Annotated in this window: 50 protein-coding genes and 2 tRNA genes (1 of these 52 only partly in view); 34 read left to right on the top strand and 18 right to left on the bottom strand. The window is 72.3% G+C overall.

What is annotated here, in order from left to right; genetic code table 11:
* Both serS and IFU19_RS00255 read left to right on the top strand, forming a co-directional pair.
* Positions 1–1,141, top strand: the 3' portion of a protein-coding gene (gene serS, locus IFU19_RS00260; protein ID WP_191915542.1) for a serine--tRNA ligase. 128 nt of this gene lie to the left of the window's left edge; only the last 1,141 of its 1,269 coding nucleotides appear in the window; the start codon falls outside the window, past its left edge; the stop codon is at positions 1,139–1,141.
* Complete coding sequence (locus tag IFU19_RS00255) at positions 1,138–2,037, top strand: HAD-IIB family hydrolase (RefSeq protein WP_191915543.1); 900 nt, start codon at positions 1,138–1,140, stop codon at positions 2,035–2,037. The genes serS and IFU19_RS00255 overlap by 4 nt, the downstream gene beginning before the upstream one ends.
* 59 nt (positions 2,038–2,096) lie before the next feature.
* Here the strand turns inward: IFU19_RS00255 and IFU19_RS00250 are convergent, their stop codons facing one another.
* Positions 2,097–3,347 carry a DUF2254 domain-containing protein gene (locus IFU19_RS00250; RefSeq protein ID WP_192012610.1) on the bottom strand — a complete coding sequence of 417 codons (1,251 nt, stop codon included), beginning with the start codon at positions 3,345–3,347 and terminating at the stop codon, positions 2,097–2,099.
* 101 nt (positions 3,348–3,448) lie between these two features.
* On the opposite strand from IFU19_RS00250, the gene IFU19_RS00245 reads away from it, so the two are divergent.
* From IFU19_RS00245 to IFU19_RS00220, 6 genes are all read left to right on the top strand, one after another.
* Positions 3,449–4,219 carry a hypothetical protein gene (locus tag IFU19_RS00245; RefSeq protein WP_192012609.1) on the top strand — a complete coding sequence of 257 codons (771 nt, stop codon included), beginning with the start codon at positions 3,449–3,451 and terminating at the stop codon, positions 4,217–4,219.
* 49 nt (positions 4,220–4,268) lie between these two features.
* Positions 4,269–4,356: transfer RNA gene (locus tag IFU19_RS00240), tRNA-Ser, on the top strand.
* Between the two features lie 773 nt (positions 4,357–5,129).
* A complete protein-coding gene (locus tag IFU19_RS00235) occupies positions 5,130–5,414 on the top strand; it encodes a type II toxin-antitoxin system Phd/YefM family antitoxin (RefSeq protein ID WP_082509747.1) in 285 nt (94 codons plus the stop codon).
* Positions 5,411–5,683 carry a type II toxin-antitoxin system RelE/ParE family toxin gene (locus IFU19_RS00230; RefSeq protein WP_192012608.1) on the top strand — a complete coding sequence of 91 codons (273 nt, stop codon included), beginning with the start codon at positions 5,411–5,413 and terminating at the stop codon, positions 5,681–5,683. The genes IFU19_RS00235 and IFU19_RS00230 overlap by 4 nt, the downstream gene beginning before the upstream one ends.
* Positions 5,684–5,809: 126 nt before the next feature.
* Entirely contained in the window at positions 5,810–7,075 is a 1,266-nt protein-coding gene (locus tag IFU19_RS00225) for an LCP family protein (RefSeq protein WP_055832953.1), read from the top strand.
* A gap of 95 nt (positions 7,076–7,170) precedes the next feature.
* Positions 7,171–7,259: transfer RNA gene (locus IFU19_RS00220), tRNA-Ser, on the top strand.
* Positions 7,260–7,321: 62 nt separating this feature from the next.
* Here IFU19_RS00220 and IFU19_RS00215 read toward each other — a convergent pair.
* Both IFU19_RS00215 and IFU19_RS00210 read right to left on the bottom strand, forming a co-directional pair.
* Entirely contained in the window at positions 7,322–8,050 is a 729-nt protein-coding gene (locus tag IFU19_RS00215; RefSeq protein WP_192012607.1) for an FAD-binding oxidoreductase, read from the bottom strand.
* Positions 8,047–8,637 (bottom strand): molybdopterin-dependent oxidoreductase, encoded by a 591-nt coding sequence (locus IFU19_RS00210; protein WP_192012606.1) that lies wholly within the window; start codon positions 8,635–8,637, stop codon positions 8,047–8,049. Before IFU19_RS00210 ends, IFU19_RS00215 begins: the two co-directional genes overlap by 4 nt.
* 240 nt (positions 8,638–8,877) lie before the next feature.
* Here IFU19_RS00210 and IFU19_RS00205 point away from each other — a divergent pair, with 240 nt between their 5' ends.
* Positions 8,878–9,774: a DUF808 domain-containing protein gene (locus IFU19_RS00205; RefSeq protein ID WP_192012605.1), complete on the top strand. Its 897-nt coding sequence runs from the start codon at positions 8,878–8,880 to the stop codon at positions 9,772–9,774.
* Positions 9,775–9,825: 51 nt separating this feature from the next.
* On the opposite strand, the gene IFU19_RS00200 is transcribed toward IFU19_RS00205, so the two are convergent.
* Positions 9,826–10,668 (bottom strand): alpha/beta fold hydrolase, encoded by an 843-nt coding sequence (locus tag IFU19_RS00200; protein ID WP_192012604.1) that lies wholly within the window; start codon positions 10,666–10,668, stop codon positions 9,826–9,828.
* A 40-nt stretch (positions 10,669–10,708) separates the two neighbouring features.
* A complete protein-coding gene (locus tag IFU19_RS00195; protein ID WP_192012603.1) occupies positions 10,709–12,154 on the bottom strand; it encodes an IclR family transcriptional regulator domain-containing protein in 1,446 nt (481 codons plus the stop codon).
* A 139-nt stretch (positions 12,155–12,293) separates the two neighbouring features.
* On the opposite strand from IFU19_RS00195, the gene solA reads away from it, so the two are divergent.
* Genes solA through IFU19_RS00170 form a run of 5 tightly spaced genes read left to right on the top strand, consistent with a single transcriptional unit; the run spans position 12,294 to position 17,011 of the window.
* The gene (gene solA / locus IFU19_RS00190) at positions 12,294–13,427 is read left to right on the top strand and encodes an N-methyl-L-tryptophan oxidase (protein ID WP_192012602.1); all 1,134 of its coding nucleotides are present in this window, start codon (positions 12,294–12,296) and stop codon (positions 13,425–13,427) included.
* Positions 13,428–13,435: 8 nt separating this feature from the next.
* Entirely contained in the window at positions 13,436–13,885 is a 450-nt protein-coding gene (locus IFU19_RS00185) for a cupin domain-containing protein (RefSeq protein WP_192012601.1), read from the top strand.
* Positions 13,882–14,526 (top strand): FMN-binding negative transcriptional regulator, encoded by a 645-nt coding sequence (locus IFU19_RS00180; RefSeq protein ID WP_192012600.1) that lies wholly within the window; start codon positions 13,882–13,884, stop codon positions 14,524–14,526. The genes IFU19_RS00185 and IFU19_RS00180 overlap by 4 nt, the downstream gene beginning before the upstream one ends.
* Positions 14,523–15,551 (top strand): ornithine cyclodeaminase, encoded by a 1,029-nt coding sequence (locus IFU19_RS00175; protein WP_192012599.1) that lies wholly within the window; start codon positions 14,523–14,525, stop codon positions 15,549–15,551. Before IFU19_RS00180 ends, IFU19_RS00175 begins: the two co-directional genes overlap by 4 nt.
* Positions 15,548–17,011 carry an amidohydrolase family protein gene (locus IFU19_RS00170; RefSeq protein ID WP_192012598.1) on the top strand — a complete coding sequence of 488 codons (1,464 nt, stop codon included), beginning with the start codon at positions 15,548–15,550 and terminating at the stop codon, positions 17,009–17,011. Before IFU19_RS00175 ends, IFU19_RS00170 begins: the two co-directional genes overlap by 4 nt.
* 141 nt (positions 17,012–17,152) lie before the next feature.
* Here the strand turns inward: IFU19_RS00170 and IFU19_RS00165 are convergent, their stop codons facing one another.
* The 3 genes from IFU19_RS00165 to IFU19_RS16945 form a co-directional block, all read right to left on the bottom strand.
* Entirely contained in the window at positions 17,153–18,079 is a 927-nt protein-coding gene (locus tag IFU19_RS00165; protein WP_192012597.1) for a PDR/VanB family oxidoreductase, read from the bottom strand.
* A gap of 22 nt (positions 18,080–18,101) precedes the next feature.
* Positions 18,102–18,728 (bottom strand): MSMEG_1061 family FMN-dependent PPOX-type flavoprotein, encoded by a 627-nt coding sequence (locus IFU19_RS00160; protein ID WP_156458899.1) that lies wholly within the window; start codon positions 18,726–18,728, stop codon positions 18,102–18,104.
* Between the two features lie 150 nt (positions 18,729–18,878).
* Complete coding sequence (locus IFU19_RS16945) at positions 18,879–20,363, bottom strand: helix-turn-helix domain-containing protein (RefSeq protein WP_192012596.1); 1,485 nt, start codon at positions 20,361–20,363, stop codon at positions 18,879–18,881.
* Between the two features lie 73 nt (positions 20,364–20,436).
* Here IFU19_RS16945 and IFU19_RS00150 point away from each other — a divergent pair, with 73 nt between their 5' ends.
* The 11 genes from IFU19_RS00150 to IFU19_RS00100 are packed head-to-tail and all read left to right on the top strand — an operon-like array spanning position 20,437 to position 34,529.
* Positions 20,437–21,549: a DUF917 domain-containing protein gene (locus IFU19_RS00150; RefSeq protein WP_055832995.1), complete on the top strand. Its 1,113-nt coding sequence runs from the start codon at positions 20,437–20,439 to the stop codon at positions 21,547–21,549.
* The gene (locus tag IFU19_RS00145; RefSeq protein ID WP_055832998.1) at positions 21,546–23,126 is read left to right on the top strand and encodes a hydantoinase/oxoprolinase family protein; all 1,581 of its coding nucleotides are present in this window, start codon (positions 21,546–21,548) and stop codon (positions 23,124–23,126) included. The genes IFU19_RS00150 and IFU19_RS00145 overlap by 4 nt, the downstream gene beginning before the upstream one ends.
* Positions 23,127–23,180: 54 nt before the next feature.
* Entirely contained in the window at positions 23,181–24,767 is a 1,587-nt protein-coding gene (locus tag IFU19_RS00140) for an ABC transporter substrate-binding protein (protein WP_192012595.1), read from the top strand.
* Between the two features lie 4 nt (positions 24,768–24,771).
* Positions 24,772–25,815 (top strand): ABC transporter permease, encoded by a 1,044-nt coding sequence (locus IFU19_RS00135; protein ID WP_082509749.1) that lies wholly within the window; start codon positions 24,772–24,774, stop codon positions 25,813–25,815.
* A gap of 3 nt (positions 25,816–25,818) precedes the next feature.
* Entirely contained in the window at positions 25,819–27,591 is a 1,773-nt protein-coding gene (locus IFU19_RS00130) for a dipeptide/oligopeptide/nickel ABC transporter permease/ATP-binding protein (protein WP_192012594.1), read from the top strand.
* The gene (locus tag IFU19_RS00125) at positions 27,588–28,358 is read left to right on the top strand and encodes an ABC transporter ATP-binding protein (RefSeq protein WP_070409235.1); all 771 of its coding nucleotides are present in this window, start codon (positions 27,588–27,590) and stop codon (positions 28,356–28,358) included. Before IFU19_RS00130 ends, IFU19_RS00125 begins: the two co-directional genes overlap by 4 nt.
* An 8-nt stretch (positions 28,359–28,366) precedes the next feature.
* Positions 28,367–30,130 carry a GAF domain-containing protein gene (locus tag IFU19_RS00120; protein WP_192012593.1) on the top strand — a complete coding sequence of 588 codons (1,764 nt, stop codon included), beginning with the start codon at positions 28,367–28,369 and terminating at the stop codon, positions 30,128–30,130.
* Positions 30,123–31,526 (top strand): hydroxymethylglutaryl-CoA reductase, degradative, encoded by a 1,404-nt coding sequence (locus IFU19_RS00115; protein ID WP_192012592.1) that lies wholly within the window; start codon positions 30,123–30,125, stop codon positions 31,524–31,526. Before IFU19_RS00120 ends, IFU19_RS00115 begins: the two co-directional genes overlap by 8 nt.
* Positions 31,523–32,500: a hydroxymethylglutaryl-CoA lyase gene (locus IFU19_RS00110; RefSeq protein WP_192012591.1), complete on the top strand. Its 978-nt coding sequence runs from the start codon at positions 31,523–31,525 to the stop codon at positions 32,498–32,500. Before IFU19_RS00115 ends, IFU19_RS00110 begins: the two co-directional genes overlap by 4 nt.
* Entirely contained in the window at positions 32,497–33,726 is a 1,230-nt protein-coding gene (locus tag IFU19_RS00105; protein WP_192012590.1) for a CaiB/BaiF CoA transferase family protein, read from the top strand. The genes IFU19_RS00110 and IFU19_RS00105 overlap by 4 nt, the downstream gene beginning before the upstream one ends.
* A complete protein-coding gene (locus IFU19_RS00100) occupies positions 33,723–34,529 on the top strand; it encodes a hypothetical protein (protein WP_192012589.1) in 807 nt (268 codons plus the stop codon). The genes IFU19_RS00105 and IFU19_RS00100 overlap by 4 nt, the downstream gene beginning before the upstream one ends.
* A 168-nt stretch (positions 34,530–34,697) precedes the next feature.
* Here the strand turns inward: IFU19_RS00100 and IFU19_RS00095 are convergent, their stop codons facing one another.
* Together IFU19_RS00095 and IFU19_RS00090 are read right to left on the bottom strand one after the other, a co-directional pair.
* Positions 34,698–35,261, bottom strand: coding sequence for a flavin reductase family protein (locus IFU19_RS00095; RefSeq protein ID WP_055833010.1), 564 nt, complete (start codon positions 35,259–35,261; stop codon positions 34,698–34,700).
* Between the two features lie 279 nt (positions 35,262–35,540).
* Positions 35,541–37,067 (bottom strand): CitMHS family transporter, encoded by a 1,527-nt coding sequence (locus IFU19_RS00090; RefSeq protein WP_055940633.1) that lies wholly within the window; start codon positions 37,065–37,067, stop codon positions 35,541–35,543.
* Positions 37,068–37,224: 157 nt separating this feature from the next.
* Here IFU19_RS00090 and IFU19_RS00085 point away from each other — a divergent pair, with 157 nt between their 5' ends.
* Both IFU19_RS00085 and IFU19_RS00080 read left to right on the top strand, forming a co-directional pair.
* Positions 37,225–38,838 (top strand): sensor histidine kinase, encoded by a 1,614-nt coding sequence (locus IFU19_RS00085; RefSeq protein ID WP_192012588.1) that lies wholly within the window; start codon positions 37,225–37,227, stop codon positions 38,836–38,838.
* Positions 38,835–39,485 carry a response regulator gene (locus IFU19_RS00080; protein WP_192012587.1) on the top strand — a complete coding sequence of 217 codons (651 nt, stop codon included), beginning with the start codon at positions 38,835–38,837 and terminating at the stop codon, positions 39,483–39,485. Before IFU19_RS00085 ends, IFU19_RS00080 begins: the two co-directional genes overlap by 4 nt.
* Positions 39,486–39,620: 135 nt before the next feature.
* Here the strand turns inward: IFU19_RS00080 and IFU19_RS00075 are convergent, their stop codons facing one another.
* The 4 genes from IFU19_RS00075 to IFU19_RS00060 form a co-directional block, all read right to left on the bottom strand.
* Positions 39,621–40,910: an alpha-amylase family glycosyl hydrolase gene (locus IFU19_RS00075; RefSeq protein ID WP_192012586.1), complete on the bottom strand. Its 1,290-nt coding sequence runs from the start codon at positions 40,908–40,910 to the stop codon at positions 39,621–39,623.
* 142 nt (positions 40,911–41,052) lie between these two features.
* A complete protein-coding gene (locus tag IFU19_RS00070) occupies positions 41,053–41,727 on the bottom strand; it encodes a response regulator (RefSeq protein WP_192012585.1) in 675 nt (224 codons plus the stop codon).
* Positions 41,724–42,908 (bottom strand): sensor histidine kinase, encoded by a 1,185-nt coding sequence (locus IFU19_RS00065; RefSeq protein ID WP_192012584.1) that lies wholly within the window; start codon positions 42,906–42,908, stop codon positions 41,724–41,726. Before IFU19_RS00065 ends, IFU19_RS00070 begins: the two co-directional genes overlap by 4 nt.
* A 55-nt stretch (positions 42,909–42,963) precedes the next feature.
* Positions 42,964–44,190 (bottom strand): ROK family protein, encoded by a 1,227-nt coding sequence (locus IFU19_RS00060; protein WP_192012583.1) that lies wholly within the window; start codon positions 44,188–44,190, stop codon positions 42,964–42,966.
* A gap of 176 nt (positions 44,191–44,366) precedes the next feature.
* Between IFU19_RS00060 and IFU19_RS00055 the strand changes: the two genes are divergently transcribed.
* The 4 genes from IFU19_RS00055 to IFU19_RS00040 are packed head-to-tail and all read left to right on the top strand — an operon-like array spanning position 44,367 to position 49,164.
* Complete coding sequence (locus tag IFU19_RS00055; RefSeq protein WP_199858541.1) at positions 44,367–45,617, top strand: ABC transporter substrate-binding protein; 1,251 nt, start codon at positions 44,367–44,369, stop codon at positions 45,615–45,617.
* Positions 45,614–46,528 carry a carbohydrate ABC transporter permease gene (locus IFU19_RS00050; RefSeq protein WP_055833037.1) on the top strand — a complete coding sequence of 305 codons (915 nt, stop codon included), beginning with the start codon at positions 45,614–45,616 and terminating at the stop codon, positions 46,526–46,528. The genes IFU19_RS00055 and IFU19_RS00050 overlap by 4 nt, the downstream gene beginning before the upstream one ends.
* On the top strand, positions 46,525–47,442 hold the full coding sequence (locus IFU19_RS00045) for an ABC transporter permease subunit (protein ID WP_192012582.1): 918 nt from the start codon (positions 46,525–46,527) through the stop codon (positions 47,440–47,442). The genes IFU19_RS00050 and IFU19_RS00045 overlap by 4 nt, the downstream gene beginning before the upstream one ends.
* Before the next feature lie 39 nt (positions 47,443–47,481).
* Complete coding sequence (locus IFU19_RS00040; RefSeq protein ID WP_192012581.1) at positions 47,482–49,164, top strand: alpha-amylase family glycosyl hydrolase; 1,683 nt, start codon at positions 47,482–47,484, stop codon at positions 49,162–49,164.
* A 185-nt stretch (positions 49,165–49,349) separates the two neighbouring features.
* Here IFU19_RS00040 and IFU19_RS00035 read toward each other — a convergent pair whose 3' ends face one another.
* From IFU19_RS00035 to IFU19_RS00020, 4 genes are read right to left on the bottom strand one after another with little or no spacing between them, the layout of a single operon-like run.
* Positions 49,350–50,162: a galactosyltransferase-related protein gene (locus IFU19_RS00035; protein WP_192012580.1), complete on the bottom strand. Its 813-nt coding sequence runs from the start codon at positions 50,160–50,162 to the stop codon at positions 49,350–49,352.
* Positions 50,159–51,163: a hypothetical protein gene (locus tag IFU19_RS00030; RefSeq protein WP_192012579.1), complete on the bottom strand. Its 1,005-nt coding sequence runs from the start codon at positions 51,161–51,163 to the stop codon at positions 50,159–50,161. The genes IFU19_RS00035 and IFU19_RS00030 overlap by 4 nt, the downstream gene beginning before the upstream one ends.
* A complete protein-coding gene (locus IFU19_RS00025) occupies positions 51,160–52,296 on the bottom strand; it encodes a glycosyltransferase (protein ID WP_192012578.1) in 1,137 nt (378 codons plus the stop codon). Before IFU19_RS00025 ends, IFU19_RS00030 begins: the two co-directional genes overlap by 4 nt.
* Entirely contained in the window at positions 52,293–53,441 is a 1,149-nt protein-coding gene (locus IFU19_RS00020; protein WP_192012577.1) for a glycosyltransferase, read from the bottom strand. The genes IFU19_RS00025 and IFU19_RS00020 overlap by 4 nt, the downstream gene beginning before the upstream one ends.
* Positions 53,442–53,498: 57 nt before the next feature.
* On the opposite strand from IFU19_RS00020, the gene IFU19_RS00015 reads away from it, so the two are divergent.
* Genes IFU19_RS00015 through IFU19_RS00005 form a run of 3 tightly spaced genes read left to right on the top strand, consistent with a single transcriptional unit; the run spans position 53,499 to position 56,763 of the window.
* Entirely contained in the window at positions 53,499–54,440 is a 942-nt protein-coding gene (locus tag IFU19_RS00015; RefSeq protein ID WP_249405295.1) for a WcbI family polysaccharide biosynthesis putative acetyltransferase, read from the top strand.
* Entirely contained in the window at positions 54,437–55,429 is a 993-nt protein-coding gene (locus IFU19_RS00010; protein WP_192012575.1) for a hypothetical protein, read from the top strand. The genes IFU19_RS00015 and IFU19_RS00010 overlap by 4 nt, the downstream gene beginning before the upstream one ends.
* A complete protein-coding gene (locus IFU19_RS00005; protein ID WP_342343354.1) occupies positions 55,423–56,763 on the top strand; it encodes a glycosyltransferase family 2 protein in 1,341 nt (446 codons plus the stop codon). Before IFU19_RS00010 ends, IFU19_RS00005 begins: the two co-directional genes overlap by 7 nt.
* Positions 56,764–56,934: the final 171 nt, after the last annotated feature.

Raw genomic sequence — 56,934 nt, 5'->3', positions numbered from 1 at the left:
CGCCTTCGAAGAACTGCGCGCCGCGCAGAACGCGCACGGCAAGCGCGTCGCGCAGGCGCCGAAAGACGAGAAGGCCGCCTTGGTGGCCGAGGCCAAGCAGCTCAGCGAGCAGGTCAAGGCGGCGCAGCACGCGGCGGGCGAGGCCGAGGCGGCGGCCGACGCGGCCCTCGCGCGCATCGAGAACATCGTGCTCGACGGGGTGCCCGCCGGCGGCGAAGAGAACTTCGTCACGCTGCGCACCCACGGCGAGATCCCCACGTACGACTTCGAACCGCTCGACCACCTCGCGCTCGGCGAGAAGCTCGGCGCGATCGACATGGAACGCGGCACCAAGGTGTCGGGCAGTCGCTTCTACTTCCTCACCGGCATCGGCGCGCGTCTCGAGCTGGCGCTCATGACCCTCGCCCTCGACCGGGCGCTGCAGGCGGGCTTCACCCCGATGATCCCGCCGACGCTCGTGCGCCCCGAGGTCATGCGCGGCACGGGGTTCCTGGGCCAGCACGCCGACGAGGTGTACCACCTGCCCAAGGAAGACCTGTACCTCGTCGGCACGAGCGAGGTCCCCCTCGCCGGGTACCACATGGACGAGATCCTCGACCTCGAGCGGGGCGCCAAGCGCTACGCGGGCTGGTCCACCTGCTACCGCAGCGAGGCGGGTTCGTACGGCAAGGACACCCGCGGCATCATCCGCGTGCACCAGTTCAACAAGCTCGAGATGTTCGTCTACACCGACCCCGCCGACTCCGAGGCCGAGCACGACCGCCTCGTCGCGATGCAAGAGGGCATGCTGCAGGACCTCGGCCTCTCGTACCGCGTCATCGACGTGGCCGCGGGAGACCTCGGCTCCAGCGCCGCGCGCAAGTTCGACATCGAGGCCTGGGTCCCCACGCAGGACTCCTACCGCGAGCTGACGAGCACGTCGAACTGCACCACGTACCAGGCCCGTCGTCTCGAGACCCGCTTCCGGCCCGAGGGCGGGGGCAAGACGCAGCCCGTGGCGACGTTGAACGGCACGCTCGCGACCACCCGCTGGATCGTCGCCCTTCTCGAGACTCACCAGCGGGCCGACGGATCGGTCACGGTCCCCGAGGTCCTGCGCCCGTACCTCGGCGGGCTCGAGGTCATGGAGCCGGTCGCGTGAGTCGCGAGGCCGCCCTGCCCGAGACCGGCGACGTCGAGATCGCCGCGCAGCACGAGGCGGTCGACGTCGTCGAGCGCATCGCCGACGACGCACCCGTCGGGCGCATGCTCATCGCCCTCGACATCGACGGCACCGTGCTGCTCGAAGACGACACCCTCAGCCCCGGCGTGGTCGAGGCCGTCGCCGGCGCGCACGCGGCGGGCCACGAGGTCATGCTCGCCACCGGGCGCAGCTGGGACAGCACCCACCCGATCATGGAGCGCCTCGGCATCCAGCCCGAGTACGCGGTGTGCTCGAACGGCGCCATCGTCATGCGACGCGTCGGCGACGGCAACGCCGCGGTGTACGAACGCGCGCACGTCGAGACGTTCGACCCGACCCAGGTGCTCACGCTCCTGGGCGAGCACCTCTCGGGCGCCCACTTCCTGGTCGAACTCCCCGACGGCTCGCGATTGTTCACCGACTACCTCGACGACTGGAACCTGCAGGGCGCCAACAAGGTGAGTTTCGCCGAGCTGTCGAACCAGCCCGTGTGCCGCGTCGTCGTCGTCGCCCCCGAGCAGACCGATCAGGATTTCCTCGAGCTCGTCGAGCGCATCGGCCTCACCCAGGTCTCGTACGCGATCGGCTGGACGGCGTGGCTCGACATCGCGCCCCAGGGCGTCGACAAGTCCACCGCCCTCGAGTTGGTGCGCGGGTGGCTCGACATCCCGGCCGCACGGGTCCTCGTCATGGGCGACGGACGCAACGACATCGAGATGATGCAGTGGGCCGTGCGCAACGGCGGCCGGGCGATCGCGATGCACCAGGGGCCGCCCGAGGTGCACGCCGCGGCCGGTGAGGTGGGCCTGTCGGTGAGCGAGGGCGGCGTCGCCGCGATCCTCCGCGCGCTCTAGATCCCGCCTCGGAGGTTCCCGAGCCCGTCGACGGGTCCGGTCGCTCCACGCCCCGGGGCTCAGCGCCCCCACGCCTCCCGCACGGCCGCGCGCAGCATCCGCGTGTCGGCCGGGTCGAGATCGCGCCGGCTGCGAGCGAACGCCGCGCGGGCGGCATCGCGGAACACTCCGGCGCGCGCGGGAGCGGATGCCGCGAGCGAGGCGAGGCATTTCTGCAGGCGCACCTGCACCTCGACGTCGGCCGCGCCGTCGCGCGCCAGCGGACGGAAGGCGTCGTCGACGAGATCGGTGAGCATCGGGGCGGGGACCCAGACCCGCTCGTACGCCACGTCGGCGTCGGGTTCGGTCGCGAGCGCTCGGGCGAACACCCGCTGCAGCGAGGCGACGACCTCGATCGCCGTGCCCGGGTCGTTCGTCGCAGTCGACAGCGCTCGGCTGCCGATCTCGGTCAGGGCGATCACGCCGAATCGGGGGTCCTGCTCGAACGTGCGGTGGTTCTCGATCCGGAACGCACGACGAAGGCCGGCGCGCACGGAATCGTCGACCGACCCTGTCACGGCCGCGAGCGGCACCCGGGCATCGGCGATGCGCCCGGGTGTCGCGCGCACGTGGATGTCGAGTCCGTGCCGGCGGGCGAGGCGGTCGAGCGCGGCGACGTCGACGTGCGTGACGTACCCGACCTTCTCGGCGTGGACGTCCACGGCATCCGGAGGCACGGCGACCGCCGGCCGCGCGCCGAGGGTGGGGGCCGCGGCGTGGAGCTCGAGCGAGGTGGTGGCGGCCCGTTCGACGCGGTCGATGACATCGGCCATGCGGCCGAAGGTCGACAGGTGCGAGATCCACCGCAGCAGGGTGAACACGACGATGCCGATGACGACGAGCGTGGCGACGAAGAGGATCGTGCGCCCCTGCGGCAGGTAGTACCCGGTCGACAGGGCGACGATGCCCACGAGCGAGAAGGTGAACGCCCCGATGAATGTCGAGACGGCGTTCTGCGACGTCGGATCGGCGATGAGCAGGGGCGTGGAGCGGGGCGTCGCCGTGGTCGTGGCCGACGAGAACGCGGTGACCATCGCCGTCACCGAGAAGGTGCTGACGGTCAGCATCGCCGTGGCGATGATCTGCAGCAGCGATCCGACCGAGTTCTGCGCGAGGTCGATGCCGAACTCGAAGGGCAGCAGCGGGCCGAGGACGTTCGCGGCGAGGGCGACGACGACGGCGGTCAGCGTGAAGATCGCCGCGCGCACCCAGACCTGCCGCCCGAGACGGAGGAAGAAGGATGCCAGGGACCCGCGGATCGTCATCGCCATGCGGTCGACGATATCCAGCGTTCGCCGCGGTCGGCGGGGGATGGACGCGGGCGGGCGCAACGCCGGTGCGGCGACGGCTCGCGCCGTCGATAATCGTCACCATGGCATCGCGCGCACGACGGAACCGCCCCCCGCGCGAGACTCCGGGTTCTTCGCGGGTGGACGTCAGCGTGGCGCTCCCCGTGGCGGTGATCGTGCTGGCGGGGCTCGTCGTGGCGGCGGTTCTGCTGCTGTTCTTCGACCCGAGCGCCAACGACGGTGCGGCGTCGATCATCGGCGCCGGTGGGGTGCCCCTCGCCGTGTCGGCGCTGACGATCCAGATGGTTTTCCCGGCCGTGCAGGCGAAGACCCGCCTTCGCCGGTCGTTCCTCTGGTGGCCACTGGGCGTGCTGCCCGTCGGCATTCTGGCGTTGTCGGTTCCCGGCATCCTGCGCGATCCTGAATACTTCGAGGGCGTGGTGGGTGGCCTCGGCGCCACCCTGTTCCTGGTGGTGATCGGGCTGCTGCTCGGCGCCGTCGCGTGGTTCTTCGTCGTGCTCCCTGTAGCGCTGCTCGTGACCGCCGTGGGGCGGGTCCTGCGAGGTGAACGGCCGGCTGCCGCGTGGTTCCTCGTGCCGCTCGGGGCGCTGGCGCTCGATGTCGCGGTACTGCTGAGCGCGACCGCCATCGACCCGGTCGGCGTGCGCGGGCGGGCCGGAGGAGTGCGCACGGTGCTCGCGATTCTCGGAGCGACCGACGGGGTGCGCGTGGAGTCGGAACCCGCCCTGTGGTCCGCGCGGGCGTTCTGGCTGGTCGCCCTCGGCTGCTTCGCGGGGGCCTGGTGGACAGCGCGACGGGCCGCGCGCACCACGGTCGCGCCCGACGCCGAGTGACGACCGGACGTACGCGCAGGTTCACACGCTCGATAGACTCGAACGACCGGGAGGGTTGTCCGAGCGGCCGATGGACCTGGTCTTGAAAACCAGTGGGCAGAGATGTCCCGTGGGTTCGAATCCCACACCCTCCGCCAGATGGTGCTTACTCGAACCCCGCCCGAACGAAAGTTTGGGCGGGGTTCTTTCGTCCCCGTGCTTCGTTCGCGGAAGTTGAGGAGAACGGCAGGTGAGTTCGCCGCCGCTAGAGAGGATTCCCCACGCGGGGACGGGCATGACTCGCTCGGGGGCGTGCTCGTGAACGGATTGACCTGAAACGGCGGGTCGCCCGCCCCTCCTCAGATGCTGACGAAACGGACGTCCGCTCGGTCAGCGGCCTGCCGTAACGATGAGCCGGCGATGCTCGTCCGAACCGCGGTGTCGTGCGCTGGCCACACCATCTCGATCGTCAGGTCACCGCTCAGAGCAGCTAGGTCGATGGGGAACCAGATGTCAAAGGATGCGGAGTGGACCGTGCCGTTGGTTCCTCCCCCACCCCCGCGCAGGTGGGCATACGTCCTCGTGCCCCGTTCGCCGGCAGAGTCCGAAGGAGTGACCCACACGTCCACCGCACCCTCTACCCGCCGATGTTCGGCGAAGGCGTAGACGGTGGTGACACCGTCCGGTACCCGTGCGGCGGTGCGCAGTGTTGCCGACAAGCCGAAGGCGGAGCAGGCGAACCCCGTCAGGGACGCAGTCGCGCCCTCGGCCTCCAGACGCAGCTCGGATGCCCCAGAGACGGCCGCGGGAACTTGGCCGAAGGGCGGATACTGCCGCCGAATCGGTCGCTCAGCTCTGTGCATGTTCTTAGTCGTAGCAGGCCTGGGTGAGGTCTCGCGGATCCGTCGTGTCGAACGCTACAATTCTGTACATGACCACCCTCTCTCTCGCCGACGCCCGGGCGAACCTCTCGAAGCTGGTCGAGTCGGCCGTCACGACGCACGAGCGCTTCGACGTCACCCGGAACGGTGACCGTGTCGCAGTGCTGCTCAGCGCTGATGACTACGACGCTCTCCTCGAGACGGTCGACATTCTCAGCCGCCCAGATGAGGTTGCGGCGGTGCGTGAGGGTCTGGCCGATCTTGCCTCCGGAGAGACGTCTTCTCTCGAAGACGTTCGGGCGGCGATGATCCGGCGCGGACGCCTGTCTTCGTGAACCCGGAGTACGACGTCGTCTTCACGCGGGCCGCCCGGCGCGCGCTCGAACGAGACCTTCCCGAGAAGGTCGCCGCTGCGGCATTCGAGTTCATCGCGGGCGCTTTGCGCGAGAATCCGCGGCGAGTGGGCAAGCCGCTGCGAGAGCCGCTCGCGCCGCTGTACTCCGCTCGCCGCGGCGAGTATCGAGTCCTCTACCGGATCGTCGACCAGAAGTTGGTGATCGAGATCGTGTCGATCGCGCACCGCCGTGACGCCTATCGCGGGTGATGTGCCTGGCGCCTCGCGACAGTCACGGCATTCTCAGCCGCGCGTCCCTAGTATTACTGCGACCTCCTGCCCTGCGGCGGAGTCGACGTGCTGCCGGGCCGGTGGCATCCGTTCGAGAGGACCCGAGTGAGCAAGACCACACCGCGCGGTCAGAAGACCATCGCGCGCCACGGCCGGCTGACGTCGCCGGGGCCGCTGGCGCAACTGTTCCGCGGCCTCGCCATCGTGCTCGCCGTGCTGCTGGTGTCGGGCGGTGCCGTTCTGGCCTACGCCGCGATCGACCTGACCCGCAGCTTCACCGCCGACGCGGTCGAGCTGAAGAACCAGCCGGCCGTCCCGCCGGACATCGGGGAGTTGAAGGGAGGGGTGAACATGCTGCTCATCGGCACCGATGAGTGCGAGCCCGAGTTCGCCCAGCTCTTCGGGGATCGGTGCACGGGCGACGACGCCGAGGGCAGCCTCAACGACGTCAACATGCTGGTGCACATCTCCGACGCCCCTCGTCGCGTGACCGTCATCTCGTTCCCGCGCGACCTGATGGTGCCGATCCCGGCGTGCACCGACAAAGACGGCTACGAGAACTCGGCCATGAGCAAGCAGCAGATCAACAGTGCGTTCTCGTACGGCGGGCTCTCGTGCGTCGTCGAGACGATCTCGCAGCTCAGCGGCCTCGAGATCCCGTTCGCCGCGAAGGTCAGCTTCGGCGGCGTCATCAACATCACCGACGCGATCGGCGGCGTCGACGTCTGCATCGCGAACGGCATCAAAGACCCCTACACCGGCATCGACTGGCCCGCCGGAACGCGCACGGTCGTCGGCCTCGACGCCCTGCAGTTCCTGCGCACCCGCCACGGTGTCGGAGACGGCGGCGACCTCGGGCGCATCTCGAACCAGCAGCAGTACATGTCGCGCCTCGCCAACAAGCTGAAGAGCCAGGAGGTGCTGTCGAACCCGGCGACGCTGTACAAGCTCGCCTCGACCGCGCTGCGCAACGTCGACCCGTCGACCTCGCTGACCAACCCCCTCACGCTGGTGCAGATCGCCTCGGCCGTGAAGGACGTGCCGTTCAACGAGATCGTCTTCGTGCAGTACCCCACCTACACCGACCCGTCCGACGCGAACCGCGTGGTCCCCGACCGCGAAGACGCCGACACGCTGTGGGCCGCGCTCGCGGCGAACCAGCCGCTGCAGCTCTCGGGCAACCTCAGCGACGGCGACGGCGTGGTGGTCGACGAGAACGGCGCCCCGGCTCCGACCGAGACCGCAGCCCCCGCGCCCACCGACGGAACCGAGCCGACCCCGGCGCCGACGTCGGAGGCGATCGTGCTGCCCTCGGGCATCGCCGGGCAGACCGCCGCGCAGGCCACCTGCTCGAACGGCAACGTGCGCTGACCCCCGCCGCCCGGCATCCGGATCGTGGTTCGGATGCCGGGCGGCGACCGGTTAGTATGGACCGGTGTGTTCGTGCCGCAAGGCGTCGATCACCTGGAGACGTCGCATAGTCAGGCCTAGTGCACCACCCTGCTAAGGTGGAGTCCCCGTAAGGGGACCGAGGGTTCAAATCCCTCCGTCTCCGCCGAAAAAGCCCCGGTCCGCCGGGGTTTTTCGCATTCCCGGCGTCGTCGTTGAGAGCGGCCGTCAGGCGCCCCCGAACCTCTCGGTGCGCACCGCCGCGGGAGCGTGACCGTCGTCGACGAGCCAGCCGGCGACGGCCTCGACGAACGGCGTGGGCCCGCAGACGTAGACCCGGGGCCGCTGGGCGGCGGGGAAGACGGCTCGTCGCAGCCCCTCGGCGGTGAGGCGTCCCGGCGGTGCCGAGACTCCCGGCGGGGCGGTGCGCGTGTAGACCAGGTCGAGGGGCAGACCGCGATCGGCGAGCGCCTCGAGCTCGGGGCGGAAGAACACGTCGCCCGGCGAACGCACCGAGTACAGCAGGCGCAGCGGGGTGGCTTCGCCGCTCCGCGCGTGCGCCGCGGCCATCGCGTACAGCGGCACCACCCCCGACCCGCCCGCGATCAGCTGCACGGGGGCCGGGTCGTCGGAGGGACGCCACACGAAGAAAGCCCCCAGCGGGCCGTGCAGCTCGATGCGGTCACCGACGCGCAGATCGTGCACGAGGAAGGGCGATACCTCGCCTTCGGGGGTCTCATCGACGGCGAGCGTCACGCGCGTCCCGTCTCCCGACGAGGCGAGCGAGTAGGAGCGCGACGCCTGGTAGCCGTCGGGTGCGGTGAGGCGCACATCGACGTGCGCCCCCGCGTCGTTGCCCGGCCACGTGGGCACCTCGAGTTCGAGGCGGCGGGCCGTGGTCGTCTCGGGTCGACTCTCGACGACGGTCGCGGCGTGCCAGGCGGGGCGGCGGGTCACTCGTACCGTTCCTCGCGCCAGGGATCGCCGTGCGGGTGGTAGCCGTTCTGCTCCCAGAAGCCCGGCGAGTCGCGGGGCATGGTGACCAGGCCCTGCACCCACTTCGCGCTCTTCCAGAAGTACAGGTGCGGCACGAGCAGCCGGGCGGGGCCGCCGTGCTCGGCGGTGAGGGGTGCGCCCTCGGCCTCGAACGCGATCCAGCTCTTTCCGCCGAGCAGATCGTCGAGCGCCACATTGGTGGTGTACCCGCCGAACGAGTGCACCATCGCGAAGCGGTGCGCGGTCTCGACCTCGGCGAAGACGCGGTCGAGCGAGACGCCCCGCCACGCCATGTCGAGCTTCGTCCAGTGCGTGACGCAGTGGATGTCGACGGTGACGTCTTCGACCCCGAGGGCTTCGAGATCGGCCCGGGTCCAGCGGTGCACGTCGTTCTCGGTGCCGATCACGAACTCCCACGCGTCGTCGGCGACGGTCGGCGTGGGCCCGGCCGAGAGCACGGGCCAGTCGGCCACGAGCGTCTGCCCCGGGGGCAGTCGAGGATCGCGCTCGCGGCGCCGGCCCGAGAAACCGCGGGTGATGAACGACATGGGACCCCCTGCTCGACGCGTCTGCCCACCCTAGCCAGGGCCGCCCGCGGCCGACAGGGTCGCGATGCCGGGTGTCGCGGCAGGTCGTGCCCGGGGCGAAGCCGTGCGCACGGCCGGTCTCGACGCGCGGCCGCGGACGCTCGCGAACCGGGCACAGGGCGGGGGACCGTCTCGCGCCCGCTAATCTCGGGGCTGTGGGCCGTTCGCGCCCGCACCCTCGTACCCCCGGGAGAAACGCACATGTCGGTCGGTCTGCTCGCCGTCGTCGATGACATCCTCAGCGCCGCCATGCGCGCCAGCGCGAAGACCGCGGGAGTCGTCATCGACGACGCCGCCGTCACGCCGCAGTACGTGCAGGGGCTCACCCCCGCGCGCGAACTGCCCGTGGTGTGGAAGATCGCGCTCGGCAGCATCATCAACAAGTACGTGATCATCATTCCGATCGCGCTGCTGCTCACCGCGTTCGCGCCGTGGGTGCTTCCCTACCTGCTCATCATCGGTGGCGGGTTCCTGTGCTTCGAGGGCGCTGAGAAGGTGCTCGAGTGGTTCGGCGTGCATCACGGCGCGCACGACGACGACGGTCCCCGCGACGAGAAGAAGCTCGTGCTGGGTGCGGTGCGCACCGACCTCATCCTCAGCACCGAGATCATGCTGATCGCGCTGTCGAGCCTCGACCCCGGCTTCGGCATCTGGATGACGCTGGGCGCCCTGCTCGTGATCGGCCTGGCCATGACGGTGGTCGTCTACGGTGCGGTCGCGCTGCTGGTGAAGATCGACGACATCGGCCTGCGGTTGATGAAGAGCGCCTCGCGCGGGGTGCGTCGCTTCGGCGTGCGAATCGTGGCATCCATGCCCGCGGTGTTCCGCGTGATCAGCGTCATCGGCACGGTCGCGATGCTGTGGGTCGGTGGGCACCTGGTGCTGCAGAACCTCTTCGAGACGCTGTGGGCCGGACCGTACGAGGTCGTGCACCTCGTGACCCACGCGATCGAGGCCGCCGGCCCCGTGATCGTCTGGATCGTCGAGACCGCGATGTCGGCGGTGTTCGGCCTGATCCTGGGGCTCATCATCGTCGGCATCATGACCGGGGTCACGCGCCTGGTGAAGCGCGACGCCCCCGCCGACGCCGCCCACTGACCCGCCCCGGCGGTCGCACGGTTCGACGCGCGCGTGCCGCGGCAGCGACGGCTACGCGCAGGACTCGCCGGCGGTGACGGCGCGGACGATCCCGCCGACCAGCTCGGGCCAGAGCTCGGGGGCGATGAAGTGCCCCATGCCGGGGTGCACCTGCAGCTCGGCGCCGCGAAGCGCCGCGGCCATGTCGACCGCCGCATTCCAGTGCAGCACGTCGTCGTCGCGGCCGTGGAAGACCAGGGCGGGGACGTCGAGGGCGCGCAGGGCCTCGAGCCGTTCGGGCGCGCGCAGCAACGCCGACCACTGCCGCGAGAAGCCCTCGGGGAAGTACCCGCGGTCGAACGCCTCGCCCGCCGCCCACGCGTTCCATTCGACGTCGAGCGGGTAGCGCTGGCCCGCGGTCGCGGAGGCGAAGGCAGCGGCCCCGGCGGTGATCTCGCCGCGCGAGTACCGCAGCGGAGCCCGCATGAGCTCGGGCCTCTCGTCGTGGAGCACGTAGCGGGTGTCGCGCCCCGGGATGGTCGACAGCAGACCCAGGCTCCGGACCCTCTCGGGATGCCGGATCGCGGCCATCTGCGCCATCATCCCGCCCATCGAGTGCCCGACGAGGTGCGCCGCGTCGAGGCCGAGATCGTCGAGCACGCGCACGACGTCGTCGCCCATCTCTTCGAGGCCGTACCCGCCGTCGATGTCGTCGGGTCCACCGAAACGGGCCGAGAGCCCCACGTCGCGGTTGTCCATGCGCACGACGTGCAGACCCCGCTCGACCAGTCGGGCGACCAGGTCGACGTGCCAGGCGATGAGCTGCGCGCCGCCGCCGGCGATCAACACCACCGTCGGGTCGTCGGCGTCACCGGCGGTGTCGTAGAAGATCGCGGGGTCGGGGGTGAACGGCATCCGGGGTCCTTCGTTCGGGGTGCGAGCGACGATAGCCGCGTCAGCGACGCGGCGGTATGGGTGCAACGCCCATCGGGGCGAGGGCGGGAATGGATGCCGAGCCCGGGGCGTGCAGGTCGGCGGAGAGCTCCGCGGCGAGGGCGCGGGCCGCGGCCTCGAGGCCGGCGAGGCGCGGTTTGACGTTCTCGGTCGCGCCGACGATGCAGGCGGCGGCGGCGACCTGGCCCGCGGCGTCGCGCACGGGGGCGGAGATCGAGGTGATGCCGAACTCGTCGATGGACTCCATGGTCAGCACGCCGTCGGCGCGCACGCGCTCGACGCGACCGGTGAACTGGGCGTACTCGGCGGCCCCGTGCCGGCGGGGGAAGAGCGCGCCCAGCTGATCGAGGGTGAAGTCCATCGCGAGGGTGGGTCCTCCGTCGGAGCCGACGAGCGGATGCGGGCGGCCCAGCCAGGGCGCCATGATCAGGCCCTCGGCGAGGGGTTCGATGTGCTCGACCAGGGTGAAGCTGCGCATGCCCTTGAGCGCGGTGACGAAGACGCAGGCCTCGGCGCGGGCCGCGGTCGCGGCGGCGCGGGCGGGACCGGTGCGCGCGAGGAGGGGCTCGGTCGCCGCGCGATGCCAGGCGTGCAGGGCGAGGTCGAGGTGCAGTCGGTCGGACTCGGCGTCGTGCGCGACCGTTCCCGCGCGGACGAGGGCGTCGACCACTCGACGCGCGCGATCGGGGCGGAGTCGCGCGGCGGACGCGATGCCCCCCACCGAGTCGGGGCCGTCGGCCAGGTGTTCGAGCACGCGCGTCGCCGCCTCGAGGGCGCGGGCCGGCTCGACGGCGGCGGCGTCCCCGCGGCCGGGCCCGACCCGCGCCCCGGCCAGGGCCTGCTCGAACGCGCGCCGCGCATCGGCGAGGACGCGACGCACGCGGGGGCGCGCGCGGGCGGCGCGATAGACCGGGAGGCTCACCGCGAGGGCGGCCACCGTGCGCCCGTCGGGTGCCGTGAGCCGGACGGCGATCTCGACCGCTCGGCCGAGCTGCGACTCGACGAGGCCGTCGCCGCCGCGCGCGGCCCGGACGACGGCGCGACGCTCGTCGGTGACGAGTTCGCCGAGGGTCACGGGCACGTGCAGGGTCCACCCCGAACCGACGGTCGCGAGCACGCGCGCCCCGCCCGTCTCGGGGGCGGCGAGGGCGACCGTCTCGGTGGTCTCCTGCGCGATGCGGTGCAGCTCGAACCGCACGACCGGGGCGAGCGCCGCGGACGCCCGACCCGACAGGGCGAGGGCGCGGGATCCGACGCGATAGCTGCCGTAGTCGTCGGCCCGGGCGAGCAGGCCGATGTCGGCGAGCTCGGCGCACAGCCTCGACACGGTGCTGAGGCTCGCCCGTGCGCCGCGGGCGATCGACGACAGCGGAAGCGGCCGGGTGGGGTCGGGGCGTGCTGCGACCGCACGCAGGGCGGCGATCGCGTGCTCGATCCTCGCGCTCATGGCATCCCTCCCGCCGCGATCGCAATCTCGACCGTGACGTTTTGCATCTCACGGTGACCGTAACAGCCCCGCCGCGCGGGGGTTCGAATAATGGCTGACATTCGCCGGGCACCCGACCGGCCCCTCGAAAGGACCCGCCATGGAGCAGTTCGACGTCGCCGTCGTCGGTCTCGGAGCCCTCGGCAGCGCCGCCGCGTACCACCTGGCCGGCCGGGGCGCGCGCACGGTCGCCTTCGAGCAGTTCGAGCTCGGGCACGTGCGCGGCGCCTCGCACGACACCTCGCGCATCGTGCGCACCTCGTACGGCTCGGCCGCGTACGTGCGCTTCGCGCAGGCGGCGTACCGCGAGTGGGCGGCGCTCGAGGCGGCCACGGGGGAGCGACTGCTGAGCATCACCGGCGGCGTCGTGTTCATCCCCGACGGCGGCCCGTACGACGCCACCGACTTCGCGCGGAGCCTGACCGACAACGACGTACCGTTCGACCTGCTCGGCCCCGACGAGGTGCACGAGCGGTGGCCGCAGTTCTCGGTGCCCGCCGGCGTCACCACCGTCTACACGCCCGACTCGGGGATCGTCCACGCCGCCCGCACGGTCACGACGCTGCAGATGCACGCCCGGGTGCGGGGCGCCGACCTGCGCGACCGCACGCGGGTCGACCGCCTCATCCCCGACGGCGACGGCGTGATCGTCTCGACCTCGTCCGGCGAGGTGCGCGCTCGCCGCGTCGTCGTGGCCGCCGACGCGTGGACGAACACGCTGCTCGAGCCGCTCGGCATCCGGATTCCGCTCGAGGTCATGCAGGAGCAGGTGAGCTACTTCGCCCCGTCCGAGCCCGAGGCGTTCGAGCGCGACAGGTTCCCCGTCTGGATCTGGGAGGACGAGCAGTGCTTCTACGGTTTCCCGACCTACGGCGAGCCCACCATCAAGGCGGCGCGCGACGTCTCGGAGGTGCACATGTCACCGGCGGAGCGCACGTTCGTCCCGTCGGAGGAGCGCACGGCCGAGCTGGCGGCGTTCCTCTCGGCGACGATCCCCGCGAGCGGCCCGGTGCTGCGCACCGTCACCTGCCAGTACGCGCTGACCCCCGACCGCCGCTTCGTCATCGGCCCCCTCGTCGAGCAGCCCGACATCATCGTGGCGCTGGGCGCCGGCCACGCGTTCAAGTTCACCCCGGCGATCGGTCTGGCGCTGGCCGAGCTCGCGATGGGCGGCGACACCACCGACGACCTGTCGGCGTTCGCGGTCGACGCGACCGTCGCCCCGGCGATGTGAGGACCCCCGTGCAGATTCAGCGCCGCGGAGACGGCCACCACGATTGGACCCTCTACGAGGGGGAGGGGCGCGTGGGCATCGAGTGGTACTTCCCGGATGCCACGGCCCTCGGCGCCCAGGTGATGCTCTACCACCTGGCCCCCGGCGCCTCGGAGGGCGAGCACCGCCACCTCACCGGCGCCGCCGACAGCTGCTCGGCCGACAGCAGCGACGAGATGTACGTCGTCACCGCGGGCGAGATCGTCTTCACCGCCGACGGGGTCGACCGGGTGCTCAGGGCGGGAGACGGCGCGTACGCCCCGGCGGGCATGGTGCACGGCGTGCGCAATGCCTCGGACGCCCCGGCCGAGCTCGTGCTGATCTTCGGCCCGCCGACGACCGCCCGGTCGACGACCGCGCCGACCGCCGCCCCGCCGACCGCCGCCCCGCCGATCGCCGCCCCGGAGGAGACGCCGTGAGACACGCCCCCGACTACGCCCTGACCGACCTCGACGCGGTGCGCGAGATGGTGCGCGAGAACCCCTGGGCCACGCTGGTGAGTCATGTGCCCGGGCGGGGGCTCGTGGCATCCCACTATCCGGTGCTCGTCGACGACGCGGGCGACGGGTTCTCGATCGTGAGCCACGTGGGGCGCCCCGACGAGGCGCTGCACGAGCTCGGCGCGCACGAGGTGATGGTGGTGGTGTCGGGGCCGAGCGGCTACGTCTCGCCCGGCTGGTACGACGTGTCGCCGGCCGTGCCGACGTGGAACTTCGTCGTGGCGCACCTGTACGGCACGCCCGAGCTGCTGAGCGACGATGAGAACCTCGCGGTGCTCGACCGGCTCGTCACGCACTTCGAGGCACCGTTGCCGAACCCCTTCCTGATGCACCGGAGCCTCGAGAACACCGCGTACGCCGAGCGGATCGTGCACGGGACGGTCGGGTTCCGCCTGCCCGTCGCACGGTTCGAGGCGAAGCAGAAGCTCAGCCAGGACAAGCCCGCCGCGGTCGTCGACCGCATCGTCGCGGCGCTGCGCGCTCCCGGCCCCTATGAGAACCCGGCCCTGGCCGGTCGGATGGATGCCATCCGCCAACGAGAGGAACGAGAAGAACGATGACCGGATTCGTAGGCGTGGATGCCATGGTGCGCTGGGTCGCGACGAACGGAGCCGAGCGGCTCATGACCGACATGGTCGCGTACCTCGAGGCCGACTACCGTCGCTGGTCGTCGTTCGACAAGGTCGAGCGCATGGCCAGCCACACCCCGTTCGGGGTGATCGAGCTCATGCCCATCAGCGATCCCGACACGTACGCCTTCAAGTACGTGAACGGGCACCCCTTCAACCCCGGCCGCGGGTACCAGACCGTCACCGCGTTCGGCGTGCTCGCCGACGTGCACAACGGCTATCCGGTGTTCCTGTCGGAGATGACGCTGCTCACGGCGTTGCGCACCGCCGCGACCTCGGCCATGGTGGCGCGCCGACTGGCCCGCCCCGACGCGCGCACGATGGCGATGATCGGCGCGGGGAGTCAGGCGGAGTTCCAGGCCCTCGCGTTCCGCGGTGTGCTGGGCGTGGATCGTCTGCGCGTGTTCGACGTCGATCCCGCGGCCACCGCCAAGCTCGTGCGCAACCTCACCCCGCTCGGCTTCGACATCGAGGTGTGCGACTCGGCGGCCGAGGCCGCGCGCGGCGCCGACATCGTCACGACCTGCACCGCCGACAAGGCGGCGGCGACGGTGCTCAGCGATGCCGACGTGACAGCGGGAATGCACATCAACGCCATCGGCGGCGACTGCCCCGGTAAGACCGAGCTCGACCCCGCGATCCTGTCGCGCGGGCCGGTGTTCGTGGAGTACGCCCCGCAGACCCGGATCGAGGGCGAGATCCAGCGGGTCGCCGCCGACTTCCCGGTGACGGAGTTCTGGGAGGTGTTGACCGACCGCGCTCCGGGGCGCACCTCCGACGACCAGGTGACCGTCTTCGACTCGGTCGGCTTCGCGATCGAGGACTTCTCGGCGCTGCGGTTCCTGCGCGACAGCGTCGCGGGCACCGAACTGGCGCTCGAGATCGACCTCGTGGCCGCCCCCGACGACCCGAAGGATCTCTTCGGCCTCGTCGGCGCCCCGGTGCCCGCTCTGTGAGCGCGCTCACCCTGCGCTCGGGCCGGCCGTACGGCGGCGAGCCCGTCGACGTCGTCGTGCGCGACGGCCTCATCGCCTCGATCGTCCCGGCCGGTTCCGCTCCGGCCGAGGGCGAGGTCGTCGAGCTCGACGGCCGCGCGATCGGTCCCGGCCTCTGGGACGCCCACGTGCACTTCTCGCAGTGGGTCATCTCGAGCCGCCGCGTCGACGTCGCCGGCACGCACAGCCCCGATGAGGTCGTGGATGCCGTGCGTCGGGCGCTCGTCGCCGGGGCGCCGCGCACCGACGGGGTGCTCGTCGGCTACGGCTACCGCGACGGGTTGTGGACCACTCCGACCACACTCCGACTCCTCGACGACGCGTTCCCCGACGTTCCGGTGGTGCTCGTCAGCGGCGACCTGCACGCCGGGTGGATGAACTCCCGCGGGGCCGAACGCCTCGGCCTCCGCCCCGACGCCAGCGGCGTCGTCGCCGAGTTCGAGTGGATCGCCGCCCTGCAGCGGTTCCAGCAGGCGGCATCCATTCCGGTCGAGGCATATGGCGAGGTCGCCGAGGCCGCGGCTCGGCGCGGTGTGGTCGGCATCGTCGACTACGAGAACGTCCCGAACTTCCTCGAGTGGCCCGAGCGGGTCGCCGCGGGTGTGCGTGCGCTGCGGGTCGACGCCTCGGTGTGGCCCGACCGGCTCGAGGAGGCCATCGACGAGGGCCTGCAGACGGGCGACCCGCTCGACGCCGACGGACTCGTCACCATGGGCCGGCTGAAGGTCGTCGTCGACGGCTCGCTCAACACGCGCACGGCGTGGTGCTGGGACCCGTACCCCGGTGCCGACCCCCTGCACGCCCACGCGTGCGGCGTGCAGAGCGTCTCGGTCGACGAGCTGCACCGACTGCTCCGACGCGCCCAGCAGGGCGGCATCCTTCCCGCCGTGCACGCCATCGGCGACCGCGCGAACGCCGAGGTGATCGGTGTGTTCGAGACCCTCGGCATGCCCGGCATCATCGAGCACGCGCAACTCGTCAGTGACGGCGATTTCGCCCGGTTCCGCCGGGCGGGCCTCATCGCCAGCGTGCAGCCCGAGCACGCGATGGACGACCGCGACATCGCCGACCTGCACTGGTCGGGACGCACCGACCGGGCCTTCGCGTTCGGCTCTCTGCATCGGTCGGGCGCGGCCCTGCGCCTCGGCTCCGACGCCCCCGTCGCCCCGCTCGACCCGTGGCACGCGATCGCGTCGGCGACCTCGCGCAGCCGCGGTGACCGCGAGGCCTGGCATCCGGAACAACGCCTTCCGCTCGACGTCGCGCTGGCGGCGAGCAGCCGCAGCACCCTCGCCGTCGGGCAGCCGGCCGACCTCGTGGTGCTCGAACGCGACCCCTTCGCGTGCGACCGCGACGACCTGCGCGAGATGACCGTGGCGGCGACCCTGCTCGGCGGGCGGTTCACGCACCGGGCGGTGTGACCGGGCTCGTCGGGGGCGGCGGGCCGCCCCCGCCAGGCCAGCCGTCGCGCGGGGCCGTCGCGTGCGGACGCTCGACGATCCGGCGGGTGCGCGAGCGCGATCCCCGCGCCCGGTCGACGCGTTCCCGTCCGCGCGGAGCGTTCAGGCGTTCAGGACGAGCGTCTCTCCCGCACGAGCGCGCGAGACGCAGGGGTAGATGATGCGGGAGTCGTCGTCGACCGTCAGCGAATCGCGGTGGTCCACCGCCCCATCCAGCACGGGCACGGCGCACGAGCCGCAGACCCCGCGCAGGCAGGAGCCGTTCATCGGCACCCCGGCGCCCTGGAGCGACTCGAGCAGCGACCGGGTCGCGGGCACCTCGACGGTCACACCGGACCGGGCGGCGGTGGCGGTGAAGGCCTCGTTCGGCCCGAACTCCCGCTTCCGGGGCTCGAAACGCTCGAGATGGATGCCGGACCCCTCGGGCAGCATCGGGGTCAGCGCCCAGAGCGCGTCGACGAACGACGCCGGCCCGCACGCGTAGACGTCGGTGCCGGGGGCGATCCCGCCGACGACCGCGTCGAGGTCGAGACGCCCCTGCTCGCGGCTGACGTGGACGGTGGCGCGATCACCGAGGGCGGCGATCTCGTCGGCGAAGGCGACGCCGTCGCGCTCCCGGGCGACGACGATCATCCTCCAGTCGGCGTCGACGGCGGCGAGGTGACGGGCCATCGACAGGATCGGCGTGACCCCGATCCCCGCGGCCAGCAGCAGGTACGCGGGGGCCTCGCCGAGCTCGAACAGATTGCGGGGCGGGCGGACCCAGACGGTGCTGCCCTCGCGCAGGAACGCGTGGATGTAGTGCGAGCCGCCGCGCGACAGTTCCTCGCGGCGCACGGCGATGCGGTACGACGCGGTGTCGGCGGGGTCGCCGCACAGCGAGTACTGCCGCTCGTGGCGTGTGATCAGCTGCAGGTCGATATGGGCGCCGGGGTTCCAGGCGGGGAGGGGGGATCCATCGACGTTCTGCAGGCGGATGCTCACGATGTCGGGCGTCTGGCGGATGATCTCGCGGACCACCAGGGGCATCAGTCCCTCGCGGCTGCGCACCTCAGTACAGCGCCCGGTAGGCGCCGGACATGGCCTCGTCGATGACGTCGCCGACCGCGGCATCCCATCCCGACGTGCTCGCCCAGATCTGGCCCGAGGTCGGCACCTGCGTGGCCAGGTCCTGCATGTCGGCGTCCCAGATCCCGCCGCGCAGCAGAGCGCGCCCGCAGTGAAGGTACACCTGCTCGATGCGCAGCACGATCGCGAGGTCGGGCACGGTGTGGTCCTGCTCGAGGGAGCGCAGCAGGGTGGGGTCGTCGGTGACGAACGCGGTGCCGTTGATGCGCAGCGTCTCGCTCATTCCCGGCACGAAGCACAGCAGGGCGGCGTGGCCGTTGTCGACGATGTTGCGCATCGAGTCGGCGATCTTGTTGCCGAGGCGGTCGGGAAGCACGACGGTGCGGTCGTCGATCGCCCGCACGAAACCGGGGTAGTCGCCGCGCGGCGAGCAGTCGCACGTTCCGTCGCGATCGGCGGTGGCGAGGGTGGCGAACGGCGAGTGGGCCAGGAAGCGCAGGCAGTTCTCATCGAGGTGGTCGGTGATCTTCTGCAGCGAGGGACCCTCCGGCTCGCCCAGCGTGCCGCGGATGTCCTCGAGCCCGAGCGCGCGGAAATCGGTGGAGAGCATGTCATCGACGCTACCCCGGGGTCCCTCGAACCTCATCGTCGCTCGGGCACAGGATCACCGGGTCGAAGTGTGCCGTCGGCACAGCGAGCGCCGCAGTGACCGAGGGCCACCGCCCCACGCCGGCGCCGCGATCAGGCCCCGGCGCCCTCCTCAGCGCCCCGAGCCGAGCAGGCGCACGCGGCAGGCCAGCTCGACCGCGAAGCGGGTGTCGGGGTCGTCGAGGTCGACCCCGAGCAGCTCGCGCGCGCGTCTGATGCGGTAGCCGACCGCGTTGGGATGCAGGTTCAGCTCGCGCCCCGCCTGCGCGAGCGAGTGACGATGGCCGAGGTACGACAGCAGCGTGCGTACGGCCGTCATCGCTTTCTCGGGACCCAGCACGTCGAGTGGGTGGAGGATGTCGTCGAGCAGGTTGCGACTCACCGGCGAGGCGTAGAAGTCGAGCAGCAGACGTCGGAGCCCGGTCACGTCGGTGAGCTCGATGGCATCCAATCGACCGCCGGCGATCGCGGAGTCGGCGGCGACGCGCGCCTCGGCGGCCGACTGACGCAGACCCGCGGCTCCGGTCTGCGGGGTGCCGAGACCGACCGTGTACGTCCAGTCGTCGCCGATGAGACGGCGTGCCTGGGCCTGCACGCGCGACACGACGTCGCGTAGGCGCCGCTGGTGGTCGCCCGCACCGTGGTCCTCGCTGCTGACGACGAGGACGTCGTCCTGCAGGAAGGCGATGTGCCACAGCTCGGGGCGGTCCTCGATGAGCTGCAGGGTGAACAGCTCGAGCGCGGCCTCGACGAAGCGCGGGGCGCGCAGCCCCGGGTCGGTGCGGTGCTGCGGACGCATCCACGCCACGGCGTGCGAGAGCTGCAGGGGCAGACCGAGGCGTGCGGCCGGAGCGACGAACCCGTCGACGCGGCCGGCCTCGGCAAGGATCAACTCGACGATGAGGTCGGCGCGCGACTGGTTCGGGGCGAAGCGGTCCTGCAGGTGCCGCTGCATGGCCCGCGACACGAGCGAGGCCACGACCGGCAGGGCGACGGTGGCGGCCGGGTCCGAGGTCTCGGCGACCAGCCGGCCGATGGGCACCTCGCCCGCGAACACCGCGTCGGCGTCGGTCCACGAGGTCGCCAGGTCTTCGCGCAGGCTCACCCGCACGCCCAGGGCGGTGCCCGCGGCGTCGAGGATCGCCGCCACCGCGTCTCCCTCGCCCGCAGCCGCGGCCTGCGTCGCCTTCTCGACCGCGAAGGCCGCGCGGGTCATCGACTCGGCCGCGCCCCCGCTGATCACCCGGTCGATCGCCACGGCGAGGTCGGGAGCGGGCGCCGCGAGCGACACGAGCACGGGAACGCCGCCGCGCAGCGCCAGCACGGTCGCTGTCTCGGTCGCCGTGAAGCCCGCGGGCATGACGAGGCCCGCCAGCCCGCGCGCGCTGGCCTGGCGCAGGGCCACGTCGACGAGGTACGGCGCGGGCGGGTCGTCGCCGGCCACGACGGCCAGGGTGCCCGCGGTCAGGCCGGGCAGATCGGCGAGGGTCGACACGTCGACGCGTTCGATCGTCGCTCCGCCCTCGGGGCCGGCGGCGTGGGCGATGCCCAGGCGTTCGGTCTGAGCGAGAAGGTCGGAAGTGGTGAGCTGTGCCACCAGCACAATGTACGCCGATTCCCTGTCTGCTCACCACATTGTCGCTCGCGGGGACGGTGCTTAGTGTCGTGTCATGGCACTTCCGTCTCCCGTCACGCCGACCGCGGCCCGCGCCCCCGAGCACGTCACGGCCGACGACATCGCCGCGCTCGCCGCGGGCGCGGCGATCTTCGGCACGGGCGGCGGCGGCGCCGTCTACACCTCGCAGCTGACGACCGAGCGCGCAATCCGCGAGCACGGGCCGGTGCGGCTGCTGAGCCTCGACGACCTCGGACCCGACGACGCCGTCATCATGATGAGCGGCATCGGCGCACCGACCGTCGGCATCGAGATGCTCTCGTCGGTGCAGCAGGTCGAGACCCTGCTGCGCGAGGCCGAACGCGTCGCCGGGCGCACGATCACCGCGATCATGCCCGCCGAGATCGGCGGCAGCAACGGCGTCTCGCCAGCCGGATGGGCCGCTCGCCTGGGCGTCGCCCTGCTGGATGCCGACGGCATGGGCCGCGCGTTCCCGGAGGCGACCATGATCTCCACCAACGTCGCCGGCGTCCCGTGCGAGTTCGCGGTGCTCAGCGACGTCGTCGGCAACGTCGTGACCCTGCGCACGGTCGACCTCGGCTGGCTCGAGCGGCACGCCCGCGCCGTCACGGTGGCCGCCGGGGGAATCTGCCTCGGCGCCCACTACCTGCTCACCGCCGAGACGGCTCGCGGAGCGGTCATCCCGGGCACGATCAGCACGGCCATCCGCGTCGGACGCGCGCTGCTGTCGGCCGCCGAGCCGGTGGCCGCCATCGCCGACGAGCTCGACGCCGACGTGCTCATCTCGGGCAAGATCGTCGACGTCTCGCGCCGCACCGAGGGCGGGTTCGTGCGCGGCTCGATCACGATCGCCGGGATCGGCGACGACCGCGGGCGCCTGCAGCGCGTCGAGCTGCGCAACGAGAACCTCGTCGTGCTCGAAGACGGCGAGGTGCTGGCGACCGTGCCCGACCTCATCACCGTCGTCGACCTCGAGACCGGTCACGCCATCTCGACCGAGATGCTGCGCTACGGCCAGCGCGTGTCGGTGCTGGCGTGGGCGTGCGACCCCCTGTGGCGCACCGAGCGCGGCCTCGAGATCGCCGGCCCCCGCGCCTTCGGCTACGACCTGCCCTACGTCCCCTTCGAGCGGAAGGACGCGCGATGATCGCCGTTCGCGACCTGTCCATCGGCGTCGACGTCGGCGGCACCAACACCGACGCGGTCGTCGTGGATGCCACGGGGTCGGTGATCGCCTGGACGAAGCAGCCGACCACGGCCGATGTCATCGGCGGCATCCGTGCCGGTATCGCCGCCGTGCTCGCGCAGCTCGCCGAGGACCGCGACCGGGTGTCGCGCGTCATGCTCGGCACCACCCACGCGACCAACGCGATCGTCGCCCGTCGGGGCCTGGACCGCGTCGCGCTCGTGCGGCTCGGGGCTCCCGCGGCCACCGAGTGGCCGCCGCTGACGGGCTGGCCCACCGACCTCAGCACCCAGGTGCTGGCGGGGGCGGCCATGCTCGGCGGCGGGCACATGGTCGACGGCACGCCCATCTCGCCGCTCGATCGCGACGGCATCCGGCGGTTCCTCGACGGCCTCGACGGACGGTTCGACAGCGTGGCGGTGTGCGGGATCTTCGCCCCCTCCTCTCCCGAGCAGGAGCGCGACGTCGAGCAGCTCGTGCACGACCACATCGGCGAGAACGTGCCGGTGTTCCTCAGCCAGGACATCGGTCCCGACGGATTGCTCGAGCGCGAGAACGCCACGGTGCTCAACGCGGCCCTGCGCGGCGTCGCGAGCGAGGTGACCCGCGCCCTCGTCGACGTCGTCGCCGAGGAGGGTCTCGACGTCTCGACCTTCTTCGCGCAGAACGACGGCACCCTGATGTCGCTCGACTACGCCGTGCGCTACCCGGTGCTGACCATCGGGTCGGGGCCGGCGAACTCCCTCCGCGGAGCCGCCTTCCTCTCGGGCGCCCAGAACGCCATCGTCGTCGACGTCGGCGGCACCACGAGCGACCTCGGCGTGCTCGTCGACGGATTCCCCCGCGAATCGACCCTGCCCCGCGACATCGGCGGCGTGCGCACCAACTTCCGCATGCCCGACATCCTCAGCCTCGGCATCGGCGGGGGCACGATCATCGACCCCCGCACCGGCGCCGTCGGCCCGGGATCGGTGGGGTACCGCATCGCCGAAGAGGGACTGCTGTTCGGCGGCTCCACCCCGACGCTCACCGATGCCGCTGCGGCCGCGGGGCACGGCATCCGGGGTCGTTCGCTCCCCCCGCTGTCGGCGGGTCACCGCGACATGCTGGCCCGCGCCCTCGCCCACGCGCACGAACGCATCGAGGAGGCCGTCGAACGGCTGTCGCTCGGCCGCGTCGACCTGCCGCTGATCGTCGTCGGCGGCGGCGCCCAACTCGTTCCCGACGATCTGCCGGGGGCCGGTGACGTGCTCCGCCCCGACCGGGCCGACGTCGCCAACGCCGTCGGAGCGGCCATCTCGCTCGCCGGGGGCCGCGCCGACCAGATCTCCGACGCCGAAGACCGGGATGCCGCGATCGCGGCCGCCTCGGAAGCGGCGATCGCGAAGGCCATCCAGGCGGGGGCCGATCCCCTCGCGGTCGAGATCGTCGACGTCCTCGAGACGTCGCTGTCGTACACGACCCGCCCCACCCTCAAGGTCTCGGTCAAAGCCGCCGGCCCCCTGAGCCATCTCGCCGCACCCATCCCCGCGCGCTGACACCTGCACCACCCCTGCACCACCGTCGCTTCCCCCGAATCAAGGAGCATGGCAATGAAACGCAGCACTCTCGTCCCGGCCGCGGCCGGGGTCGTCCTTCTCGCATTGACACTGGCGTCGTGCGCGGCGCCCTCCGACAGCAGCGGGGGAGGGGGCTCGGTCGTCTCGGGCGGCACGTTCGTCAAGGCGATCAGCGACGACCCGGGCGACCTCGACCCGATGAAGGCCGTCTCGCCCGACACCTTCGACGTCGTCACCATCGCCTACGAGTCGCTCATCTACGTCACCCCCGAGGGCGAGTACGAACCCTGGCTCGCCGAGAGCTGGAGCGACGAGGGCACCTCGGCCACCTTCACGCTGAAGGACGGCATCACCTGCGCCGACGGCTCGGAGTTCACCGCGCAGACCGTCGCCGACAACCTCAACTACAACGCCGATCCCGCCAACGCGACCTTCTCGTACGGCACCGTCATCACCGAGGCCGTGTCGGCCACGGCCGAGGGCAACGTCGTCACCGTGACCAGCACGGTCAACGACCCGTTCCTGGCCGTCAACCTCGGCACGATCATGATGGTGTGCGACGCCGGTCTGGCCGACGTCGCTTCGCTGTCGGACACCACGAACGGCACGGGCATGTTCCAGCTGAGCGAGGCGCGCGCCGGCGACGCGTACGTCTTCACCCAGCGCGACGGCTACACGTGGGGCCCCTACGGCGTCACGAACGAGACCGAGGGGCTGCCCGAGACCATCGAGGCGCGCATCGTGTCCGACCAGAGCACCGTGACCAACCTGCTGCTGTCGGGCGAGCTGAACTCCGGCGTGGTCACCGGCCCCGACCAGGACCGCCTCGAGGGCGCCGGCATCACCTACGCGGGCGTGCGCAACCCGGTCGGTCAGATCCTGTTCAACGAGCGCGAGGGCCGACCCTTCTCCGACCCGCTCGTGCGCGAGGCCCTCTCGACCGCGATCAATCGCGACGAGGTCGGCCCGGTCATCGCCGGCGCCACGGGCCTGCCCTCCAGCGGTCTCGTCATGAAGACGCCGCTGCTGTGCGTGCAGGACCCGCCCAGCTGGAGCCTGCCGGCCACCGACCTCGATCGCGCCGGTCAACTGCTCGACGAAGCCGGCTGGACCCTCGGCAGCGACGGCATCCGTCAGAAGAACGGACAGCCGCTGAACGTGAAGTTCATCTACGACGCCCCCACCGCCTCGCACGCTCCGGCCGCCGAACTCGTCAAAGAGACGTGGGACTCGCTCGGCGTGGTCACCGAGCTGTCGGCCAACGACGCCGCGGCCTGGTCCGACCAGCTCTACACGAGCTTCGACTGGGACACCGGGTGGGTGCAGATCGGGCCGGGAAGCCCCGTCGTGCTCGACCTCTTCTTCGGCGGAGCGACTCCCGACCAGGGTGGCTTGAACTTCATGTTCGTCGACAACCCCGAGTACAACGCCCTGGCCACCCAGGCCAAGACCGCCACCCCCGACGCCGCGTGCGGACTGTGGCAGCAGGCCGAGAAGGAGCTCATCGAGCGCTTCGACACCTTCCCGGTGATCGACAACATCCTGCCGAATTACATGAGCGGCGCGACGTTCGAGCAGCCGAACTTCCTCAACCCCACCTCGATCCGGATGCAGGGCTGATCCCATGACCGCCACCCCTCCGCCCGTCGTCGCCGACCTGGCCGGCGCCCCCACCGCCGCCCTGGCGGTGCGGGCGGAGGGGCGCGGCCGCGGTCCGCGGCTCTCTCCTCGCGCGGCGTTCCTCGTGCGACGACTGGGGCGACTGCTCGTCTCGCTCGCCGTCGTCGTCGTCGCGTCGTTCTTCCTCATCCACCTCGTGCCGGGCGATCCCGTGCGGGCGGCCCTCGGCATCCAGGCCTCGCCCGAACTGGTCGCGGCCACCCGTGCCGAGCTCGGTCTCGACAAGCCGCTGCCGCAGCAGTTCTTCGACTACGTCGCGCACCTGCTGCGCGGCGACTTCGGGGAGTCGATCCGCACCGGCCGGTCGGTCTCCGAGACCATCGGTCAACGTTTCCCGGCGACCGTCACACTGGGGGTGCTGAGCTTCCTGCTCGCCCTGGTCGCCGCGGTCCCGATCGGCATCGGCGCCGCCGTCGCCCTGCAGCGTCCGGGTCGCAAGGTCGCCGACGCGCTCATCTCGGGCGTGCTGGGCATGCTCATCGCGGTGCCCGGCTTCCTGCTCGCCGTCGGGCTCATCGCCCTCTTCGCCGTGCAGCTCAAATGGCTCCCCGCAGCCGGATGGGGGAAGCCCGAGGATGCCGTGCTGCCGGTGCTCGCGCTCGCCCTCGGGCCCCTCGCCTACCTCGCCCGCATCGTGCAGGTCGAGATGTCGGGTGTGCTGGGGGCGACCTACATGACCACCGCGCGGGCGAAGCGTCTTCCGGGGCGGCTCGTCTACCTGCGCCACGCGCTGCCGAACATCATCACCGCCTCGCTCACGGTGAGCGGGCTGCTGCTGAGCGGCATGATCGCCGGCACCGTGCTGATCGAGACGGTCTTCGCGATCCCCGGAATGGGCGGGGTCATGGTCCCGGCGGTCGGGGCGAAGGACTACCCGATCGTGCAGGGGCTCGTCGTGGTCTACGCGCTCATCATCCTCGGCGTGAACCTCGTCGTCGATCTCATCCTGGTGACCGTCGACCCGCGGTCCTCGATCACGGAGGGCTGACCCATGACCTGGCGCTCACGACTGCTGTCTCCGGCCGGCATCGCCGCTCTTGTCGGCGTGCTGCTGTTCCTGTTCCTCGCGACCGCGGGACCCACGCTCTTCCTCGCCGCGGCCGAGACCTCGAACGTCCCCGCGCGGTTGCTGCCGCCGAGCCTCGCGCACCCGTTCGGCACCGACGACCTCGGCCGCGACATCTTCGCGCGCGTGCTCGTCGCCGCCCGCATCTCGCTGCTGTTGACCCTGGGTGCCACGGTGGTCTCCACGGTCGGCGGCATCGCCTACGGCCTCATCGCCGTGATCCTGCCGCGGCACGCACGTCGACTGGCCACCGGCCTGCTCGACGTGCTCCTCGCCTTTCCCTGGCTGCTGATGGTGCTGTTCTTCACCGTCATCTGGGGCGCGAGCGCCGTGACGGCGATGCTCGCGATCGGTATCTCGGGCATCCCCTTCATGGCGCGTCTGGTCTACAACCTGGCGTCGTCGGTCTCGGGCCGCGACTACGTGCGGGCCGCCCGCGTCGTCGGCGTCGGGCCGTTCGGCATTCTGGTGCGCCACATCCTGCCCAACATCGCCAACCCGCTGTTCGTCAACGCCGCGGCCACGGCCAGCGTGACGCTGCTGTCGTTCGCGGGGCTGTCGTTCCTGGGTCTCGGTGTGCAGGCGCCCGAGTACGACTGGGGGCGACTGCTGCAGGACGGCATCACCCGCATCTACGTCAACCCGCTCGCCGCCATCGGCCCCGGCATCGCCGTGGTGCTCGCGGGCCTGGTGTTCACCTTCGTGAGCGAGGCGCTCGGCGACGCGCGCGGCGGGGGCCGAGCGGCCGTGGCCCGACGTGCCCTCGGCGCGGTGGCCCCGCTGCGTCGCTCCGGGGTCGTGGCCGCCCCCGCACGACCGGCGGCGACGGCGGGTGAACCCGTCGCCGAGATCGCCGACCTGCGCATCGCGTTCGCCACCCCCGACGGCGGTGAGGTCGAGCGCGTCCGCGGCGTCGGGCTGCGCATCCTCCCGGGCGAGGTCGTGGGCATCGTGGGCGAGTCGGGCTCGGGCAAGTCGCTCACGGCCATGGCCCTCGCGGGTCTGCTCGGCACCGATGCGCGCATCACGACGAGCGCTCATACCTTCGACGGCATCGACATGACGCGCCCGCTCACCGCGGCCGATCGTTCCACGCTCGGTGTGGAGCTCGGCATGGTGTTCCAGGACCCGCTCACCTCGTTGAACCCCGCGCTGACGATCGGCCGCCAGCTCACCGAGGTTCCCGAGGTGCACCTCAAGATGTCGCGCGCCGATGCCCGCGCGCACGCCGCCGCCGCGCTCGAGGCCGTCGGCATCGCCGACGCGAAGCGGCGCCTGTCGCAGTACCCGCACCAGTTCAGCGGCGGGATGCGCCAGCGCGCGATGATCGGTCAGGCCCTCACCGGCCGACCGAAGCTCATCATCGCCGACGAGCCCACCACCGCCCTCGACGTCACCGTGCAGCGACAGGTGATGGGCGTGCTCCGCCGGGCGCAGCGCGACACGGGCGCGGCGATCGTCTTCATCTCGCACGACATCGCGCTCGTCTCGGCGTTCTGCGATCGCGTCCTCGTCATGAAGGACGGCCTGATCGTCGAGGAGCTCGACGCCCAGCGCATCCGCGACGACGCCACCCACCCGTACTCGCGCGCGCTGATCGCGTGCCTGCCCGATATGACGTCCGACCGCACGCGCCCTCTTCCGGTCATCCCGCCGGAACTGGCCGCCGCTGCCCTCGCCGAGGAGGTGGGGGTGTGAACGCCCTCGAGATCGACCGCCTGTCCGTCCGATACGGCCGGGCCACTGTCGTCGACGACGTCTCGCTCGTCGTCCCCGCGGGACGGACGCTGGGCCTCGTGGGCGAATCGGGGTCGGGCAAGAGCACGATCGCCGCGGCCGCGGTGGGCCTCGTGCCGCCCGCCGCCGGAGAGGTGCGGGTCGGCGGGGTCGTGGCATCCGGTCGGGGAAAGGACGCACGCGAGGCGCGTCGCCGTCTGCAACTCGTGTTCCAGGACCCGTTCTCGGCGCTGGATCCGCGCATGAGCATCGGCGAGTCGATCGCCGAGGCCCTCCGCGCGAGCGGGAAGTCCTTCTCGCGCGATGCCCGCGTCGCGCGGGTGCGGGAGCTGCTCGGGCTCGTGCACCTCGATCCCGACCGCGCCGGCGACCTGCCCGCCGCGTTCTCGGGCGGCCAGCGGCAGCGCGTCACGATCGCCCGCGCTCTCGCGGGCGAGCCGAGCGTGCTCATCGCCGACGAGGTGACCAGCGCCCTCGACGTGTCGGTGCAGGGCTCGGTGCTCAACCTGCTGCGCGAGCTGCAGGAGCGCTTCGGCCTGTCGATGCTCTTCATCTCGCACAACCTGGCCGTCGTCCGCTACGTCAGCGACGAGATCGCCGTCATGCGTCACGGGCGCATCGTCGAGTCGGGCCCCACCGAGCAGCTGCTGGCCGCGCCCACCGAGAGGTACACCCTCGACCTGCTCGACGCGGTGCCGGTGCTCGGCGTGCGGATGACGACGGACTGAGCGATCCCGTGATCCACCCCGACCGGTCCGCGGACGCCGTCGGCAGCGAGGTCGAGGGACTGCGTCGCCGGGCCGGCGAGCTCGCGGCCCTCTACGCCAGCGCGCGCGAGCTGGCCGCGATGCGCGACGCCGACGCCGTTCTCGAGCGTCTCGTCGAGCGGGCGCAGGAGCTGCTCGCCGCCGACGTCGCCTACCTGTCGGAGTTCGACGGCGTCGACGGGGCGCTGCGCGTGCGCGCGACCCGCGGGGCGGTGACGGGCGCGCTGCGCGACCTCGAGGTCCCCCCGGGGCGCGGCCTGGTGAGCGCGATCGCCGAGACACGGCTGCCCCGGGCGGTGCGGCGGTACGACGCCGTCGCCCCCGAGCGGCACGCCTCGGGCATCGACGCCGCGGTCGAGGCCGAGGGGATCGTGTCGCTGCTGGGCGTTCCCCTGCTCTCGGACTCCGCCGTGCTGGGGGTGCTCTTCGTCGCCGAACGGCACGAGCGCGCCTACACCCCCGACGACATCGCGCTGCTGGCCGCCCTCGCCGCCCACGCGTCGGTGGTGCTGCAGACGGCGGCGGCGCTCGCCGATGCCCGCACGCAGGCGCTGCGCGCCGAGGCGGCGGTGGCCGAGCTGACCGCGCACGTCGCCGCGCGCGACCGCGCCAACCGCGTGCATCGCGAGCTCGTCGACGCGGTGCTGGCCGGCGGCGGACTGGCGCCCGTGGCCGCCACGCTGTCGACGGCGTTGCAGGCGGCCGTGACGATCGTCGACGCCGCGGGGGGCGTGCGCGCGGGGGCCGACGACGCGGCGACCCCGACGGCGGCGGTGCAGCGCGCGCTCGACGACAGCCGCGCCGAGGGGAGACCCATCCGGCTCCCGGATGCCGGGATCGTCAGCGCCGTCGTCGCCGGCGGTCGGGTGTTCGGGGCGATCGTCGTGGGGCCTCCGGCACGATCGCTCGACGAGGTCGACCTGCGCACCGTCGAACGGGCGGGGCAGGTGGCGGCGCTGCTCGCCCTGTCGGAGGAGGCCGTTGCCGAGGCCGGGCACCGCCAGCGGTCCGATCTGCTGCTCGATCTGGTCACGGCCTCGCCGCAGCGTCGCGCCGACGTCGCGGCGGCCGCGCGGCGCGCGGGGATCGACGAGACGGCCGTGGGGGCGGTGACGGCGTTCGCCGTGCCGGCGGAGCGTCGTCCCGAGATCGCCCGCGTGGTTGCCCGCCGGCTGGGGCCCGCCGCCCTCGTCGGTGAGCTCGACGGCCTGGTGCTGGCCGCCCACGGTGATCCCCTCGACCCCGCTTCGTACGAGGCGGTGCGCTCCCTCGTCGACACCGAGGTGCTGGCCGTGACCGTGCGCGTCGAGGCGGGAGCCCTCGTGCGGGCGGCCGCCGACGTGCGTTCCGCCCTCTCCCTCGCCCAGGCCCTGGGCATCGACGACGCACGGGTCCCCGCCGACGACCTCCTGCCGTACGCGGCGACCATCGGCGCCGACCGGCGGGTGCTCGACGCCTTCCTCGACACGATGCTCGGCGCCGTCCGGCGGCACGACGCGTCTCGCGGCAGCGATCTGCTCGCGACCCTGCGGGCCTTCGTGCGCCACGGCGCCAGCCCCACGCGCACGGCGCGGGCCCTCACCTTCCACACGAACACGATCCTCCAGCGCCTCGAGAAGCTCGACGCGCTGCTGGGCGAGGGGTGGCGCGACGACGAGCGCTTCTTCCGCCTGTCGACGGCGGTCCGCCTCGACGAACTGCGCGAGCGGCTGGGGTCGCGCGGCGATGGGTGATCGACGCAGTGGGGGAGTCATCCGGTGTGTCGGCGGTCCATATGCCGCCACCGGGTCTCGTCTTAGCGTCGAAGGGACGCCGCGGTCGACGCGGCGGCATCCCGCCCGCGAAGGAGCCCCCGTGACCACGAACAGCCGCCTCCCGGGCCTCCGCGACCACGAGCCGCTCGATCGACGCGCGCGCGTCGCCGAGGCCGCCGGTCTGTCGGCCGACGACCTCGCGGCCCTCGATCCCCGCGACGGTCTGTCGCTGTCGCAGGCCGACCACCTCGTCGAGAACGTGGTGGGGCTCATCGGCATCCCGGTCGGAGTCGCCACGAACTTCCGCGTCGACGGCGTCGACCGGCTCGTACCGATGGCCACCGAAGAACCATCGGTCGTCGCGGCCGCCTCGAACGCCGCGCGCATCGCCCGCGAGACGGGTGGCTTCTTCACCTCGTCCACCGGCGACGTGATGATCGCCCAGGTGCAGGTGCTCGACGCCGTCGATCCCGAGGGGGCGTGCCTGCGCCTGCTCGAGGCGCGCGACGAGCTGCTCGCCCTCGCCGACGCGCAAGACCCGATGCTCGTCTCGCTCGGCGGGGGAGCGGTCGACGTGTCGGTGCGCACCCTCGCCACCCGCGCCGGGGTGCAGGTCATCCTGCACCTGCACGTCGACGTGCGCGACGCCATGGGCGCCAACGCCGTGAACACGATGGCCGAGGCCCTCGCCCCCCGGATCGCCGAGATCGCCGGAGCCCGCACGCTGCTGCGCATCCTCACCAACAAGGCCGAGCTGCGCCTCACGCGCGCTCGCGCGGTCTTCCCGGCCGACCTGCTCGGCGGGCCGCGCGTCGTGGCCGACATCGTGGCGGCGAGCGCGTTCGCCGAGGCCGACGCGTATCGCGCCGCCACGCACAACAAGGGCATCATGAACGGCATCTCGGCGGTGGTGCTCGCCACCGGCAACGACACCCGGGCGGTCGAGGCCGGATGCCATTCGCACGCCGCTCGCACCGGCGCGTACCGCGCCCTCTCGAGCTTCGAGCAGAACGCCGACGGTGACCTGGTGGGCACCCTCGAGGTGCCGCTCGCGGTGGGGCTCGTCGGGGGAGCGACGCGCGCGCACCCCGCCGCCCGTGCCGCCGTGCAGTTGCTGGGTGTCGGCTCGGCGCGCGAGCTCGCCGCCGCCATCGCGGCGGTGGGGCTCGCCCAGAACCTCGCCGCGTGCCGCGCGCTCGCCGCCGAGGGCATCCAGCGCGGTCACATGACGCTGCACGCCCGCACGATCGCCGCGAGCGCGGGGGCGGCCGTCGACGAGATCGCGGCCGTCGCCGCCCGCATCGTCGCCGAGGGTCGCATCCGCGTCGAGGACGCGCGCGAGGTGCTCGCCGAGCTGCGCGGAGCCTCGTCATGACGACCCCCGCGCCCCGTTCGTTCCCCCGCGTCGTCGCCCGGGCGGGAATGCCGGCCGAGGTCACCGTCTACGAGGTGGGTCCCCGCGACGGTCTGCAGGCCGAGACCGACGTCGTTCCCACGGCGGTCAAGGCGGAGCTCTGCCGACGCCTCTACGCCGCGGGCGTCACGGCGCTGGAGCTGACCAGCTTCGTCCCGCCCGCGTGGATCCCGCAGCTCGCCGACGCGCGCGCCCTCGTGGCCTCGGTCGCCGTCCCCGCCGCGAGCCGTGCGGTGGCCCTCGTGCCCAATCGCCGCGGCCTCGACGACGCCCTCGCCGCCGGGGTCCGCGAGGTCGCCGTCGTCGTGAGCGCCACCGAGTCCTTCGCCCGCGCCAACCTCAACACCGACCGCGCCGGGGCGGTGTCCCGGGCGACCGACGTCGTCGCGGCCGCCCGGGCCGAGGGGGTCCCGGTGCGCGGCTACGTCTCCATGGCGTTCGGCGACCCGTGGGAGGGCGACGTCGACCTCGCCGCCGTGGTCGACGCGGCCTCCGCGTTGCACGATTCCGGATGCCGCACCCTCGCCCTGGGCGACACGATCGGGGTCGCCACGGCGGGACACGTCGAGGCGGTCATCGAGGCGGTGGCGGGTACCGGCATCCCGCGCTCCGCCCTCGCCCTGCACCTGCACGACACCTACGGTCAGGCCCTCGCGAACGTCCTCGCGGGGGTGGAGAACGGGGTGACCGAGTTCGACTCCTCGGTCGGCGGCCTCGGCCGCTGCCCCTACGCCCCCGGTGCCACCGGCAACCTCGCCACCGAAGACCTGGTGTGGATGCTCGAGGGTCTCGGCATCCGCACCGGTCTCGACCTCGTCGCCCTCGCCCGCACGAGCGCGTGGCTCGCGGGCGTCCGCGGGCGCCCGCACGTCTCCCGCGTCGCGGCCGCGCTCACCCGCACCGCCCCCGTCCCCCTGGAGGAGACCCCCGCATGAGCATTCCCCTGGCCCCCGGATCCGGCTCCCTCGCGGGCGTGGTCGTGCTCGACCTGTCGCGCGTGCTCGCCGGACCCTACGCCGCGCAGACGCTCGCCGACCTCGGCGCGACGGTCATCAAGATCGAGAACCCCCGCGATCCCGACGTGTCCCGCGGCTTCCCGCCGTACCTCACGCACGGCGACGAGGAGTTCAGCGCCTATTACGCGCAGTACAACCGCGGCAAGCTCGGCGTCGGCCTCGACCTCGCCGCTCCGGGCGGCACCGAGACGCTCCTCGACCTCGTGCGACGGGCCGACATCCTGGTCGAGAACTTCCGACCCGGCACGATGGACAAGCTCGGAGTCGGCTACGACGTGCTGCGCGCGGCCAACCCGCGCCTCGTCTACGTCGCCGTCTCGGGCTACGGCCAGACCGGGTCGCGCAGCCGCCGCCCCGCCTTCGACAACACCGCTCAGGCGGCCGGCGGCATGTGGTCGATGAACGGCTACCCCGGGCAGCCGCCCGTGCGCGTGGGGGTGACGATCGGCGATCTCTCGGCGACGTTGTTCGCCGTCATCGGCACGCTCGCCGCCCTCCGGCACGCCGAGCGCACCGGCGAGGGTCAGCTCGTCGACGTCGCCCAGGTCGATAGCATCCTGGCGCTCACCGAGACCGCCGTCGTGGACTACACCGTGCGTGGGGTCGAGGCCGAGCCCGCGGGGAACGAGCACGCGTGGGTGCGGCCGTACGAGCTGTTCGACTGCGCCGACGGTCAGGTGTTCTTCGGCGCCTACACCGACAAGCTGTGGCGCGCAAGCTGCGAGCTCTTCGGGTCGCCCGAGGTGGCCGACGATCCCGAGATCGACACGATGCGCAAGAGGTTCGACGCCGAGGTGTACGCGCGCCGGGTAAAGCCGGTGGTGGCGGGGTGGCTCCGGGACCGTACCAAGGCCGAGCTCGAAGCCCTCGCCGGCGACGTCATCCCCCTCACCGCGATCAAGACGATCGGCGAGGTGGTCGACGACCCCGGCATCGCCGAGCGCGACATGATCGTCGAGGCCGACTACGGCGACCTGGGGGTGCTGCGCATGTTCGGGCAGCCCATCAAGCTCAGCGCCACCCCCGCCACGCCGGCGCGCGTCGCGAACCGCTTCGCCGAGCACTCCGATGCCGTGCTGACCGGTCTCGCCGGGTACGACGCCGACCGGATCGCGGCGCTGCGCGCCTCGGGCGCGCTGTCGTGAGCACCACCCGCACGCAGGTCCTGGATGCCGTGCCGGTCGAGGCCTTCCGCGGCACGTTCGCCCCCGCCGACCCGGTGCGTGCCGAGGGCGCGACGCTCCCGCCCGGGTGGGAGGGCGTCTTCTTCCCCTTCGCCGTCGCGCTCGACGACCTGCGCCCCGATGGCACGCCCGCGCGCGATGGCATCCTGCCCGAGATCGATCTGCCCCGGCGGATGTACGCGGGCGAGGACACGGTGTTCCCCGGCGTCCTGCGTGTGGGCGACGTCGCGACGCAGACGGCGACGGCGGGCTCGCTCGTCGAGAAGACGGGAGCGAGCGGCCGACTGTTCTTCGCCGACATCGAGCGCGCGATCGCCGTCGGAGGCGAGGTCGTGGTGCGCAGCACCTGGCACGACGTCTTCCTCGGAGCGGCCTCGGGCCCCGCCCGCCCGCCCCGGACCGACCCCGCGGCCGCCGCCGAGGCCGCGTGGATCGACGAGGTCACCCTCGACGCCCGCCAGCTCTTCCGCTTCTCGGCGCTGACGTTCAACACCCACCTCGTGCACTACGACCGCCGCTGGGCGCGCGACGAGGAGGGGCTCGACGACCTGCTCGTGCACGGTCCGCTGCTGCGCATCCTGCTCGTCGACGCCGCTCGCCGTCATGCCCCCGATCGGCGCACCACGGCGCTGCGCGTGCGCATGACCGCGCCGGCCTTCGTCGACTCCGCGATCCGCCTGTGCGGCACCGCCGATGCCTCTCGCGTGGTGGCCCTCGGCCCCGGTGAGGTCGTGCTCGCGACCGCCGAGGTGACCTGGGCCTGACGCGGTTCGTCGCCGCGCCGTCGCGCCGCCCGCCGGCCGCGCGACGGTGCCGCCCGCCGGTCGCGCGAGGTCACACGCTCCGCGCGAGCCCACACGTTACGGCGTGTGCGCTCGGCGACAACGTGTGTTCTCGCGGCTGACGGCGCGCCGCGCGACCGTCGCCCCGGCTCAGTCGTCCAGGCGGGAGTGGTCGCCGAGGCGGTGCCAGGCGCGGTTGTGGTAGACCAGCGCGGCGCCGGACTCGCCGGGTTCGAGGTCGCGTTCGACGTCGACCTGCAGGGCTTGAGCGGCGATGACCGTCGAGCCGCCGGCGTCCATGCGGCTCACGATCCGGCACCGCAGCCACGCGCGCACCCCGTGGTACACGGGCTCGCCCGTGGCCAGCCGCGACCAGGTGGAGGTGTCGGCGAAGCGGTCGAGACCGCTCGTGGCGGCCGTTCGCGCGAGCCCGATGTCTTCGGCGTCGAGCAGGTGCACCACGATCGTGTCGGCCGCGATGATCGTCGGCGTCGCCGATGACAGCGCCGAGACCGAGAAGATCAGCAGCGGCGGGTCGGCGCTGACCGATGACACCGATGAGGCGGTCAGTGCGACGGGGCCGTTCTCGCCGTAGGCCGTGATGACCGCGATGCCGCCCGGGTGGCCCCGGAACGCGCGCTTGAAGTCGTCCGCCGAGACGGTGGTGCCGATCGCGGGGGTGCTCTCGTGGTCCCCGTGCGGAAGCGAAGTCATGACTACGACGCTAGGCGCTTACGCGGGTATCGGCATCGTCGGCGCAACACGGCGAAACCGTCGACACCCCGCCGGGCGGCTGAGTGTGAGGCTTCACTTTGATCAATCCGTGACTTTTCGCGACCAGGAATCGGTCGAGGAGTCCGGCACCGCAACCGAGAGCACCCCCTGCCGACCCGTCTCGTCGTGCGCTCGTCGGCGCCTCCCGCGCGCTGACGCCGTCAACCGAGAAGACCCCGGATGCCGAGGCACCCGGGGTCTTCGTTCGAGCACGCGGTCTCAGCCCAGCAGCGGCACCGCGCCCACCAGCACGCCGACGCCGAGCATGACGAGCGAGACGATCGTCGCGCGCCACAGCACCTTCTTGTGGTGGTCGCCGAGGTTGACGCCGGCGAGCGAGACGAGCAGCAGGATGGCGGGAACCAGCGGGCTCTGCAGGTGCACGGGCTGGCCGGTGATCGAGGCGCGCGCCATCTCGACCGGGGCGATGCCGTAGTTCGCGGCGCTCTCGGCGAGCACGGGCAGAATGCCGAAGTAGAACGCGTCGTTCGACATGAAGAACGTGAACGGGATCGACAGCACCCCGGTGATGACGGCGAGGAACGGGCCCATCGACGTCGGGATCACCTCGGTGATCCACGAGGCCATCGCGGTGACCATGCCCGTGCCGTTGAGCACGCCGACGAGCACGCCGGCGGCGAGCACCATCGACACGACGCCGACGATGCTGGGCGCGTGGGCGACGATCTCATCGGCCTGCGAGCGGAGCTTGGGGAAGTTGACGATCAGGGCGACCGCGGCCCCGACCATGAAGACGAACGCGAGCGGGAACAGGTCCATCACCAGCAGCACCATGACGGCGGCCGTCAGCGCGAGGTTGAACCAGATGAGCTTCGGGCGCAGGGTCGCGCGGTTCGGGTCGAGCATGGTGTCGGCCATCGCGGTGTCGGCGGTGTCGACGAGCTGGGTCGCGGCGACGGCGTCGCGCCCGCCGCGGACGGTGACGATGTTGCCGGTGCGCAGCGACGCGACCGCGCCGGGCTTGTGCTCCGCGCCGCGGAAGATCTTCGGGGCGCCGAGGCGACCGAATCCACCGGGGGCGTCGAGCTTCGAGGTGTCGACCGAGCCCGCGAGACGCTTGCGCTCGGACAGACCGAGGAACCACGCGAAGGCGAGCGCGACGACCAGGCCCGCGATCAACGAGGGGATCATGGGCACGAACACGTCGGTGGGCTGCAGGCCCAGGGCGGTCGCGGCGCGCACGGTCGGGCCGCCCCACGGCACGATGTTCATCGTGCCGTTCATGAGTCCCGCGACGCAGGTGAGAACGACGGGGCTCATGCCCAGCCGCAGGTACAGTGGCAGCATCGCCGAGGTGGTGATGATGAAGGTGGTCGAACCGTCGCCGTCGAGCGACACGGCGGCGGCGAGGATCGCGGTGCCGAGCACGATCTTGGCCGGGTCGTCGCCCAGCACGCGCGTGATCACGCGGATCAGCGGGTCGAAGAGCCCCACGTCGATCATGATGCCGAAGTACATGATCGCGAACATCAGCAGGGCCGCGGTGGGCGCCATCGTGCTGATCGCGTCGATGACCATGTCGCCGAGGCCCAGGCCCGCGCCGGCGATGAGGCCGAAGACCGTGGGAACCACGATGAGGGCGACCATGGGGGTCAGGCGCCGCGTCATGATCAGCGCCATGAACGACAGGACCATGAGGAAGCCGAGGGCCACGAGCACCCCGTCGGCGGGCGTATAGGCCACCGGGTACTCGGCCGCTTCGGCCGCAAGGATCAGGGGGGTCATCGCGACTCCTTCGTCGTGACGGGCGCGGCTCTCGCGCTCTCGATCCGGCGACACTACGGATGCCGCGCCCCCGGGCGCGCGCTTGCTCGCATTGCGGCGGGTTATGCGCGTACCGTGTGTTCTGCGCATTTCGCGCAGCACGAGCCCGGAGGTGCGTATGCGATTCGCCACCCGGATGCTCGTCGTGCAGGTCGCCACGCAGGTCGCCGTGGTCGCGGTGTGCACCGCGGTGTTCGCGTGGCTCGGCGTGCAGCAGCTGAGGGCCGAGGCCGACTCCTCGGCCCTGAACATCGCGCGTTCGGTCGCCGAGTCGCCCCAGGTGCGCGACCTCGTCGCCGAGTACTCCGCCGACCCCGGCACGCCGGTCGCCGCGACCCTCCGCGACGGTGTCCTCCAGCGGTACGCCGCCGACGTCACCGCCCGCACCGAAGGCCTGTTCGTCGTGATCACCGACGATCACGGCATCCGTCTGGCCCACCCCGATCCGGACCGCCTCGGCCAGGTGGTGAGCACGAGCTTCACCGACGCGCTCGCGGGCCGCGAGGTCGTGACGTGGGAGGTCGGCACCCTGGGGGAGTCCGCCCGCGCCAAGGTCCCCGTCTATCCGCCCGCCGGCGGTGCCCCGGTCGGCGAGGTGAGCGTCGGGTTCGAGCGCGCGAGCGTCTTCGACGACCTCCCCGCCCTCCTCGTCGGCATCGCGGTCGCGGTGCTGCTGGCCGTCGCGATCGGCGCGGCCGTCGCGCTGCTCATGCGCCGCCGGCTCGAACGGCTGACGCTCGGGGTGCAGCCCGAGGAGCTCGTCGCTCTCGTGCAGACCCAGACCGCCGTGCTCGAGGGCGCCGACGAGGGAGTGCTCGCGCTCGACGACGCGGGGATCGTGCGGGTCTGCACCGCCGCGGCCGAACGACTGCTCGGGATCACGGATGCCGTCGGCCGCCCCCTCTCCGCCCTCGCCCTCGCGCCCGCCGTCGCCACCGCCCTGGCCGGCACCGGCGCGAGCACGGGGCTGCCCGTCGGCGGCCGGGTCGTCTTCATCGACGTGCGCCCTGTGCGCCGCGGTGCGCGCACGCTCGGGCGCGTCGCGGTGCTGCGCGACCGTACCGACGTCGCCGCGCTGTCGGGGCGTCTCGACAGCGTCCGCGCGATGGGTGACGCCCTGCGCGTGCAGCGGCACGAGAACGCCAACCGCCTGCACGCGGCGGTGGGCCTGCTGGATGCGGAGCGCACGGCCGAGGCCCGCGCCTTCCTCGCCGACCTCGTCGACCGCGGTTCGGTCGACTGGGCGGTGCCGGGGATCGACCTCGTCGGCGACGCGATGCTGCAGTCCTTCCTCGGGGCGAAGGCGCTCGCCGCGCGCGAACGCGGGGTGACGTTGAGGGTCTCCGACGACACGTTCCTGCGGGGCACCGTCGACGACGTCGAAGACGTCGTGGCCGTGCTCGGCAACCTCGTCGACAACGCGGTGACCGCCGCGGCCTCGGCCCCCGCGCCGCGCGGAGTCGAGGTCGCCGTGCTGGGCGACGGCGACGCCATCGTGATGACCGTGGCCGACACGGGTGGGGGCATCGCCGACGTCGATGCCGTCTTCGCCCCCCGCGAGCGCGACGACGACCCGACCGCGGTGCACGGCCTCGGGATCGGGCTGCCGCTCTCGCGCGAGTTCGCCCGCCGTCGCGAGGGCGAGGTGTGGGTGGTCGACCCGGGTGGTGACGGCCATGGTGCCGTCGTGGCCGCCCGGTTGCCGGGAGTCCTGCGAGGAGAGAACGAATGACCGACATCCGCGTCCTGGTCGTCGACGACGACTTCCGTGTGGCGGGGTTGCACCGCGACGCCGTCGCGGCCCGCCCGGGCTTCGTCGCCCTGGAGCCGGCGCGGACGGTCGGCGAGGCCCGCGCCGCGCTCGCCGCGCACCAGCCCGACCTGCTGCTCGCCGACGTGTACCTGCCCGACGGCGACGGCATCGACCTCGTGCGCTCGGTCGGCGTCGACGCGTTCGTTCTGTCCGCGGCGACGGATGCCACGACCGTCCGCCGTGCGTTCACCGCCGGGGCGCTGGCCTTCCTCGTCAAACCCTTCGACACGCGCGTGCTGGCCGAGCGTCTCGACCGCTACGCCCGGTACCGCAACCTGCTCACCAGCTCCCGACCGCTGTCGCAGGACGACATCGACCGCGCGGCATCCGTCATGCGCGGGGAGCGCGAGGGGCCGTCGCTCGCCCGCTCGGCGACCGAGCAGACCGTCCTGGCGGCTCTGGGCGCCGACGAGGCCTCGGCGAGCGAGGTGGCCGAGCGCATCGGCGTCTCCCGCGCGACCGCGCAGCGGCACCTCACGGCCCTGGCCGAGCGCGGCCTGGTGCAGGTGAGCCTCCGGTACGGCTCGACGGGCCGCCCCGAGCACCGCTTCCGCGTCGGAGCCTGAGCGGCTGCGTCGCTGCTGCTGCTGCTGCTGCTGCGTCGCCTTCGCCGCGTCGCATGTCCCACTTCGTGCAGCTCCAGCCCGCCGAACTCGCACGTTTCGGGACATGCCCGGCGGGAACGAGGTGGATGCCGCTACTCAGGCCTCCAGCACCGCCCACCCGCGCGGGCCGAGCTCGAGCCGCCCGTCGGCCGGAGTGCCCTCCCCGGCGACCACCGTCCGCCCGTCGGCGACCGGCAGGGTCACCGGCTCGTCGCCGATGTTCAGCGCCACCACCACGGCGTCGTCGCCCACGGCCGTCCGCAGCGCGACGGCGGTGTTCGTCACCTCGATGACGTCGGTGTGGGCGCGCCAGAGCCACGGCTTCCGACGCCGCAGGGCGATGAGCGCCTGGTGCGCTCGCAGGATCCGCACGTCGGCGTCGACCTCGCCCGGATCGGCGGGGAACTCCGGCCGCACCGCGTCGTCGCCCCCGAGGCGTTGCTCTTTCACCCCGGTCCACCCGAACTCGTCGCCGGCGTAGACCGACGGCGTGCCGGCGACGGTGAACAGCACCGCGAGGGCGTGGGGCACGAGGTCGGGGCCCACCGCCGAGGCTATGCGCGTGACGTCGTGGTTGCCGACGAAGGTCTGCGGCACGAAGGTCGCCAGCAGCTCGTCGTGACGCTCGATCGCGTGGCTCAGCTCGAACAGGTTGCGGTCCGAGATCCCGTGCCAGATGCCCTGCCACAACTCGTACTGCGTGAGCGCGTCCATGCTCGAGGCGCGGACGATCTCGGCGGCGTCGCCGTGGATGACCTCGCCGACGACCCACACCTCCGGGAACCGCTCACGCACGCGGGGGAGCACCCGGGACCAGAACTCCGGGGGTACCGCGTAGGCGGCATCCAATCGCCAGCCGTCGATGCCCCGCTCCAGCCAATGGCACATGACCTCCACGACGAGGTCGGCCACGGCCTCCAAGGAGTGGTCCAGCGCCACGAGTGCGTCGTGCCCCTCGAAGACGTCGGCCTCGACCCGGCCGTCGACGCGACGGGCGCGGAACAGCCCCGGGTCGTCGCCGCCGTCGGCGAAGGCGCGGAACGCCGGGTGCCCGCGGCCGACGTGATTGAAGACGCCGTCGAGCAGGATCCGGATGCCGCGCTCCCGCGCCGCCGACACGAGACGGTCGAAGTCCTCGTCGTCGCCGAGGCGGGGGTCGATGCGGAAGTGATCGACGGTGTCGTAGCCGTGCGTCTCCGACGCGAACACCGGGCCGAGCAGCAGGCCGTTCAGCCCCAGCTCGATGACGTGGTCGAGCCACGGCTCGAAGCGGTCGAGGCGGTGTGCGGGTTCGGCATCCGGGTCGACGTCGTCGCGGATGGGAGCGCCGACGAATCCCAGCGGGTAGACGTGCCACCAGAAGACGTGCTCGGGCCACGCGGGCATCCGGTTTCCTCTCGATCGGGGATGAGACGGTCCCGACGCTATCCGCAGCGTCGGATCCGGCGAGGGGGCTTGCCGCCGCCCGACCTCTCGTCGTGCGGTGGGCATCGGCTTCGGATGCCGCGCCCGACCGGGTGCTTCCGCGTCAGCGCGACTGGTCGACGGCGCCCACCCGAGCCCACAGCGCGGCGGCCTGGGTGCGGCTCTCGACTCCGAGCTTGGCGAGCACCCGCCCCACGTGGGTCTTGACGGTCGGAAGCGACAGGTACAGCTCGGCCGAGATGTCGGCGTTCGACGCCCCGCGCGCCACGGCAGCGGCGACCTCCCGTTCACGCGGCGTCAGCGAGGAGAGCACACGACGCTCGGCGTCGGTGGGAAGGCGCGTGTGGTCGGCGGCCAGCCGGATGACCTGATCGAGGACCCCGGGAGCGAGGACCGAGCGCCCCGCCGCGGCCGCCCGCACCGCGGCCACGAGCTCGGCGGGCGGGGCGTCCTTCAGCAGGAACCCGCGCGCTCCCGCGCGCAGCGCCCGCACCACGTCCTCGTCGGCATCGAACGTGGTCAGCACGATGATCGCGCGGGACGGGTCCGCCGCCACCTCGCGGGCCGTCGCGGTGAGGCCGTCGCAGCGAGGCATGCGGATGTCCATCAGCACCATGTCGGGGCTGTGCCGGGCGATGACCGCCTCGGCGTCGAAGCCGTCGGACGCTTCGCCGACGACGCGGATGCCGCGATCCGTGCCCAGGACCAGTCTCAGCCCCGCACGGATCTGCGGGTCGTCGTCGACGACGACGAGGGTGACCTCGTCGTCGCCCGTCATGCCACGCTCCACGGCAGGATGACGTGCACGCGATGCTCGCTCGGTCCCGAGGTCACCACGGCGGTTCCACCGACGGCGTGCGCCCGCTCCTCGATGCCCACGAGTCCGAAGCCCCGCGGCCCCGAGGTCCCCTCCGATACGGGATTGGCGACGTCGATCTCGAGCCGAGCGCCGGGAACCCCGGTCAGGCGCAGCGCGACAGGTGCGGCCGGTGCGTGGCGCCGGGCGTTGGTGAGGCACTCCTGCACGATGCGATAGGCGTGTCGACTGACCACCGGCGCCAGGGTGGTGACATCGACCTCGATCTCGGCACGCACGTCGGGCTCGGCGGCGAGGAGTGCGTCGAGCCCGGCCAGGCTCGGCTGGGGGCGATCCGTGTCTGCGGCCTCGGGATCGCGGACGACGGCCAGGATGTCGCGCAGCTCACCGAGTGCGCCGCGCGCGTTGTCGTGCACGGTCTCGACCGCCGCCGCCCGCTCAGCGTCGTCGAGATCGCTGCGGTACCGCAGGGCGCTGGCGTGCAGGGCCGTGAGCGACAGGCGATGGGCGAGTACGTCGTGCATCTCGCGTGCGATCCTCGTGCGCTCGTGGTCGCGCGCGGCGGCCTCGCGCAGGCGCTGATCATCCTCGACGAGTCGAGCCCGTTCGTGCAGCGACGCCATCAGGGCGCGCCGTGCACCGATGGAGACACCCGCCGATACCGTCGCCGCCAGCACGGCGAGCAGAACGACGAGGGTCACGGCGAGGTCACCGGCGGGCGTGGGCCTGCCCACCAGATCGAAGCCGCTCAGACCGACCCATGCGTTCGAGACGACCGAGACCGTCAGCACGACGGCGATCCGGCCGGCGCGTCGTCGCGTCGCCAGAGAGGCCAGGACGAGGAGTGCGGCGGGCGCGGCGAGGCTCGACACGGCCGAGCTGCAGGCCAGCACCGCGGCGATGACGAACGGAGCCCGGCGGCGGAACGGGACCAGGACGAGCGCGAGCACCCCGACCGCGAGGTCGAGCAGCAGCAGTCCGGCGAAGCGGAGCGAGGTGTCGTCGGCGCCCAGCTCGACGCTGAAGCCGAAATTGAGGATGAGGAACACGACGCCCGCGAGTGCCGCAGCCGCGAGGCGCCATACCTCCCCCCAGAAGCGGCCGGGGGATGACGTCGGGGGAGAGATCGGGGTGGAGGTCATGTGGGCGAGCCTAGGAAGCAGGCCGTCGCCCGCCCATCGTCCGAAGGTCGCACCTTCACGCCCGCGCGCGATCGGCGGGCAGGGCGAAGGCGTCGAGGTCGAGGGCGTGCGCGCGGGCCGTCTCCACGGCCGCGGCCACGGCCCCGATCGACACTATGTCCGCCCCGAGGGTCGAGGCGACGATGCGCGGGGCCGGCAGGTGCAGCGACGCGGGCAGGGCGCCGATGGCCGCGTCGATGATGGGTCCGGCTCCGGCGGCGATCGCGCCCGAGACCACCACGCGCTCCACGTCGAACAGGCTGCCGAACACCGCCGCGACCCCGGCGAGCGCCGGGCCCACCGCCCGGGCGACGCCGAGGGCCCCCGCGTCGCCGGCGGCGGCGAGGTCGAGCACGGTCTTGGCGTCGAGGGTGTCGGGGTCGATGTCGCGCAGCGCGCTGTCGAGGGGGAGGGATCCCGAGGCCAGGGCCTCGCGCGCCGCGTCGACGCACCGCGGTGCGAGGCCCCAGGCGCTGCCGACCCCGTCCACGCGATCGAACGCCACGGTCTCGCCCGCTCCGCCGTGCGCGCCGCGCAGCAGGCGTCCGTCGACGCTGATGCCGGCGCCGAAACGCTCGCCGGCGAGCAGGGCGACGAAGTCGTCGCTGCCGACTGCGGCTCCGTGCGTGCGCTCGGCGACGGCGGCCAGGGTGGCGTCGTTCTCGACGCGCACCACGGGTGCCCACGCGGCGAAGCTGTCGATGAAGTCGGGGTTCATGCGCGCCCAGAAGCCGTCGTGGTGCACGGGCGAGCGCCCCGAGCGGGCGACGGGGGCGGGCACTCCGACGCACAGGCCGATGATCTCGGTGCGCGCGCGTCGTGCGCGGGTGAGGGCGGCGTCCACCGTCGCCTCGGCCGCGCGCCGGCGTCGCTCGGGCGAATCGAGCTCGGGGTCGACGGTCAGCCGCGAGGTGGCGAGTGCTCGTCCGCGCAGGTCGGCCACGGTGGCGGTGAGGTGGCCCCGGCCGGCGTCGACGCCGACGACCAGGCCCGCGCCGGGGTCGAAGGCGAAGCGTCGGGCCGGTCGGCCCTTGGAGTACTCGCCCACCGCTCGGGCGTTCGGCATCTCGGTGAGCAGGCCGCGGGCGGTCAGCTCGTCGAGCACGTCGATGGCGGTGGAGCGCGTCACGCCCACGGCCTGAATGACGTCGCTCGCGGTGAAGGCGTCGGCGTCCCAGACGTAGCCCAGGACCGCATCGAGGTTGTGGCGACGCAGCGACGGCGTCGTCGTGATGGCATCCATCGACACTCTTGACCCCCTTTCGTTCTCCTGCAATACTGCCTGCACGACATTGATTTGACGAGTAGATTTACTCGACGGGACAACATATTCGCAGTGCAGCGAAGGAGGAACACGTGTCGACGAAGACCAGAGCGGGCCGACGATGGGTCGCCGCGGCGACGGTGGGGGTGCTCGGGATGGCGATGCTGGCCGGCTGCTCCTCCGACGGCCGCGAGACCATTCGATTCACCTTCAGCAAGCGCGAGGCGCTGTCGTTCATGAACGACGTGGTCGCCGAGTACAACGCCTCGCAGGATCGCGTGCGCGTCGAGATGGACAGCTCCGGCGTCGACGTCGTGTCGGCGAGCTTCGTGCGCGGCAATCCGCCCGACATCATGCTGGCCAACTACAACTACGAGGTCGCCCGGTTCGTGCAGCGCTGTGCGCTGAGCGATCTCAGCGGCACCGAGGCGGCGGGCACCGTGCGTGAGGATCTGCAGCCGCTCCTCGACCAGTACGGTTCCTGCGCGGGGCGCACCAGCGCGCTCCCGTACTCGGTGATGGCGGCATCCGTCATCTACAACACGCAGATGTTCGAGCAGCTGGGTCTGTCGGTCCCCACCACCTACGACGAGCTCCTCGCCGTCGCCGACACCCTGAAAGCCAACGGCATCACGCCGTTCTACGGCACCTTCAAAGACGACTGGACCGTGGCGCAGGGCTGGTACGACTACTCCGTCGGCGGCTCGCTCGACGTCCTCGACTTCTTCGACGGCCTCGCCGCGGAGGGCGCCGAGGTGGGACCCGAGTCGCAGGTCTCGTTCGCCAAGGACTTCACCGAGCCGATGGATCGCATGCTCGAGCTCGCGCGGGACTACACGAACCCGGATGCCGAGAGTCGGGCCTACGGCGACGGCAACCTCGCGTTCGCCCAGGGTGAGGCCGCGATGTATCTGCAGGGCCCCTGGGCACTCGGCGAGATCGCGAAGACCGCGCCCGACCTGGCGGTCGGCACGTTCCCGCTGCCGATGACCGACGACCCCGACGACCTCGCCGTCCGCGTCAACATGGATCTCGCGGCGATCATCCCCGAGGCCTCCCGGCACCAGGATGCCGCACGCGACTTCCTCGAGTACCTGTACCAGCCCGAGATCATCGAGGCCTACAACGAGTCGCAGCTCGGCTTCGCGCCGACGAAGGACGCTCCGTCGCCGAGCGACCCTCGCGTCGCCGGGATGATCCCGTACTACGACGAGGGCCGCATCTACCAGGGCGCCTCGGTGCTCGTGCCCAAGACCATCCCCACCTTCAACTACGCCCAGGCGATGATCTTCGGCGCCTCGCCCGAGGCCACGCTTCGCACCATGGACGAGGACTGGTCGCGCCTCGCGTTCCGTCAGCCGCCCGCGTCCACGACCGACGCAGCCGTCGAGGAGGACGCGCGATGACCACCACCACCACGATCGTGACGGGCGGGAAGGCGACCGCTCGGCGCAGCAGTCGCCGCGTCGAACCGATCTACTACCTGTTCCTGCTGCCGACCCTCGTGCTGTTCACCCTCGCCATCACGGTGCCGGGCATCATCGGCATCTTCTTCAGCTTCACCGACTCGATCGGCCTCGGCGAGTGGAACTTCACCGGGCTGACGAACTACATCGCGATCTTCAGCGACCCGGCCATCCTGCAGAGCTACCTGTTCACCTTCGGTTTCTCGGTCGCGACGGTGATCGTCGTCAACATCGCGGCGTTCCTGCTGGCCGTGGGACTGACCTCGCAGATCCGCTTCAAGAAGGCGCTGCGCACGGTCTTCGTCATCCCGATGGTGATCTCGGGCATCATCATCGCCTACGTCTTCAACTTCCTCTTCAGCAACTCGGTGCCCGAGGCCGGAGCCTCGCTCGGCATCCCGTGGCTCGAGACCTCGCTCCTCGCGAACCCCGACCTCGCGTGGGTCGCGATCGTCATCGTCACCGCGTGGCAGGCGATCCCCGGAACGCTGCTGATCTACATCGCGGGGCTGCTGTCCGTGCCCGGTGACGTCTACGAGGCCGCGGGCCTCGACGGGGCGAGCAAGACCCAGCAGCTGCTGCGCATCACGCTCCCGCTGGTGGCGGGGTACGTCGTCATCAACATCATCCTGGGCTTCAAAGGCTTCCTGAACGCCTACGACATCATCGTCGGCCTCACCGGCGGCGGTCCCGGCACCGCGACCCGCAGCGTCGCGATGTCGATCATCCTCGGCTTCAACGGCGGGGACTACGCGTACCAGATGGCGAACGCGGCGCTCTTCTTCGTCGTGGCCATCGTCATCTCGCTCCTGCAGCTCTCGCTGACCCGGGGAAGGAACACCCTCTCATGACCGCTCTCAACCAGCCGGCGCTCGCGTTCGAGCAGGCCGAACTCGCCGTCCCCGCCGACCAGCCTCAGAAGCGCCGCATCCGTCGCGTCGGGATGGAGCGCATCAACTGGTCGACGACGACCATCCTGGTGCTCTGCTCCCTCACCGTCCTGCTGCCGCTGTACGTCACCGTCTCGATGGCGCTGAAGAGCGGCACGCAGATCGTCGACGGCAACGCGTTCTCGTTCCCCTCGCCGATCAGCTTCGACGGCTTCGTGCAGGCGTGGACGCTGACGAAGTTCCCCGTGGGCCTCGCGATCTCGCTCCTCGTCACGGCCGGCACGGTGGTGGCGACCATCGTCCTCGCGGCCTTCGCCTCGTACGCGATCGCCCGCAACTGGGAGCGCAAGCTCTTCCGCTACTCGTTCTTCTACCTGCTCGCGGCGATGTTCATCCCGTTCCCGGTCGTCGCCCTGCCGCAGATCCAGCTCACCGGCCGGGTGGGCCTCGACAACCCGTTCGGCGTGATCATCCTCGCCACGATGTTCCAACTGAGCTTCAGCGTGCTGCTGTTCACCGCGTTCCTGCGTTCCATCCCGCTCGAACTCGAAGAGAGCGCGCGGATCGATGGCGCGACGACCTGGCAGACCTTCTGGCAGCTCATCTTCCCGCTGCTGGCTCCCATGAGCGCCACGGTCGGCATCTTCGCCTTCCTCTACGCGTGGAACGACTTCATGATGCCCTCGCTCATCATCAGCGACCCGACGCTGCAGACCCTTCCGGTGCGGCAGAACCTCTTCCAGACGCAGTTCAGCAACAACTACAACGTCGCCTTCGCGTCCTACCTCATGGCCATGGCCCCCGCGATCGTCGCCTATCTCTTCACCCAGCGCTGGGTGATGGCGGGCGTGACCCAGGGCGCCGTCAAGGGCTGACACCCTCCCCCTCCCCTCCCCTCGAAAGGAACCCTCCCCGTGACGACCGCATCCCCCTCCGCCCGTACCCGCGAGCTGTCCGACGCCCCCGACTGGTGGCGTCAGGCGGTGGTGTACCAGGTGTACCCCCGCAGCTTCGCCGACAGCGACGGCGACGGCCTCGGCGACATCCGCGGCATCACCTCGCGCGTGCCGTACCTCGCCGAGCTGGGGGTGGATGCCGTCTGGCTGAGCCCCTTCTACCCCTCCGACCTCGCCGACGGCGGGTACGACGTCGCCGACTACCGCGACGTCGACCCGCGGCTGGGCACCCTGGCCGACATGGACGAGCTCATCGCGCAGCTGCACGCCCACGGCATCCGGGTGGTCGTCGACATCGTCCCCAACCACACCTCCGACAAGCACGTCTGGTTCCAGGAGGCGCTGGCGGCGGGCCGGGGCTCGGCGGCGCGCGAGCGCTACGTCTTCCGCGAGGGGTCGGGCGTCGACGGCGCCGAGCCGCCCACCGACTGGGTGTCGCTCTTCGGCGGGTCGGCGTGGGAGCGGGTCGCCGACGGGCAGTGGTACCTGCACAACTTCGACGTCTCGCAGCCCGACCTGAACTGGGCGAACCCCGAGGTGCGCGCCGACTTCGTCACGACGCTGCGCTTCTGGAGCGACCGCGGGGTCGACGGGTTCCGCATCGATGTGGCGCACATGCTCACGAAGGACCTCAGCGAGCCCCTGCGCTCGCGCGCCGAGCTCGAGGCCCTGCCGCACGACGGCACCCACCCGATGATCGACCGCGACGACGTGCACGAGGTCTACGCCGAGTGGCGCGCGGTCTTCAACTCCTACGACCCGCCGCGCACCGCCGTCGCCGAGGCATGGGTGCACCCCTCGCGCGTGCCGCTGTACGCCAGCGCCGACAGCCTCGGCCAGGCGTTCAACTTCGACCTTCTCGAGGCCGACTTCGACCCCGCGCAGTTCCGGCGCATCGTCGCCGACAACCTCGCGCTGGCCGCGGAGTCGGGCTCGTCGACCACGTGGGTGCTGTCGAACCACGACGTCGTCCGCCACGCCACGCGGTACGGACTCCCCGACGCCGAGCGCGCCGCCGACGGGCGTCCGACCCTCAAGCACGGCAACGAGTGGTTGCTCTCCGGCGGGCAGTCGCCGGCTCTCGACTCGCGCCGCGGGGAGCGCCGCGCCCGCGCCGCCGCAGCCTTCGTGCTGGGCCTTCCCGGCTCGGCGTACCTGTACCAGGGCGAGGAGCTGGGCTTGCACGAGGTCGCCGAGATCCCCGACGCCGACCGTCAGGACCCGACGTTCTTCCGCAGTCCCGGCGTCGATCAGGGCCGTGACGGATGCCGCGTGCCCCTGCCCTGGACCGAGCACGGCCCGGCGTTCGGCTTCGGTTCGGCGGGCGCCCACCTTCCGCAGCCGGAGTGGTTCGGCACGTACGCGGTCGACCTGCAGGACGGCGACCCGGCCTCGACGCTGTCGCTCTACCGCCGCGCGCTCGACCTGCGGCACGAGCTGCAGACCGACGAGCAGATGGAGTGGATCGAGACGGGTCGCGACGACGTGGTGGCGTTCGTCCGCCCGAACGGCTGGACGGTGGTCACGAACTTCGGCACCGAGCCCGCGGCGCTGCCCGCGGGCGAGGTGCTGCTCGCCAGCGTCGCGCTCGACGGCGACACGCTGCCCGGCGAGACCACGGTCTGGCTCCGCGGCGCCTGACCCGCCCCGAAAGCCCCGGCGTCCGCGCCGGGGCTTTCCCGCGCCCTCCGCCCCGCCCCGGCCGCACGCCCGTCGTCCGCCCGTCGCCCCGCGTCGGCGAAACACCCGTTGAGTGTCCAGAACACGCCGTCACGCCCCGCCCGAGGGCGGCGTGTCGCGGACACTCAACGCCGTCACGCCCCGGCTCAGCGCACGCGCACCCAGCCGTCGCCGCGGCGCTCGATCGCCCCGGCCGTGGCGAAGGCGTCGAGCCATCCCCCCATCGGCCACGCTCCCCACCGCTCGAAGAACGTGCCCCCGTTGCGCAGGATGTCGTCAAGGTGCTGCCACGGGGGAGAAGAGACCGGATGCCACTGGTGGTACGCGTCCGCCCCGCCGACCCACTGCATCTCGACGCCCGCAGCGCGAGCCGACCAGGCGAGGTCGGTGTCTTCGGCCCCGTACCCCTCGTACCCGGGGTGGAAGGCGCCGATGCGGTCCCACGTCGCCGGGGTCACGGCGAACGACAGCGACCAGAACAGGTCGTACTCCCCGTCGGTGGCCCGCCGCGTCTCGCCGGGTCCGAGCGCCGGGCGGGCGCGGTGCGGGCGGGTGAGAAAGGGCAGGTCGTCGAGGTTCTCCGGCCGTTGCACGCTCGACAGGTAGGTCACCGCTCCGCAGAGCACCGCGTCGGGGTGCGCGCGGGTGGCGGCGCGATAGGCGGGCAGCAGGTCGGGCCCGGGCAGGCAGTCCACGTCGAGAAACACCAGCAGCTCGGCGCCGGCGGCGATCGCCGCGTCCGCCGCGCGGTTCCGCCCCACGCCCACCCGCAGTCCCTGCGGCCCCGGGGGCACGAGCACGGTGAGCGTCCCCGCCTCCGCGACACCGTCCGGTGGCGTCTCGTCCAGCCACGCCTCGACGCGCACGATGTCGTCGGCGAGCTCGGCGATCACGCGGCGCTGGCGCTCGAGGTGTTCGCGCCGCGCCGCCGAGGCGACCGTGATGAGCGCCGTCCTCACGGCCGCACCGCCTCGAGGGCGGCGGCCATGCGGTGGGCCGCGCCCGCGACCTGCCAGCGCGACCAGTCCGGTTCGGTCGAGGCGGCCCGCTCGACCAGATCGACCAGGTCGGAGGCCGAAACGGTGTCGTCCGCCCGCTGCGCGAGGCCCCAGCGGGCGAGGGCGTCGGCGGTCGCACGCTGCTCGTCGAAGGGGCGGTCCTGCGCGATGACGACGGCGCGGGCTCCGGATGCCGCGAGGTCGGCGACGCTGTTCTGGCCCGCGGCGCTCACGACCACCGTGCTGCCGGCCAGCAACGGCCAGGGGTCGTCGACGCGGGAGGCCTCGTCGTGCCCGATCGCGGTGACCCGCCAGCCGCGAGCGGAAAGACGTGCGGTGGCCTCGTCGCGGACCTCCGGCTCGAGCACACGGCCGAGCAGCAGCACTGACCGCTCGGTCGCGGACTCGGGCGGGGTGCGTCCGTCGTAGCGCGAGATGCCCCCGGTCCACACCACGCGGTCGCCGTGCTCGGCGAGGGCGGGGGTGGGCACCGCGCCGTGCGCCCAGGGGGCCACGATGCGATCGGCCAGGGCGTAGGCGAGGGCGTGGGGCGCGTCGGTGCGCGCGCCGGGCTGGGTCACCGCGACGGTGCGGAGCCCCAGGAGTCGCGCGAGGGCCACGACCTCCGCGCTGACGTCGACGACGAAGACGTCGAGATCGAGGTCGACCGCCGCGGAGGCGATCATGGCCAGTCGTGCGCGGTGTCCCGGGTGCCCGTGGGGTGCCCAGTGCAGCTTCCCCCGGGCGGTCGGTTCCGCCTCGCGCGGGTCGAGCACCGTGCCGTCGGCGGCCTCGACCACGTCGGCGTCCGGAGGGAGCACGACCCACTGGGTCTCGGGGGCGAGGCCGACGGGGCGGGCGAGCGACGAGAACGCCACGACGGGGGTCCGCAGGTGCGGGTGCACGGCGAGGAAACGCGCGACGTGGCCGAAGCCGTGGTGGTGGACGTACCAGCCGATCACCGCGACACCGCCGGCACGCGTCGCGCGGCGACGGGCTGAGCGGTGTGGGTGAGCACCCGCTCCACTTCGCGGTAGCGCTTCGTGAGCGAGTGCTGTCGCACGGCCGCCCGGCGGGTCCAGACGCGGGTGAGGGGTTCGCGCGCGCCCTGCGCGGCGAGCTCGGCCGCGGCCTTGCCCAGCGCGACGACGTCGCCGGGCATGACCGTCGCCGATCCGGGCATGCCCGCGAGCACCTCGGAGACCCCGCCGATGTCGAAGGCCGCGACGGGGGTGCCGGTGGCGAGCGCTTCGGCGATGACGAGGCCGAAGGGCTCCTCCCACATGGGCGTGACCAGGGCGACGGCCGACGATCCGACGAGGCGGCAGAGGTCGGGCTGATGCAGCGGGCCCACGTAGCGGGCGTGCACGCCGAGCCGGGGCACGACTTCCTGCTCGAAGTAGTCGACGTCGCCGATCCGGCCGGCGAGCACGATGTGGGCGTTCGCCGAGCGGGCGGCCTCGATGGCCAGGTGCGGTGCCTTCTCGGGCACGACGCGCCCCGACCAGACCCACGACGGTCCGCCGGCGCCGCGCGTCCACTGGTCGGTGTCGATGCCGTTGGGGAAGACGAAGGCGTCGACCCCCTCGACCGACCACGCGCGCGCGGTCGCCTGGCTCACGGCGATGAAACGGTGCGGGCTGTCGCGCACGTCGGCCGCGGCCTCCAGCATGTGTTCCAGGGGCGGCGTGTGCAGGGTCGTGACGACCGGGATGTCCGCCTCGCGGCTCCACCGGATGGGCGCGGGATGCAGGCTGTGGTTGTCCACGACGTCGTACAGGTGGCGGTCGGCGATGAGGCGGTCGCGGGCCGCATCGAAGGCGGTGTCGACGGCCGCCGCGTACCCGGCCGGATACTCGGTGTCGGATGCCGCCTCCGGCCGCGTCCAGGCGGGAGCGGGCAGCGAGAACTCCGGCGTGTCACCGAGGAAGTCCGAGCCCTCGGCCGCGCACAGGGTCACCTCGTGCCCGCGCGCGCGCAGCCAGCGCACGCGGTCCCAGACGCACGCCTCCAGTCCGCCGGCGTGCGGCTGACGCAGGGGGTAGCGCGACGGGGCGACGACGAGCACCCGCAGCGACCGTGCGCCGCGGATCATGCGGCCACCTCCGTGTCGAGTGCGTGGCGGTACACGGCGACGTGCGCGGCACGCACCTCGCTCCGTTCCGCAAGACGTTCGGCCCGTCGCCGGTCCACCTCGGCCGTGCGCGGCGTCGATCCCGGCGTCGACCAGGCCGGAGCCGTGGCCTCCACCATCGCGCGTGCGAGCGAGAGCGGGTCGCCGACGTCGAAGGCGTGGAAGTCGCCGGGATGCTGGGCGGCGATGTGGCCGATGCGGGTGCCGACGACCGGAACGGCGAGGTCGTAGCAGAGCTCCGCCCAGCCCGACTGGGTGCCGTGTCGATACGGCAGCACGCACGCGTCGAGGTCGGCGAGCCACTCGGCGAGGGCGTCGTCGTCGAGACGGGCTCCGCGCTCGACGCTGACACCGTCGGCGTCACGGACGAGGAGGTCGATGGATGCCGCCGCCTCGGCGTCGCGCACCCGCTCGTTCATCCGCACGACGGCTTCGATCCGCGCACCCTCCGCGCGCAGGGCGGCGACGGCGCGGACGAGGGTCGCGGTGGTCCCCACCCCGTCGATGTTGGGGCGGAGATCGCGCAGGTGCACGCCGATGCGGGCGACGTCGTGGACGTGACCGGTGGGGCGTGGTGCGTCGCCGAGCAGCGTGGGGTGAGCGATCACCGTCGTCGGTCGGTGGACGATCCCGCGCACCTCGGCGTCGGCCGTGTCGGTGAGGGTGACGAGCGCGTCGGCGCCCGCGGCGAGGACGGCCAGCGACGCCCGGTGCGCGTCCTGCTCGCTCAGCTGCGGGTTCTCGAGGTCGTGCACGGTGTAGACGAGGGGTCGCCCGATCCGCCGGAGCGTCTCGACCGTCGCGCGCAGTTCGTCCGGGCTGTACGACTCGATGCCGAAGTGCACGTGCACCAGGTCGAAGTCGTCGGCGTGCGCTTCGAGCCACGAGGGCAGCAGCACTTGAGGCGGCCACCACTGGCCGGAGGGGGCTCCCGGCGGCGGCGGGTCCGACAGCAGCGTCACATGATCGTGGTCGGTGATGGCGGCGACGTAGGGGTGGGCCGAGGGGACGGCCGCGACCCGGACCGGGGGGACGGTGGTGACGACGATCTCGTGTTCTCCTCGTGATTGCGTGCGTGACGGTGCGCGTACCGCATCGCCAGGCACATCGCAATGCAACGGGGCGGTTGGGACGACGATGACACCGACGGATACGTTCACATCATGGGTGGTGAGAGGGCGCGGCTGGGAAGCCTTGCGGACCACGGCGACGCGGTGATAGCGCGCCGTCGGCACTACGCCGAGTTCTTCGGCGAGAAGGCCCCGGCCGACGGTTTCGGCCTGGTCGTGGGCAATTGCCAGGCGGAGTCGCTGAGGTTGGTGATCTCGTCCGAGGCGCTTCCCGCCGTGCGCGTCCCCGCGGTGCACGAGCTCACCGCCGACGATGCCCGGCGCCTGCACGCCCTCCTCGCCGATGCCGCCTTCCTGGTCGCGCAGCCGATCCGCGACGACTACCGCGGCCTTCCGCTGGGCACCGCCCAGTTGCGCGCCGCTCTTCCCGCCGCAGCCCGCACCGTCACGGTCCCGGCCGTGCGCTTCGCCGGACTGCACCCGTTCCAGGCTGTTCTGCGCCTCCCCGACTTCCCCGAAGACCCGCCGCTCGTCGCGTACCACGACGTCCGGATCGTCGCCGAGGCGTTGGGTGCTCCGGTCGCGTCGAGCGTGCCGGCCGCCACGGTCCGCGCGATCGCCGACGCCTCGATCGCGGAACTGCGGCGCCGCGAGGCCCGGGGGCTCGACGTCGCGGCATCCGATCTCTTCGCTCCGGTGGTCGACGACCTCGCCCGCACGGTGAATCATCCCGGGAACGCGCTCTTCCTCCCCCTGGGGGAGCGCATCGTCGCCGCCCTCGGGGCGCCCGGCCGGGTGGTCGACCCGGGCCGCCCGATCCTCGCCGCCGTCCGTGCGCCGCTCGAGAGCTGGGTCGTCGACGCGTGGGATCTCGACACCGCCCCGCGGCCCGATTGGATCGTCGACGGCGAGACGGTGCGGGCCGCCCTCGTGCGCGAGGCGCATCTCGCGTACTACGCCGAGCGCCCCGCGCTGCTCGCCGCCGTCGCGGAACGTCTGGCTCCGCTGCTGCGCACGTGGGCGGAGGCCGCATGACGACGTCGATCCCGGATGCCGCCCTCCCGGTGCTGCTCGCCCACCCGGGGCCGCACGGCGTCGCCGTGTACGCGCGCGAGATGGCCGCCGAGGTCGTGAGCGGCGCCCCCGGGGTGCGGGTTATCACGCCCGACGAGGCGGCTTCCCTTCCCCCGGGCACGCCCGTGCACGCGCACATCACCGACCGGCTCTGGGGGGCTTCGCCCGAGGAGGCGACGCGCACCGTCGAGGCGCTGGCCCGGCGGCATCCGCTGACCGCGACCCTGCACGATGTGCCGCAGGCCTCCGACGGGGAACGCAACCGCCCCCGGCGGCGGGCGTTCTACCGCTCCGTGACCGAGGCGGCGCGCGCCGTCGCCGTCAACAGCGCGCACGAGCGGGAGCTCCTGCGGGAAGAGGGGGTCTGGGACGGTCCGGTGACGGTCGTGCCGCTCCCCGTCGCGAGCGTTCCGCCCTCGGTCTCCGCTCCCTCCGACGACGCGGTCGGCGTCCTCGGCTACTTCTACCCCGGCAAGGGGCACGACGAGGCACTCGCCGCGACCGCCGCCTCGGGCCTGACGCGGTTGAGCGTGCTCGGGCGCGCGTCCGAGGGTCACGCGGCCGACCTCGACGCGTTCATCCGCGCCGCGGCCGCCGCCGGTGTCACCGTCGAGGTGACCGGGTGGCTCGACGACGCCGACATGATCGCGCGAGCGCGGCGGGTCGCGGTCCCGGTGATCGCGCACCGTCACGTGTCGGCGTCGGGGTCTCTCGCCTCGTGGATCGGGTGGGGCCGCCGGCCGGTCGCCGTGCGCAACCGCTACGTCGACGAGATGGCCGCCCTCCGGCCCGGAACGCTCGACGTCGTCGAGCCCGAGCAGCTCGCTTCGGCCGTCGCGGCCGCGCGCGCCGATGCCGGCCGCACCTGGCACGGCGTCGACCCGGTCCCGTTCGGCCGCGCCGATGCCGCGCGGGCCTACCGCCGATGGTGGTCGGACGTGTCGTGGTGAACGCGGACGACGGCGGATGGAACGATCGGATGCCGTGGGTTCCGGGCAACCGGTGGGACCTGGTGTCGCATCGCGAGCCGGATCCGCCGCGGGTCAGCGTGATCGTCACGCACTACGCGCAGCCGCAGGAGTTGGCCCGCACCCTCGCGGCGCTGCAGCAGCAGGACCACCCCGCCGACCGGCTCGAGATCATCGTGGCCGACGACGGCTCGCCCGAGTCGCCCGTCGTCCCCCGCGGCGTTCGGCTCGTCCGCCAGGACGATCGGGGTTTCCGTGCCGCGGCCGCACGCAACCTGGGGGCCGCCGCCGCCACGGGTGAGGTCCTCTGCTTCCTCGACGCCGACACGACGCCCGAGCCCGAGTACATCCGACGGATGTCGCGCCTCCCGGCTCTGCTCCCCGACGCGGTGACCGTCGGACGCCGTCGTCACGCCGATCTGTCCGAGGTGCCCGCCGGCCTCCCGATCGCCGAGGTCGCCCCGCCGCGGGAGCTGGCCGAACCCGAGTGGCTCGTCGAGGCGTATGCGCGCAGCGCGAACCTCCTCCACGCCGACGACCGTTCTTACCGGTATGTCATCAGCGCGGTCGTCGCGTGTTCCCGCGCGTTCTTCGACGAGATCGAGGGATTCGACGAGTCGTTCTCCTCCTATGGCGGTGAGGACTGGGAGTGGGCGCATCGTGCCTGGCAGGCCGGCGGAGTGCTCGCACACATTCCGGATGCCGTGGCCTGGCACGACGGTCCCGACTGGGCCGGACGCGACGACCGCGACCGCGCGGCCGAGGGCAATCGTCAGACGCAGGTCCTCGCCGCGAAGATCCCGGTGCAAGGGTCACGGGGGAGGGGTCTTCTCCCCTCGGTACCCGACCTCCTCGTCCGTCTGCCCGATGCGGTCACCCCGTCGGCGGCCTTCCTCTGCGTCGATTCCTTCCTCGCGTCGTTCCCGCAGGCGTCCGTAGCGGTGGATTCTTCCCTGCGCGAGTACGCATGGACGGCCGATCCCCGCGTGCTCTTCTCCGGCGACGCCTCCACCCCCGACGCGCGGATCACCCTGCACCTGACCCGGGCGGTGGTGATTCTGGATGCCACCACCCTCATCGACGCGGTGGCATCGCTCGATCACGGGGAGATCGGCTCGCTCGACCTGGTCACCGCGGAGGGCGTGCGATTCGGACTCGCGGAGTCGCGTCGGTCGCGTCGGCGCACCCACCGATGGGGAACGTCGGCGGCCTTCCGCCGAGACACCCGGGTGGCTGACGGAGTGCATCCGACGAGGGACGAGCCCCACCTCGAGGCGTGGGTCGGCGGGTGGGGCGGCGTCGACCGCTTCGTCTGATCGGCCCACACCCGCGTGTTTCCGGGGGTGTGGGGGTGCGACACGCCCGGGATGTGGCTGGATTGGCTGAGTCGGGGTGTCGCACGTAGTCTTTTACTTGTTCGCCCCACAGGGGAAAGCGGAGCGGCCGAAAGGCCCCGCAGCCCCTCATGTAGCGAACCACTTCCTGAT

It is taken from the genome of Microbacterium sp. CFBP 8794, assembly GCF_014841235.1.
Classification (GTDB): Bacteria; Actinomycetota; Actinomycetes; order Actinomycetales; family Microbacteriaceae; genus Microbacterium.
The sequence above is the reverse complement of the archived record's forward strand: the minus strand, read 5'-3'. Positions and strand labels throughout refer to the sequence as shown.

Bases quoted from the DNA above. Each gene is read 5' to 3' on its own strand.
- solA (WP_192012602.1), top strand. From the start codon at position 12,294: ATGGAGCAGTTCGACGTCGCCGTCGTCGGTCTCGGAGCCCTCGGCAGC.
- IFU19_RS00195 (WP_192012603.1), bottom strand. From the start codon at position 12,154: ATGAGCGCGAGGATCGAGCACGCGATCGCCGCCCTGCGTGCGGTCGCA.
- IFU19_RS00210 (WP_192012606.1), bottom strand. From the start codon at position 8,637: ATGTCGTTCATCACCCGCGGTTTCTCGGGCCGGCGCCGCGAGCGCGAT.
- IFU19_RS00060 (WP_192012583.1), bottom strand. From the start codon at position 44,190: ATGGATGCCATCACGACGACGCCGTCGCTGCGTCGCCACAACCTCGAT.
- IFU19_RS00075 (WP_192012586.1), bottom strand. From the start codon at position 40,910: ATGCCCGCGTGGCCCGAGCACGTCTTCTGGTGGCACGTCTACCCGCTG.
- IFU19_RS00105 (WP_192012590.1), top strand. From the start codon at position 32,497: ATGAGCATTCCCCTGGCCCCCGGATCCGGCTCCCTCGCGGGCGTGGTC.
- IFU19_RS00205 (WP_192012605.1), top strand. From the start codon at position 8,878: ATGTCGGTCGGTCTGCTCGCCGTCGTCGATGACATCCTCAGCGCCGCC.
- IFU19_RS00015 (WP_249405295.1), top strand. From the start codon at position 53,499: ATGGGTGGTGAGAGGGCGCGGCTGGGAAGCCTTGCGGACCACGGCGAC.
- IFU19_RS00045 (WP_192012582.1), top strand. From the start codon at position 46,525: ATGACCGCTCTCAACCAGCCGGCGCTCGCGTTCGAGCAGGCCGAACTC.
- IFU19_RS00245 (WP_192012609.1), top strand. From the start codon at position 3,449: ATGGCATCGCGCGCACGACGGAACCGCCCCCCGCGCGAGACTCCGGGT.
- IFU19_RS00090 (WP_055940633.1), bottom strand. From the start codon at position 37,067: ATGACCCCCCTGATCCTTGCGGCCGAAGCGGCCGAGTACCCGGTGGCC.
- IFU19_RS00145 (WP_055832998.1), top strand. From the start codon at position 21,546: ATGATCGCCGTTCGCGACCTGTCCATCGGCGTCGACGTCGGCGGCACC.
- IFU19_RS00095 (WP_055833010.1), bottom strand. From the start codon at position 35,261: ATGACTTCGCTTCCGCACGGGGACCACGAGAGCACCCCCGCGATCGGC.
- IFU19_RS00085 (WP_192012588.1), top strand. From the start codon at position 37,225: ATGCGATTCGCCACCCGGATGCTCGTCGTGCAGGTCGCCACGCAGGTC.
- IFU19_RS00010 (WP_192012575.1), top strand. From the start codon at position 54,437: ATGACGACGTCGATCCCGGATGCCGCCCTCCCGGTGCTGCTCGCCCAC.
- IFU19_RS00200 (WP_192012604.1), bottom strand. From the start codon at position 10,668: ATGCCGTTCACCCCCGACCCCGCGATCTTCTACGACACCGCCGGTGAC.
- IFU19_RS00175 (WP_192012599.1), top strand. From the start codon at position 14,523: ATGACCGGATTCGTAGGCGTGGATGCCATGGTGCGCTGGGTCGCGACG.
- IFU19_RS00130 (WP_192012594.1), top strand. From the start codon at position 25,819: ATGACCTGGCGCTCACGACTGCTGTCTCCGGCCGGCATCGCCGCTCTT.
- IFU19_RS00150 (WP_055832995.1), top strand. From the start codon at position 20,437: ATGGCACTTCCGTCTCCCGTCACGCCGACCGCGGCCCGCGCCCCCGAG.
- IFU19_RS00135 (WP_082509749.1), top strand. From the start codon at position 24,772: ATGACCGCCACCCCTCCGCCCGTCGTCGCCGACCTGGCCGGCGCCCCC.
- IFU19_RS00235 (WP_082509747.1), top strand. From the start codon at position 5,130: ATGACCACCCTCTCTCTCGCCGACGCCCGGGCGAACCTCTCGAAGCTG.
- IFU19_RS00250 (WP_192012610.1), bottom strand. From the start codon at position 3,347: ATGGCGATGACGATCCGCGGGTCCCTGGCATCCTTCTTCCTCCGTCTC.
- IFU19_RS00165 (WP_192012597.1), bottom strand. From the start codon at position 18,079: ATGCCCCTGGTGGTCCGCGAGATCATCCGCCAGACGCCCGACATCGTG.
- IFU19_RS00140 (WP_192012595.1), top strand. From the start codon at position 23,181: ATGAAACGCAGCACTCTCGTCCCGGCCGCGGCCGGGGTCGTCCTTCTC.
- IFU19_RS00160 (WP_156458899.1), bottom strand. From the start codon at position 18,728: ATGCTCTCCACCGATTTCCGCGCGCTCGGGCTCGAGGACATCCGCGGC.
- IFU19_RS00055 (WP_199858541.1), top strand. From the start codon at position 44,367: ATGGCGATGCTGGCCGGCTGCTCCTCCGACGGCCGCGAGACCATTCGA.
- IFU19_RS00080 (WP_192012587.1), top strand. From the start codon at position 38,835: ATGACCGACATCCGCGTCCTGGTCGTCGACGACGACTTCCGTGTGGCG.
- IFU19_RS00110 (WP_192012591.1), top strand. From the start codon at position 31,523: ATGACGACCCCCGCGCCCCGTTCGTTCCCCCGCGTCGTCGCCCGGGCG.
- IFU19_RS00025 (WP_192012578.1), bottom strand. From the start codon at position 52,296: ATGATCCGCGGCGCACGGTCGCTGCGGGTGCTCGTCGTCGCCCCGTCG.
- IFU19_RS00050 (WP_055833037.1), top strand. From the start codon at position 45,614: ATGACCACCACCACCACGATCGTGACGGGCGGGAAGGCGACCGCTCGG.
- IFU19_RS00070 (WP_192012585.1), bottom strand. From the start codon at position 41,727: ATGACGGGCGACGACGAGGTCACCCTCGTCGTCGTCGACGACGACCCG.
- IFU19_RS00065 (WP_192012584.1), bottom strand. From the start codon at position 42,908: ATGACCTCCACCCCGATCTCTCCCCCGACGTCATCCCCCGGCCGCTTC.
- IFU19_RS00115 (WP_192012592.1), top strand. From the start codon at position 30,123: ATGGGTGATCGACGCAGTGGGGGAGTCATCCGGTGTGTCGGCGGTCCA.